The sequence below is a fragment of the Arthrobacter sp. lap29 genome, from assembly GCF_032458965.1.
GTDB lineage: Bacteria > Actinomycetota > Actinomycetes > Actinomycetales > Micrococcaceae > Specibacter > Specibacter psychrochitiniphilus.
Window position 1 is genome coordinate 1 of record NZ_JAUCEK010000006.1, and the last position, 56100, is coordinate 56100.

Consider the following 56100-nt stretch of genomic DNA (forward strand, 5'->3'; position numbering starts at 1 on the left):
GGCACACTCGGATACATCGGTGCCGCAGTACTCCTCGTTGCCACTTGGTGGGGTGCACGCGCCGAACAGCGTTGGCGCGGAAGCCATCCGTCTCCCCAAAGTAACCTAAGGTCGATGGTGCGAGAAACAGCCGATGAATAGCCTCCTCCATGGGCGGACGTGACACCCCGAACATTTCCTGCGTGATACCAGACCTCCGTACTGCCTGTCACGTTCGCTTAGCATGCGGACGCACGAGGCACCCTCGGCATTTCAGGAAGCATGGCCGGAACCTGGCCGCGCACCGACGTTTCAGACGCACCTTTTGTCTTCCTCACAAGCGACGGCCTACATCAAGCGGCTCCTAAATGAAACAGCTTCAGCCACCGGAAGAACCGGGACCTGTCCAGATGAAGTGAAACTGCTTTTCGACCATATCCCCAGTGTCTGTCCAAGGTTCCTTCGCGGACACGCGAGCCGCTGTCCTGCTCTGATGGGCAATGAAGTCGTATATACGCGATGTTTAGCGATCAGAGACGAGGACGTTGTCTGAGATCTTGATCCAGCCCGATTCGATTTTTCCAGTGTCGGAGTCATCCCCCAGAAGAATCGTTGAATGCGGTCCTTTCGCCGACGACACATTAATAATCTCACCGCTGTTTCTAGTCTCGCCGCAACCTACATGCCAACCGTTCTCGTCAGGCGGAACAACTGCCACACAGGTCGTTCGGGCATCGTCACTTTGCACAGCGAAGTACCGCACACCATCTTTGGTGGCTAGAAGACGTGAGCTGTCCCTGTTCACTTCTTCCGACAGGGTGATAGAGGACGGCAAAGAATCCTCGGGCGTGGCATCCCGCTGCAGCGCCTTTAACCCCGCCTGACCGGAACAACCAGTCAGCAGTAGACCTGCAATACCGACAACGGCAATAAAAGGAAATGATCTGCGCTTCATTGTTTTCCCCCAATATCGATTTTCATTCGAGGCTACAGTATGTGCTCCACAGAGCAACAAGTAGCCAAAACATTCGAAGTGCGTCAGACGTATGCCGTTCCCCTCTAGAACTGCCATGGCAGGACTTTTCGGCTCCCGCGTGCGCCTGAATCCGTAGGCCGGTATCCGACCGGCTTGCTGGACGCGACGCCACTTAGCCGATTGGTTAATCAAAAAAACCTAATCAGCTTCAGCCTCATCGGGATTCTTTGGTCTATTGGCGCGTTCTTTCCAGTACTCATCACGCTGCCCACGAACAGTTCGTACCAACAACACAATCATGATCACCACTGCAAGGACTTGGAAACCGAGGGCCACTATCGACCATGGACTCACGTCGTCTAGGAACACCTTGAGCGCAAGACTGATTATCATCAGCACGAGTACTAGAGAGCCCAATGTAGCTACGGTTCGCTTCTTAGGAACGTCGGTCATGGCTCACTGTAGCCGTTTCCCCGACGATAAGTCTCTACCGGCAGCAACGAAGCGCGGGAACTTCACCGAGGTCAACCACCCCTTTCGTCGGCAAGTTGTAAGCATCCGCTCAGGGTTCGACTGTCGGGCACGGGGGTGACGTTCAGAGCTACGAAAAAGCCGCCATTTATCGCTGCGATCCACAAGTGTGGTCATCACGATCCACACTGCTATCTCGTCCCGCGACCGTTGATCGACGTCCGTGATTTCCTCACTACTGTCTGGTTCTTCCGTATCGGTTGGTTCAGGGAGGGCCCCGTTCCGGTCTAGGGAGACCTCACTCAACTTAAAATAAACGTATCCTCTGACCTTTGGGTTGAAACCTGGGGGTCATACTTTCCGGAGATTTCCTTCAACACCGCCTGAAGACGGGCATCGACATCGTTGGCGACCTCGCGAGTCGCGTCGCCCGGGCTGAGCTGGACCATGGTTTGCGGGTCGATTGCTTCAATGGTGGTTTCCGCTGCATCGGGGGTGCGACGCACCACGACGTTGCACGGGAGCAGCTGCGGTTCGGCGGCGATGCCGCGCTGGGCCAAATGCGGGTTGCCCCCGGATGATGTAGTCCCCCACGGCGTCCCCGGCTTCCAAGCTTCCCGGCCCAGTTTCCGGGTGAAGGTCTCTTTCACATCGATTTACGTCAGGACGCCGAATCCCTGTTCGGCAAGGGCGCTGCGCGTTCGGTCAACGGCGTCTTGCCATGACATCGGGACGATGATGGCGTGGGAGTAGTCCATGAGTTTCTTTTGGGGGTGTAGTGAGACCCCGTGCCGTGGGAAATACTCGGTCCGCGGTGGCAGGGACACTCAGTTCTTTGCTCATGCTAGGTGCTGGTGTGATGGGGTGGAAGCGTTGCGCGTGCATCCCCCTCATGGGCCGGTGCTCTGGGTGGTAGGTGCGTTTCATACATTCTGCCCGCGACGGCAAGGGCTGCGGCGGCGCTGAGTGCGGCGGTCATCCATACGGCCGCTTGCAACCCCAGCCGGTCGGCGATGATCCCGCCCATGATGGCGCCGACGGCGTATCCGAGATCACGCCAAACCCGGTAGACGCCCACTGCCCGTCCCCGCCAGCTGGGGTGTGCGACGTCGCCGACGGCGGCCAGCAGCGTGGGGTAGACCATGGCGGTGCCGGCGCCGAGCAAGACGGTTCCAACCGACCACGCGGCAACCCCGTGCCCGAGCGCAATCACGGACAGTGCCGCGGCCTGGGTGAGCATGCCGGCGGTGATCAGGTGTTTGCGTCCGATGCGGTCCGAGAGTGCGCCGGTGAACATTTGGCCGATTCCCCAAACCCCCGGGTACAGTGCGAAGAGCATGCCGATCTGGCCCGCGCTGAGGTCCGCGGTGGCGAACAGGAGCGGGAACAAGCCCCAGGAGAGTCCGAAGTTCAGGTTGTTCACCAGTCCGGCCATACTTGCCGAGGACAGTGCCGGTTCCTTGAAGCTGGTCAGTGCAAAGATCTGCCGGTTGGTCGGTGCACCGGCGGTGCCGCTCGGTGCCGCAGGTGTGCGCCCAGGATTCAACTTGGCATCCAGCAGCGCGTGTGGGCGGGTGTCCTTGACGAATGCACCGGAGAGCAGGATGGCCAGGGCCGTGTAGGCGATCCCCAGGAGAAACGGCGCGGGGCGCAGGCCGAATTCCGCGGCAAGGCCCCCGGCCACCAGCGAGGATATAGCCACGGCACCGTAACCGGCTGCCTCGTTCAGGCCCATGGCCAGGCCGCGCCGGGCAGGGCCCACCAGGTCGATCTTCATGATGACGGTGGTGGACCAGGTCAGTCCCTGGTTGATGCCCAGCAGCACGTTCGCGGCAATGACCCAGCCCCAATCCGGTGCTGCAATGAGCATCAGCGGCACCGGGATGGCAAAGAGCCAGCCTGCCAGCAACACCGGCTTGCGCCCGTAACGGTCGGAGAGGGTTCCGGCGAACCAGTTGGAGGTCGCCTTGGCGATCCCGAAGGCAGCCACGTAGGTAAAGACAAAGGTGTATCCGCTGAGGCCGAACTCGCTCTGGGCGAGCAGTGGCAAAACCGTTTGCTGTTGCCCGACCATGGCGCCAACCAGTGCGTTGACCGCGACGAGCAGGGCAAACTGGGCTGCATTGGCGCGCAGCCCCAGGGTGGGCAGGCGCCTTGCTGTTGACTGCTTCATGCTAAGACTCCTGGGTGGCCGGGTGGAAACGGGGGATGTTGCGTTTTGCGCTAGCGGGCCTCGGTGGCCGTGTGCTCGGCGGCCGCATGCTTGGCGGTGGAGGTGCCGGATGCACGTCGGAGCGGGCACCCCGGGATCAGGAAACCGCACAACACGGCCAGAACCCCGATGCCGGCGGCCGAAAAGCCGAGGATGAGGTTGGCCGGTGCCGGGAGTTCCTGGACGAGCACGAAGACGCCCATGGCGAGCACGAAGTAACCAAAGCCCTTTCGCAGTGCCGCTTCGGGGATGCGTCCGGCCAGGCGGGCGCCGATAAAGGAGCCCAGGATGGCTGCGACGGTGACGCCGCCGACCAGTGCCCAGTCCAGGGAGATCGTGGTGAGGTAGCCGCCGAGGCCAGCGAAAGACTTCATGGCGATGACCAGCAGCGAGGTGCCTACCGCGACCGGCATCGGCAGTCCGCCGAGCAACGCGAGTGCCGGGACCACCAGGAAGCCGCCGCCGGCGCCCACAAGTCCCGTTACCAGGCCCACAACAAGTCCCTCAATGGTGACCTTGAAGACCGGGAGGTCATTCTCCTGGGCCTCGGGAGTGTGGTCCTTGCGTCCGCGGATCATGGCCAACGAGGTTGCCACCATCATCAGCGCGAAGGCGATCATGAGAACCGTGGCGGGGATCCGGCCCCCGAGCAGTCCACCGCCGAAGGCCCCGACCATGCCCGCGGCTCCGAAGATCAGCCCGGTGCGCCATTTGACACGCTTCTTGCGGGCGTGGGTGACCACGCTGACGGCCGAGGTTGCGCCGACCACGAAGAGCGAGGCGGCGATGGCTTCCTTGGGGTTCATGCCGGCGACATAGGTGAGGATTGGGACGGTGAGGATTGACCCACCGCCGCCGAGCATGCCGAGGGAAATTCCGATCAGCACCGAAAGCAGAAGGGTTAGTACGAGGGTGAGTGACATGGGGTGGTGGTCCTAGCGGATTCGGTGGATGGAAAAACCGTTGAGGAAGGTGCTAGCCGGTTGGCAGGCCCGCGCGCTGCCAGGCGCTCATGCCGCCGCCCATGGTGTCTGCGTTGTAACCGGCGGCCGTCAGCGCGTCGGCAACACGGGCGCTGCGGTTGCCGCTGCGGCAGACCACGATGACCGGGCGGGACTTATCGAGTTCTGCCAGGCGGCCGTCCAGCTCACCCATGGGGATGTGCAGGGCACCGGGGATAATGCCCTCGGTGACTTCGAAATCCTCGCGGACATCGAGGATATGGTCCTCGGCGCGGCGCTGGTTTGCATCGTTGATGGTGATTTCAGGCATGGTGGCTCCTTGGCTGGGTGACTCCAGTGGGGGTGGTTTCTCGGCCCCGGCACGGGGGCATGCCGGGGCCGAGAAACCGGGGGGTATTGCTGGTGCGTGTGTGGGGGGGGGTCAGGACTTCTTGGGCGGAAGCTGGGCCATGACCGATTCGCGGGTCGGCTCGTTGCCGGTCTTATTCCACGGCATCTTCGACAATGCCTTGCCCAAGGCGCAGGTGTTGGTGGCCGCGGAGAAGGCTAGGCCCGCACCGATCACCCCGGCAACGGTGCGGATCTGCGGAGAGAGGAACTTGCCGCCGGCCAACCCGGCCACGACCAGCGAACCGGCCGCCATGCGGACTTGGCGTTCCAGGGCCCAGCGCTTGGAGCCCTCCACGGTTTTGCCGCCAGCCTGCTGGTAGCCCGGGACGCCGCCGGTGAGTACCAGCGCATCGGAGAAGCCGACGCTGTTCAGGTTCCTGTGGGCCTCGGTGGCGCGCACGCCAGACTGGCAGACCAGCACGGTCTTGGTGCCCAGTTTCGCGGCTAGTTCCTCGGTGTGTTCGGCCAGTAGTGCCAGGGGCACGTTGTAGGAGCCCAAGATATGCAGGGATTCGAATTCCGCGGCCGAACGCACGTCGAGGATCACGACGCCCTCACCGGAGGAGATCAGTGAATTCAGTTCCACGGGGGAAATGGAACCGTTTGTTGCAGTCATGGTGCGTGGGCCTTTCAGGGTCCAATTGCATCGCGGGTCCCGGCACCGAACAAGCCGGCGCCGGAACCCGCGATACGGGGTGAAACAGGGAGGGTAAATGGGGGTGAATCAGGGGGTGTTAGGCGTTCTGGGTTTCCCAGGCGCTCCAGCCCGCATAGCTGCCCTCGAGTTCCACCACGCGGTGTCCGGCACGGCGCAGGGTCGAGGCGGCCACCGAGTTGCGCACCCCGGACTGGCAGTAGCTGACGATGATGCCGTCGGTGGGCAGTTCCGCGGTGTTCCAGAGCACACGTCCGGCGTTGAGCTGGACGGAGCCCGGGATGTGCCCGGCAAGGTGCTCGGTCTTGTTGCGCACATCGAGCACCATGGCTGAATCGAATTCGGCCAGGTCGGCAGGAGCCACGGTCTGCGGTGTGAAGGCCGGAAGCCCGTCGAACGTCCTCACGTAGCCGGCGACGTTGTCGATGCCCACGCGGATGAGGTGGTCCCACATTTCGGTGGCGGTTTCACTGTTCGGTGCCAGCAGCACCAGCGGGCGCTGGTCGGTAGCCGGGTCCACGGCCCAGCCGCCGAAGCTTGCTGCCTTGTTCCCGGCAGGGATGTTCAGCGCCCCGGCCACGGTCCCGCCGTGGACCTCACTGTGGTGGCGGGTGTCGACGATGCCGATTTCGTCGGCGGCCAGGGCCGCGGCGACCACTTCGGTTGGCAGTTCGGCCAGCGGTGCTCGTTCGCCCATGATCGCCGGGCCGACCCGGTTTTCGTGCTTCATGCGCCCGAAGTAGGCGTGGGCATCGGGCTGCCCGTCAAGTAGCACCTCCACGAAGCCGGCCTCGTCGTCGGTCTCCAGGTAGGGACCCCACCAGGCAAAGTTGCGTTCGTAGCCGACGGTGGAGGAGGGGATCGCGCCCAGCGCCTTGCCGCAGGCGCTGCCGGCACCGTGGCCCGGGTAGACCTGAACGTAGTCGGGCAGGGTCAGGAACTTTTCCTTCAGCGAGAGGAACAGGTCGTGCGCCCCGGCAAAGCGGGTGTCGATTCCGCCGGCCGCTTCATCCAGCAGGTCCGGGCGGCCCAGGTCCCCGGAGAAGACGAAGTCCCCGGAGAGCAGGAAACCGGCGTGTTCGGCGAAGGCGCCGTCGGTGATCAGGAAGGAAAGGTGCTCGGGGGTGTGGCCAGGGGTGTGCAGGGCGGTGATCGTGATGTTGCCCAGCTTGACGGTGGACTGGTCGAAGAGGCGTTCGCCTTCGAATCCGTATTGCCAGTCCTCTCCGCCTTCACCCGATACGTAGATGGCTGCCTCCGTGGCCGCAGCAAGCTCGCGGGTGCCGGAGAGGTAGTCGGCGTGGATGTGGGTCTCAGTGACGGCCACGATTTTCATGCCGTTCTTCGCGGCAAGGTCCTGGTAAATCTGGATGTCGCGGCGGGCGTCCACCACGATGGCCTCGCCCTTGGCTTGGCAGCCGATGAAGTAGCTGGCCTGGGCAAGGTCTTCGTCATAAATGCGTTCGAGAAGCATGGTCTCTCCTTGAGTGAGATAAAGAAGTTTTATACCCCAGCGGGTATTTGGTTCCCCATAACCATAATACCCCCAGGGGTATATTTGCAACATGCCTTCCGGAGGACTTTGGAAGGGCGATGGAAATGGCGGGCAGCATCCCCCGAGGATTGCTGACCGCCATGAGGCAATCGCTACCCGCTGTTTAGCGACCAAGGAGGCGTGCCAGCCAGCCCTTGGATTCCGCAGGCTTCTTTGGCGCATTTGGGTCGCAGGCGCAGCGTTCATTGCGTGGCACGTGGGCCATGACCTGCTTGACATGTTGGCCAAATCCGGCCCAGGTGGTTTTCTGGCATTTGCGACATTTGGCTGCTCGGCACATGGGGGGGGCATTCCTTTATTCTGGAGTTGTCCACGGAGACTCACTTACCCCCGCAATAGACTGAAAAGCATACCCGTGGGGGTATGCGAGATCCGCTGTCGATGTTATCTCAAGAAACCCCCGGGGGTATACACTTGAAGAAACAAACACACTGGAGGAACCCGTTATGGAACTTGAAGTGGACACCATGAAGCCCGTCATCAACCGGCTCAAGCGCGCCCAGGGCCAGCTGAACGGGGTGATTCGCATGCTTGAGGAAGGCAGTGACTGCCGCACGGTCGTCACCCAGCTGTCCGCAGCATCCAAGGCCATCGATCGCGCCGGCTTTGCAATTATCGCCACCGGGTTGGAGCAGTGCCTGAAAAGCGAGGACCCCACGGCAGACCGTGCCGACCTGGAAAAGCTGTTCCTCTCCCTGGCTTAGCCTCGACCATCCGGCGGCCACTTTCACTGGATACTGACCAGGGAAAGTGGCCTTTGGGAGGAACCCATGCGCGAACCAAGCGGTGCCGCGATGGCGCAACAGTCAACTCGTTGTTCCCCTGCCGTAAAGCAGGCCGGGGTAGCCAAAACCGCTATTCGCCGCCCAGGTACCGCGCAATGGGCAGGACCATTCACTGAGGTTGGTTCATCTAGTGGCCCAAAGAGTGAAGCAGAGGCCGGGCCGCGCGGCCATTGACCGTTGTGAAAAACAGGTCACTTAACGTGGTGCTTCACACCAATCGGGCGCTACCAAGTGGCAGTGTCACAGTGAAGGTTGAGTGATGACTACGCGATCGCAATGGGTAAACGAGGGTTTGAACGTGCTCAAGTTGCAGGGGAGGTCTGGCGTGCGGATCGATCGCATCGCGGAGCGCCTCGGTCTTACCAAAGGCTCGTTCCATCACCACTTCATCGGCATCGGCGACTACCGCAGTGCGCTACTGACGCGGTACGAAGAGGACTCGATGACATCGATCCGCGCCGCGATTTTCGCCGCATCCGAACTCCCGTCGCATCAGGCACTCGCGCGGGTTGCCACGGACGTGTCGCTCGACCCACGGCTAGATGCTGTGATGCGCGCCTGGGCGTTTGAAGACGAATCTGCGCGCGCCGTACAGGGCCGGGTAGACACGGCGCGCCTCGAAGCGCTTGTCGCTCTCTGGCGTGGCATCTTGCCCGACCCGTCCCACGCGCACATCGCAGCGCTGGTTCCCTACCTCGTGATGGTAGGCAGCTCGGCAGCTTTCCCCACTCCAAGCGCGGCAGAGATGCATTCGGTCTTCGCACTGCTGGCCCGAACCAAGTCAAACGGTGGACTCTCGAAAAATGTCAGCCACAACCTGAGATTTCCCTTGAACTCGACCTAGCATTGGTGATCATGTATTTACGCACCGCTACCGCAGCAGACTTTTCATTTCTCACCGACGTCCTCCTCCAGGCATTCAACTGATCAGGAGATCAGACATTAACCCGAGAACAGATCCTTCAAAAACCTGAGATCAGCCACTACGTAGTGGATTGGCAATCCGAAGTAGACTTCGGATTCGTCGCCGAAACCGACGACGGCGAACCAATAGGAGCCGCCTGGGCCCGCCTCCTGAGCGAAGACGATCCTGGTTATGGATTTGTATCATCCACCACTCCTGAGCTGACTATGGGGGTGCTTCCGGGTAACCGCGGAAGCGGAGTCGGAACCGCATTGATGACAGCCATCATCGAACAAGCTAAAAAAACTCGGCTTCACGGCACTGAGCTTAAGCGTAGAGGACCAAAATCCAGCAGTTCACCTCTACGAGCGAGCCGGATTCAGCAGAGTCGACCGGGCTGGAAATTCCGACACCTTGCTCCTACATCTGGCCTAAGCTTCAGGCGGTTTGCACGGCATCCAACACTAATCAATGAGAGAGGACCCCTCATGTGCACAACGACCGCCCCGGTGTTCTGATCAACAGGAGTAGGTCGGTGCGCATCGATAGGCACCGAAATCGCTCGGCAGCTCGCCGCTGATGGATGGAACATTGCCATCACCAGCTATAAGCCAGATCAAGGATTCGTAGCTGCATTCACAGCTGAGCTTGAGTCCCTCGGTCTCATAATCCATTCCATCGAGGCCGACATGGCAGAGGTGGTCGTCACCGAAGCGATATTGCGGGAAGCTACCTATGTAATCGGGCTAATCAGTGCTCTTGTATCAAGCCACTCAATGTGTATCAACAGCAGCATCCTAGAAACCACTCAGGAGAGCTCTGACAACCACCTCGCTGTCAACACCCGGGCAAACTGGTTACGTATAAGGGCCTTCGCCGAGCGCTACACCGAGCCGCACGGAGTCGGCCGAATCGTGGCGCTGACAAGTGATCACACAGCTCATAAGTTAGATGTCAACTAAACCTTGATCAAAGCCATTAGCCGTGCACTCACTTCTGAGACAAAGCTGTGGTGCTTACTTTGCCGCGAACGCGGACGGCCAGGGCAGCAGAGTGGGCAATTCCACTGAATCGGCGGCAGCTTCGGCGCGCAGGGAGCCCATACTGGGTGTACGCCCGGAGAGCCATGCAGCAATATCGGTCAGCATGCCGGAAACAGACACGGTACTCTCTCCAGAACCCACCGTCATGGGCGGCAGCGCCAGCGGCAACAACTTCAGCTGCAGCGCCTCCGGCACCCGGGGGCGCAGGAACCCGATCAGGTAGAGGCAAAACTCCTTGGACCAAGTTTCGGGGCCGCGGCCCAGCTGCAAATCAGCCAGATGGATCACGAGCTCGCGCCAGTATGCCAGGGCCACGCCCCGAATATCGCTATTGCGGTAGCTGACAGGAAGTTCCCACTGGCTCTCCTCGAGCCCGCCCAGAACAGTCAGTGCCCTCGTGAAGGCGGTGGCAATATAGTCCCGGTGTTCGGCCGCCGTGTGGCCGGCGTTCATCTCGATTGCCTGGGTGCGTCCGCCCGGGCCGCCGTCATAAAAATCAACAAGCTCACCACGCAGCGCATACTCAGCCTGCCTCGCTACAGCAGTGGAAACATGGGCAATATGGGCCAGTACGTGCCCGCGGGTCCAGCCGGGCAAATCAGTGGGGTCCAGGACGTCGCTGTCCGTCAGAGCCCCCAGTTTCGCGCTCACGTTCTCGGCGGCAGCCGTGAGTCGCTCCAGTAGCTGCGCATTTGAAATATCAGTCATGCACCCAAGCCTAGCGGGCGAGGGGCCCGAACAAAGAAATGCCCGCATCCTTCACAGATGCGGGCATTTCTAGCTTTCAGCCATTTCTACGTTCGTGCCAAGGAAGTGCGAGGCCGGTCAGGCGAGGAAGGTGCGAACCTCGCCCAGCTGACGCTCAAGGGCCGCCAGCTGCGTCAGTACTGCCGACGGTGCCGTACCGCCCTGGGCGTTGCGGCTGTTCAGCGAGCCTTCCGTGCTCAGAACCGTGCGAACTTCTGGTGTCAGGTACGTCGAAATGCCGGCGTATTCCTCATCCGTAAGGTCCCACAGCTCCACGCCCCGGCCCTCGGCAACCTTGACGGCGGCACCGGATAGCTCGTGAGCATCACGGAACGGAACACCCTGACGGACCAGCCATTCGGCAATGTCGGTGGCCAAGGCGAAGCCCTGCGGAGCCAGAGACTCCATGCGTTCGGTGTTGAACACCAAAGTAGCGATCATGCCGGAGACGGCGGGCAGCAGCAGTTCAAGGGTATCGGCCGCGTCAAAGACGGGCTCCTTGTCCTCCTGCAAGTCCCTGTTGTACGCCAGTGGCAAGCCCTTGAGTGTTGCCAGCAGCCCGGTCAGGTCGCCAATGAGGCGCCCGGCCTTGCCGCGGGCCAGCTCCGCCACGTCGGGGTTTTTCTTCTGCGGCATGATCGAGGATCCCGTGGAGTAGGAATCATGCAGTGTGATGAAGGAGAATTCCTTGGTTGCCCACAGGATGACTTCCTCGGAAATCCGGGAAAGGTCTACACCGATCATGGCGCACACCCAGGCGAACTCGGCAAAGACATCCCGTGAGGCGGTGCCATCAATCGAGTTCCACGTGGCGGAATCAAAGCCAAGGTCAGCCGCGACGGCGTTCGGGTCAAGACCCAGCGAGGAACCGGCCAATGCGCCGGAACCGTAAGGTGAAACCGCGGCACGCTTATCCCAGTCAACCAGGCGCTGCACATCACGCAACAAGGCCCAGGCGTGAGCCAGCAGGTGATGGCTGAGCAGTACAGGCTGAGCATGTTGGAGGTGCGTGCGTCCAGGCATGGCCACACCATGGTGTGCCTTGGCCTGTTCCACGAGCGCATCCACCACGGAGAGAACTCCGGCGGCAATGATCCGTGCATGTTCGCGGAGGTACATGCGCCCCAGCGTGGCAACTTGGTCATTGCGAGACCGGCCAGCACGGAGCTTGCCGCCCAGTGCCGTACCGGCGCGCTCAATCAGGCCGCGCTCCAGGGAGCCGTGTACATCCTCATCCGATTCGGAAGGAGTGTAAGCACCGCACTTTACATCCACCTCAAGCTGGTTGAGCGCAGCAAGCATGCCCTCCAGCTCAGCAGCATCTAAAAGCCCAGCCGTGTTCAGAACGCGGGCGTGTGCCTTGGAACCGGCAATGTCATACAGTGCCAGCCGCCAGTCAAAGTGAGTTGACTTGCTCAATGCAGCAAGAGCATCTGCGGGGCCGCCCTGAAAGCGGCCACCCCACAGGGCACCTTCGTTGGTCCCATGAGCCATGGTTACAGGCCTGAAACGCGCTGATCGCGCTGGCTGGCAACCTTGGAGGACATGCCCCACAGCTCAATGAAGCCCTTGGCCTGTGACTGGTCGAACGTATCGCCGGTGTCGTAGGTGGCCAGGTCAAAGTCGTACAGCGAGGTCTCGGAGCGGCGGCCGTTGACAATAGCTTGCCCGCCGTGCATGGTCATGCGGATGTCGCCGTTGACATGCTGCTGGGTGTCCTCGATGAAGGCATCCAGTGAACGCTTCAGCGGGGAGAACCACTGGCCGTCATAGACCAGCTCGGCCCAGCGCTGACCAACGGTGGCCTTGAAGCGTGCCTGCTCGCGCTCGATCGTGATGTCCTCGAGGTGCTTGTGGGCCGTCATGAGTGCCATGGCGCCGGGTGCTTCGTAGATTTCGCGGCTCTTGATGCCGACCAGACGGTCTTCGACGACGTCGATGCGGCCAACACCCTGAGCGCCTGCACGGCGGTTCAGTTCCTGGATGGCCTGCAGCGGGGTGACCTTCACGCCATCAATGGCGACGGGCACACCCTGCGCGAAGGAGATGATGACCTCATCCGGTGCCGGCGGGAATTCCGGGGTGGCCGTGTAATCGTAGATGTCCTTCGTGGGGGCGTTCCAGATGTCTTCCAGGTATCCGGTTTCCACGGCGCGTCCCCACACGTTCTGGTCGATCGAGTACGGGTTCTTCTTCGTGGTCTCAATCGGCAGGTTGTGGGACTCTGCGTACAGAATGGCCTTATCACGGGTCAGCGCCAGATCGCGGACCGGTGCAATGCACTTCAGGTCCGGGCCCAGGGTCTGAATGCCGACCTCGAAGCGAACCTGGTCGTTGCCCTTGCCGGTACAGCCGTGGGCAACCGTGGTGGCGCCGAATTCGCGGGCGGCCTTGACCAGGTGCTTGACGATCACGGGGCGGGAGATGGCTGAAACCAGCGGGTAGTGGCCCTGGTAGAGGGCGTTGGCTTTCAGCGTTGGCATGGCGTATTCGTTGGCGAATTCATCACGCGCGTCAGCAACATAGGCTTCGACGGCGCCGCAGCCCAATGCGCGCTGGCGGATGTCTTCCAGGGATTCTCCGCCCTGTCCTACATCCACTGCCACCGCGATGACTTCTGCGCCGGTCGCCTCGCCGATCCAGCCGATCGCTACGGAGGTGTCCAGGCCACCGGAGTAAGCCAATACAATGCGTTCAGTCACGTTTTTATCTCCCTATTTCAACACTCTTCACAAGAGTGTGCTTCTCATTAATACACAGCATAGTGCATGATTATGCATTCTTACTAAAAGATATTCATAGTGCCCACAAGTGCGACGTCGGCCTCCTCGCCTCCCGGTGTGGGTTACGCCCCAGCGCCGGATTCTTCGGCGAATTGCAGGAACCTTTCGGCTACTTCTGCCCCTCCCAAGGGCTCGCGCGTGATGATCATGACGGTGTCGTCGCCGGCAATCGTGCCCAGAATGGAGGGCATCACGGAGTGGTCGATGGCTAAGGCCAGGAAGTTTGCGGCACCTGGCGGTGTGCGCAGTACCGCAATATTGCCTGAGGCTTCGGCCGTGACCAGCAGTTCCCCGCAGAGCCGGATGAGCCTGGTATCCAACAGTTCTTGTGACGAGGCGCTGTGCACGCTGCGGTCACCGCCTTCCTTGGGGAGGGCATAGATAAGGGCACCATCCTTGCCCCTGACCCGAACGGCCCGCAATTCCACCAGATCACGCGAGAGCGTGGCCTGGCCCACCACCAAACCATCATCCGCCAGTAGTGCGGCAAGTTCAGCCTGGGAGCGGACGGCACGGCTGGTGAGCAGCGCCTGCACCCGCGCCTGCCGGGCCGTTTTGGTGGCCGGCATCCCGGCCGGAATGGGGGGTTTACTCACGATTATGCGCCGGTCCCGGCGGCTGTAGCCCTCACCGCTGAGTGCTCAACGGCTGAGTTCTCAACGGCAGAGTTCTCCACGAGCCACACCATGAGCGCCTTCTGGGCATGCAGGCGGTTCTCGGCCTCGTCCCAAACAACGGATTGCGGGCCGTCAATGACGGAGGCGGAAATTTCGTAGCCGCGGTAGGCGGGCAGGCAGTGCAACACAATCGCATCCGGGGCCGCCTGGGCGAGAGCGGCGTCGTCGAGCGCGTAATCGGTGAAAAGCTCCATGCGGGCAGCCTTCTCCTCCTCTTGGCCCATGGAAACCCAGGTGTCGGTGACCAGCACGTCAGCGCCCGCAACAGCCTGCGCCACGTCCTTGGTGATCAGGACGGAGCCGCCGGTTAGTGCGGCACGCTCCCGGGCAGCCAGCACCACGGCGTCGGCCGGCAAATACCCGGCGGGCCCGGTGATGCGCACATGCATGCCAGCCGTGACCCCGGCCAGCAGGTAGGAGTTGGCCATATTGTTGGCCGAATCCCCCATGTATGTCATGGTCAGACCGGCCAGCTCACCCTTGTGTTCCTTGATGGTGAGCAGGTCCGCGAGCAACTGGCACGGGTGGTAATCATCGGAGAGGGCGTTGATAACGGGCACGCGCGAGTTGGCCGCCATTTCCTCCAGCCCGGACTGGGTGTAGGTGCGCCAGACAATGGTGGAGACCATGCGTTCAAGCACCTTGGCGGTGTCGGCCACGGATTCTTTGTGACCAATTTGGGCCTCCCCGGGATTGATGATCAGCGGGTTGCCACCTAGGGCGGCTACGCCTGCGGCAAAGGAGATACGGGTCCGCGTGGAGGTTTTGTCAAAAATGACGGCCACGGTTTGAGAGCCCGAACCGTCACCGGCAAAGGTGTTTTTGGAGTACGGTGCCTTCTTCAACTGTGCGGCCAGCTCCAGCACCTCGGCTTGTTCAGCGGGGCTCAGATCGGTGTCTACCAGAAAGTGGCGTGTCATCTAAAAGCTCTTTTCCATAAGTTTTGCGGCGGTGGCCGTGGTGATCAATGCCGGCAAGGCTGTCAGGAATGACTGTGCCTGCTCAACGGTCAGGTTCAAGGGCGGGGCCAGGCGGATGGTGTTGGGGCGGGGTGCGTTGATGATGAAGCCGGCATCCAGCGCGGCGGAGACTACCTCGGTGGCAATGTCATCGCTAAGGTCGAAGCCAATCAGGAGACCGAAGGCGCGCACCTCGGTGACGCCGCTGGTCTTGGCCAGGCCGGTGGCAAAAAGCTCGCTCACGGCGTTGACATTGGCCAGCACGTTCTGGGTTTCCAGCACATGCAAGGTGGCCAGCGCCGCGGCCGTGGCCACGGGGTTGCCTCCGAAGGTGGTGCCGTGCTGGCCGGCATTGAGCAGCTGTGAGGGGCCTTCGCCGAAGGTGATGATGGCGCCGATCGGGAAGCCGCCGCCCAAGCCCTTGGCCAGGGTCATGGCGTCCGGGGTGGTGCCGGCTGCGATGCTGGCGAACCAGTTGCCGGTGCGGCCAATGCCTGTTTGGACCTCGTCCATGATCAGCAGGGCCCCGTGCTCGCGGGTCAGTTCGCGGGCGGCCTGCAAATATTCGACGGAGAGGGGGCGTACGCCGGCCTCACCCTGGATGGGTTCGATGACAAGTGCAGCAACGGTGTCATCCAGTGCTGCGCGGAGTGCGTCAATGTCATTGAAGGGCAGGTGGCGCACACCGGCCGGCATGGGCTCGAACGGTTCCCGGTACGCGGTTTTGGCCGTCATGGCCAAGGCGCCCATGGTGCGGCCGTGGAAGCCGCCTTCCAGGGCCAAGATGGTGGGGCGCGCCTTACCGCCGTGGGAGCGGGCCAGCTTGAAAGCGGCCTCGTTGGCCTCGGTCCCGGAGTTGGCAAAAAACACCTTCGAACCGGCCGGGGCTGCGCTCAATTCCAGCAGCTTTTCAGCCAAGGCAATCTGGGTGGGGCTTGTGAAGAAATTTGAGACATGGCCCAAAGTGGCGAGTTGGCTGGCAATCACGGAGGTCACAAACGGGTGGGCGTGGCCTAGCGCGTTCACGGCAATGCCGCCGAGCAGGTCCAGGTACTCCTTACCATCGGCATCCCAGACCAGCGCGCCGGCGCCACGCACCAGGACACGCTGCGGGCTGCCAAAGACACCCATCAAAGAATCCTTGTAACGGGCCAGCCACTGCTCACCAGTGCCGGTTCCGGTGACGGCTGCGGCATTGGCGTTGGACAGGTCGGTTGCGTTGCCGGGCTCGGTGCCTGCGTTTTCTTCAGTCATCACTTCTCATCCTCATCGGGAAAAATTTGGGTCCCGTTGCCCTCAAAAGTCATCAATTCCAGCAGCACCGAGTGGGCGCTGCGTCCGTCAACAACAGCTGCACGGGCCACACCGCCATCCACCGCGGCAAGGCAGGCACCCATCTTCGGGATCATGCCTGCTTCCAGACTGGGCAGCATCTGGCGCAGGGCACCAGCACTGAGTTCACTGAGCAGCGAGGACTTATCCGGCCAGTTGGCGTAGAGACCTTCCACATCGGTCAGAATCACCAAGCGGGAGGCTTCCAACGCCACAGCCAGGGCTGCAGCAGCGGTATCGGCGTTGACGTTCAGTACTGTGGAGGCATCCCCCACCTCGGGAGCCACGGTGGAGATCACCGGAATCCGCCCGGCCTCCAGCAAGTCAAGAATGGCACCAGGATTCACCCCCACCACCTCGCCCACCAAACCAAGGTCCACGGGTAGCCCGTCAACAATGGTGCCGGTACGTTCGGCCTGGAGCAGTGCGCCATCCTCGCCGGAGAGCCCCACGGCGTACGGCCCATGTTCGTTGATCAGGCCCACCAGTTCACGGCCCACCTGGCCGGTCAAGACCATGCGGACCACGTCCATGGCCTCCGGCGTGGTGACGCGCAACCCGCCCTTGAATTCGCTCTTGATGTCCAGACGCTTGAGCATGGCGTTGATTTGCGGCCCGCCGCCATGGACCACCACGGGCTTGATGCCCACATGGTGCATGAAGACAATGTCCTCGGCGAAGGCCCGGCGCAGCTCATCGTTGATCATGGCGTTTCCGCCGTATTTGACCACCACTACCGTGCCCGCAAATTGCTGAATCCACGGCAACGCCTCAATCAGCGTGCCAGCCTTATCCTGTGCGGTTTCCACCGACGTCATCATGAAAGTCCTTCTTCTGCGTTTGTGTACATCACTGCGGGCCACCTCCTGGTGGCGGCAGCCCCTCGCGGGCAGTAAGATTTTGCTGCTCGTGACCTCGCCTGCAAAATCCATCCCCGCTCCGGGGCCACCGCCACCATCCGGCTCGTCATCTGGCACTTTCAACTCTCGCAACGCCGCCGAAGCCAACCACAGCCAGCCGGCCGCAACAAGGGCTCGGCGGCGCACCAGTTACGAGGAGTACGCGCTGTTTTCTTCGACGTAGGCGTGCGTGAGATCGTTAGTCCAGATCGTGGCGGTGGCATCGCCGGCGTTGAGGTCAATCTCTACGGCGACTTCACGCGGTGCCAGATCTACCAAGTCACGGGAGTCACCAATTCCTCCGTTGCGGCAGATCTGCACGCCGTTGATGCTCACGTTGAGTTGATCCGGGTCAAAGACGGCATCGGTGGTGCCCACGGAAGCCAGCACGCGCCCCCAGTTGGGGTCGTTGCCGAAGATGGCCGCCTTGAACAGGTTGGAACGGGCCACAGAGCGTGAGACTACTTCGGCGTCGCGTTCGCTCTCCGCGTTCACTGTGGTGATGGCAATGTCGTGGCTAGCGCCCTCGGCGTCAGCAATCAGGGCGCGGGCCAGGGTGGCGCACACTTCGGTAAGGCCTGCCGTGAATTCTGCCATGTCAGGGAATGCTTCGGACGCGCCGGAGGACATGAGCAGGACGGTGTCGTTGGTGGACATGCATCCATCGGAGTCGGCCCGGTTGAAGGTGACGCGGACGGCGTCGTGCAGTGCCGCGTCCAGGCCTTCAGCTTCCACAACCGCGTCGGTGGTGATGACCACCAGCATGGTGGCCAGACCGGGAGCCAGCATGCCGGCACCCTTGGCCATGCCACCAATGCTGTAGCTCACACCTTCAGCATTGGCCGCGGAGGTCCAGGACGCCTGCTTGTTGACGGTGTCGGTGGTCATGATCGCGGTTGCTGCATCAGCTCCGCCGTGCTCCGTCAAGGCAGCGGCGGCAGCCTCAACACCGGGGAGTATTTTTTCCATGGGCAGCTGCTCGCCAATCAGGCCCGTGGAGGCCACGGCAATATCCGTGGCGGAGAGTCCCAGCACGGCCGCAACTTTCTCGGCTGTGGCGTGCGTGTTGTGGAAGCCCTCGGGACCGGTGCAGGCATTGGCTCCGCCAGAGTTCAGCACAACCGCGTCAACGCGGCCATCGCTGAGGACCTGGCGGGACCAGTGGATGGGCGCAGCAGCCACACGGTTGCTGGTGAACACGGCGGCGGCCGCGTGTTCGGGGCCATCGTTAATAACGAGGGCCAGATCCGGTTTGCCGGATACCTTCAGCCCGGCAGTGACGCCTGAAGCACGGAAGCCTAGCGGGGTTGTCACACTCATGGTGCTACTCCTTGGAAGGTCAAGCCTGTTGTCTCGGGCAGGCCGAGGGCAATATTCATGGATTGGACAGCTCCGCCAGCGGTGCCCTTGGTGAGGTTATCGATGGCGGCGCACACAACCACACGGTTCACGTGGGAATCGTAGGCGATTTGAATGGCTGCGTAGTTGGAGCCCTGCACGGACTTGGTGACGGGCCACTGGCCTGCCGGCAAAACATGGACAAAGGGCTCGTCCGCGTAGGCCTTTTCCCAGATTTCCCGCAACACCGCTTCGGGGTTTTCCAGCGCAGCAAATTCGGCGGACACCTTCGCCGTGGCCGTGGTGAGGATGCCGCGGCTCATGGGCGCCAGGGTGGGTGTGAAGGAAACCTGCACATCCAGTCCTGAAGCGTTGGAGAGGCCCTGCTCAATTTCCGGGGTGTGGCGGTGCAGTCCACCCACGCCGTAGGGACTCATGGACCCCATGACCTCGGAGCCAATCAGATTGACCTTGGCGGCTTTGCCCGCCCCGGAGGTGCCTGAGGCTGCAACAATCACCACATCATCAGGCATCAGAGCGCCAGCGGCGAAGCCGGGCATGAGGGCCAGCAGCGAACTGGTGGGGTAGCACCCAGGGACGGCGATGCGCTTGGCGCCCTTGAGCCGTTCCCGGTGTCCGGGCAGTTCAGGTAAGCCGTAGGGCCACGTGCCGGCGTGTTCGGAACCGTAGAACTTTTCCCACGCGGCGGAATCCTCCAGGCGGTGATCGGCGCCGGCGTCAATCACCAAAGTGTCCGGTGAGAGCTGGGCTGCAATAGCCGCGGATGCGCCGTGCGGCAGTGCCAGGAAAACGACGTCGTGCCCGGAAAGGTTCTCCACGGTGGTGTCCACCAGGACGCGGTTGGCCAAGGCATGCAGATTCGGTGCCAGAGCACCGAGGCGCTCTCCAGCGTTGCTGTGGGCCGTGATGGCGCCGATGGTTACGTTCGGGTGGCTGGCCAGAAGGCGCAACACCTCCCCCCCGGCATATCCGCTGGCACCGGAGACTGCTACTGAGATTGTCATACGTCGACTATACAGCAGAAATATTCAGTGTTACCGATATTTATGCATGGCTTTCATTTTTTGCACCTCGGTCCGTCCTATGATGATCTGAAGGGCATGCCCGAAAATTTTGTACCGGAACCAATGATGTGGAGTTCACCATGACAGATCAGTGCCAGGCAATTCTCGCCAAAGCCCCGGGTGGTCCCGAGGTTTTGCAACTCGCGGCAGTGCCCATGCCCGTTCCCGGCCCGGGTGAGCTTTTGGTCAAGATTGCCGCCGTGGGCGTGAACTTCATTGAGAGTTACCAGCGCGAAGGCATCTATCCCGTCCCATTCCCTTTCACCCCGGGAGCCGAGGCCGCTGGCACGGTAGTTGCCGTTGGGCCCGGCGTCAGATCCTATGAAGTGGGCGATCGCGTTGCCACGGCTGAAGGGAGCGGCTGTTACGCCGAGTATGCGATCTTCCCGGCCGAGGTGAGCTTGCCAGTACCCTCCAGCGTGCCCCTGGACGTTGCCGCGGCACTCCCCCTGCAAGGCATGACGGCACATTACCTGATGAATTCCACCTACCATGTGGAGCCTGGCGAGACCGTCCTGCTGCATGCCGGCGCCGGCGGAGTGGGCTTGTTGCTGACCCAGCTTTTGAAGGACCGTGGCGCTCGCGTCATCACCACGGTGTCCACGGAGGAGAAGGAAGAGCTTTCCCGCGTGGCCGGCGCCGACGAGGTGCTGGGCTACGACGATTTCGCCGCTAAGGTGCGTGAGCTTACCGATGGTGTGGGCGTGGACGTGGTGTACGACGGCGTTGGGAAAGACACCTTCGACGGTTCCCTTGCGTCGCTGCGCACCCGGGGGACGCTGGTGTTGTTTGGCGGCGCGTCCGGGCAGGTGCCGGCCTTTGATTTGCAGCGACTAAATGCCGGCGGCTCCCTGACGGTGGTCCGGCCCAAGCTGGGCGATTACCTGCTCAACGCACAGGAGCGGCTGTGGCGTTCCACAGAGGTTTTCAATGCAGCCGCTTCAGGGAAACTGGTGGCCCGGATCGGCGCCCGCTTCCCGCTGGCCGAGGCTGGCGCCTCGCACACGGCGTTGCAGGGCCGGCTCACCACCGGCAAGGTCATCTTGGAGCCCTAAACTCTGCCCGATGGCAGTCCTTGGACCACACCTCGCGAATCTGGGAGGAACGTCAGACCATGCCGGCCTGACGTTCCTCCCGGCGGGATTCCCACCGTCGCAGCAACAGGGCAATCAGCACGGCAACCACAAAACCGACCACCGTGTACATCACCCGCTCAAGGGTGAGTTCCACGCCCCGCTCGGCATCACCGAGGGAAGCGAAAATGAGCAGCATGGGCGTCAGTGCCAGGGTCTGCATTAGATAAGCACCGCCCATGGTGTACCAAACCATGACGAACAGGCAGAGCACAGCAACAATGACCCCGGCCCAGAGCGGCAGGAAGATGACCACCAGCAGCGCAAAAACAGCTCCCAGCAGGGTTCCCAGAATTCGCCCGTTCAGGGTGTCACGGCGCTGGTTTGGTAGCGGACGCAGGGCCATCAGTACGGTGACAGCGATCCAGTAGCCGTGGGGAATGTTATTGGACAATGTCCAGTACATGGCCGCTGCACAGAGCAGGCCAACCACAATCCCGTGCTCCCAAGCGACAGCCCTGGCCACCGGTTGAACGGGAGCCTGGAACTTGAGTAACTTGGTGATGAGTGCACCAACGGCGCCTCCGATCACGATCCAAACGGCCGCCTGCCACCACACGAGATTGATGGGGCCAGGACCAAAGAGGATCACCAGGATGGGCGCCAGCGAGAGCAACCCGGCTGATCGTTGATTGGTGAGCGCCGAGAGAATGGCCGCAACAAAAAGCAGCACAGCAATGGCCCAGGGGGTGTCCACCGCGTAGGAGGCAAGCGCACCAAGGACGGCTCCGATCAGGACCAGAACTACTGTCTGCCGGGGTTTACTAATGGGTGAAACAGCCATGCCGAGTCCCATGGCAATGCCAAATCCCATGCCCGCTGACGGGCCTGCAAGGATGCTGACAAGGGCCGAGGGGACCAAGAGTGCCACGAGAAGTTTCAAGGTGGTTGGCAAAGTACCCGGTTGCGGGCGGCTAAAGAGTGCCATGGCGTGGTTCCTGCCCTTTCAAAGCGTTGGGAGCGAGGCTCGCCCCGAATATTCCGTCACCGGAACTACCCAACGGAGCTACGCAACGGAGCCTAGAAGTAAGACTATCCATCGCGGTCCACAAATCCATGCTCCGGCAAAACGTTTCTTGTCAGTCACGTCACAGTGGCGCCACCTTGAAACGGCTGCTACACGGCTGCAGGGACACCCAATTGCCCCGTCAGCTTGGCCCAGCTTCAGGCTCGCTGTTCGGTGGCACTGGCGTGGGCTCCGCCGTCGTGCTTCCGATCCCGCAGGGCAAGCAACAAGCTGGCGGCGCTGTCAGGGTCCGGTACAGTGACGGCGAACTGCTTACCCGCCGTGGTGGTGACAATGAGACTAGGGCCGGCACCCATGACGACCGCCGAGCGGCCGGGCATGACACGGTAACCCCAGCCACCCCATTCGGAGGGGCGAATCTCGGTGACCTCGACGGAGGCAATGTTCTCGAGGGGGATGCGCTTGAGCGGGATCCGGCCCAGGGTGGAGACGATGCGCAGCCCGCGCCAGTCCACGGTCACCTGCAAGTGGGCGATCATGGCGACGATGACTGTGCTGAGCAACATGGTGGCGCCACCAATCCACACGGCGGAGAACTCATCGTTCAGCAAGTCCGGAATGTAGATCAGGCCGGTGAGACCAAGCAGTGCAACGGGCATCCAGAGCAGCATTTTCGAGGTGATGGTGCGCGACCACGCCCCGGTTTCCTGCTCCCCCAGCGGCATCCGGTGCTCGAATTTTCCGGTGGTGAACTTCGGCTTGGGCGCTATGAAATAGGGGACTGCCCCGAACAAGAAAGAGCCCATGACTGCGGCCAACCACCAGCCCAGGACCGCATCTTCGGCGCTGCCGGCGCGCAGAGTTAAGCCGGCGGAGACGAGCCAAGTGGACGCACCCATGCCCGAGAGCATCCCCGCAAATCCCAATATTCCGCGCAAAACTGCCGGGCGTAGGGTGCTGATGAAGGCTGCGACAAGTCCAATGATGGCGGGAATGCCCGTCAGCGACAGTCCTGCGGTCAAGGCTGTCCCGGTGCTCATGAAATCATCAGGTCTGCCGGTTCCGGACCAGTGTGAGGCAAGGTCACCCGGTAGTTTATCCTGCCATGCGAACCACGTCATGCCGACGACGGCCAGCGGCAGCACCCCCGCAATGGCTGCACCGATCCGCCGCGTGGCGCTGGTCCTTTGCTGTACCTTTGTCATGCTTTTGCAACTCCCCCAATCAATCGCACAATGTCCTGCTGGGACATTCCCAGCTTGCGCGCTTCTCCTACTAGTTGTTGTGCCAATTCCGTGAGGCGGACAAGTCCGGGGCCGGCGTCGTGGCGCACGTAGGCTCCCCTGCCTTGGCGCATTTCAATGACGCCTTCATCCCTGAGCGCTTTGTAGGCCCGCAGCACCGTGTGCATATTGATCTGCAATGCGGCACCAAGATCCCGCGCAGGCGGCAGCCGCTCCCCTGGCGCTAAAGATCCATCAACCACACCAGAGCGCACCTGAATGGCAATCTGATCTGCGAGGGACAGTGCTGAAGAAGCATCGACACGGAACAACATGTTAGTAATTCTACTAGAACAATGCGAACAGCAAAAAAGCGGAGTTAGCCAGTGCCAAATTGGCCAACATATGGGATTGTTCTCCTATGAGAGAGCTTAAATGTGGTGCCCTGCAATTGCAGGGATCATTCGGCGCGAATGGTTACGTGATTCCGCTGGAAAACAGCTACGCCGTGGTGGATCCGGGTATGTGGTTCGGGGCCAAGGCCGTCATCACGGAGTTGGCAACCGCTGGCATCCTAGGGTCCGTGGAACACATTCTCTTGACCCACTACGATCTTGACCATGCCGGCGCAGCTCAGGCACTAGCAACAGAGACCGGAGCGACGCTGTGGATCGGTCAGGCCGACGCCGACATCCTCACCGGGCGCCGGCCTGCGGGGACTTTCGTGCGGCGCATCACGTCTTCACTTTTCCGGCCCAAAATCCCTGAGGACACCGCGTACATCGATAAGGACCCCGGATTCCCCGCCACAATTGCGGCAGTTCCTACACCAGGGCACACACCGGGGCATTTCGCTTTTGTCTGGGAACGGACGCTTTTGTGCGGGGACAGTGCCAGAGTCAACGCTGACGGCACGCTGCGGGACTTCATGCACGCGCTCAATACTGACAGTCAACAGGCGCGGGTAACACGCCAACAGTTGACAACAGTAGATGTTGACTGGGTTTGTCCCGGACACGGCAAGGTCACCCAAAGACGTCGCTAGAAGAGCACCCAAACATCAAGAGGCCCCGGCGGGTTCAACCAAGCCTTGCTGGTTAGACCCGCCAAGGCCCTTCAGGTGTGCGCCCACACTGGGCCCACACTGGGCCCACGATGGGCCCACGCTGAGCCCACGCTGGGCCCACGAGGCCGAGGGGCCCGTAGTCGGCTCGCTTGCGAGCCGACTACGGGAGGCCGTGGGGACTAGCGCTGCGTGGCGCCGAACCGTTCTGCGGCCAGTTCTACGGCCGAGGCGCGGGCAGCCGAGGCCTCATCGGCGGTCAGGGTGCGGTCCGTGGCACGGAAACGCAGACCGAAGGCCAGCGATTTGTGGCCCTCCGGAATGCCCTTGCCTTGGTATTCATCGAACAGGGCCACATCCTCCAGTAGCTCGCCGGCGCCTTCACGCAGAGTTTCGAGCACAGTCTGTGCCGGAATCTGCGCAGGAACCACAAGAGCAACGTCCTGGGTGGCGAGCGGGAACGTGGAGATCGGCTTGGCCACAATGACATCCGCAGCTTCGGCAAATACCTTGTCGGCATTGATTTCCATGGCCACCGAGCGGGCGGGCATGTTCAGTTCAGCCAGCAGCTTCGGGTGCAGTTCGCCAGCGTGGCCAACAACTTCGCCACTGCGCAGCTTCAGCACGGCAGCACGTCCCGGATGGAATGCCTGGTGCGAGCCCTGCTCGACCACCAAATCAACACCGACAACGTCAGCCACGAGGTGGGCCGCGTCAATCGCATCAGCCCAGTCCCAGGCACGCGGGGTGTGGGCCGGGGCTGCCGGGGTGTCCTTGCCCGTGAATACGGCCGCAATGGTGAGCGGCTGGTACGGGATGCCGTCGTACAGCGCGTCAAGGACCTCGTCGGAGGGCTTGGCACCCAGCGGCGGGATCGAGGCGGTACCCATCTCGGCACCCGGCAGGAACACCAAACCGGACTCGAACAGAGCCAGGTCATGGAAGCCGCGTGAGTGGTTACGCTTGGCAATCTCAATCAGACCCGGCAGCACGGAGGTGCGCAGGAAGCCGAACTCCTCGCTCAGCGGGTTCGCCAGCTTGATGGCCGCAAGGGGCGCCCCGGCCTCGGCAACACCGAAGGTGTCATTGGAAACCTTGGACACGAACGGGTAGGCCAAAATCTCTGTCAGGCCGGAGTCGGCCAGGGCCTGGACCACGCGGCGGCGCTGCTGCTGGGCGCGTGAGTAGCCGCGGCCCGGAGGTGCCGTGGGAAGGGTGGACGGGATGAGGTCATAACCCACTAGGCGGGCCACCTCTTCCGTCAGGTCCTCCTTGGTGACCAAGTCATAACGCCAGCTCGGGGCTGTCACGGAGTACCCGCCGTCGACCTTCTCAACGCGCGCACCCAGATCCGTCAGTGATCCCATGACTTGGGCCTGGGTGAACTCCATGCCGATGCGGCCCGATGTGAAGCCGGACGGCAGGAACACGGGAGGCGCCGGCACAACGGAACCGGCGTCGGTGGCCGTGGTTTCCTCCGTGCCGCCGGCCAGTTCGACCAGCAGGTTCACGGCGCGCTGGGCTGCGACGTCGGCAATCTGGGTGTCCACGCCGCGCTCGAAGCGCTTGGACGCTTCGGAGGGCAGCTTGTGGCGGCGGCGCGAGCGGGCAATCGTGATTTCTTCGAAGTGTGCAGCCTCAACAAGCACGTTCACGGTGGCGGAGGTGACCTCGGTGGAGGCCCCGCCCATGACCCCGGCAATGCCGATGGGGCCAGAGGAATCAGTGATCAGGAGGTCCTCGGTATCGAGCTTGCGGACCTTCCCGTCGAGGGTTTTCAGGGTTTCTCCAGCGGCGGCACGGCGCACCACAATGTCACCGGCGAGTTTGTCGGCGTCGTAGAAGTGCAACGGCTGGCCCAGCTCGAGCATGACGTAGTTGGAGATGTCCACGGCCAAGGAGATGGAGCGGATCCCGGCCAGGCGCAGGCGTGAGGACATCCAGGTCGGAACCGGCGCTGAAGCATTGATGCCGCTCACGGTGCGGGCCACAAAGCGGTCGCAGCCGTCCTTGCCGTAGATGGGGGCCTGATCGGCAAGGACAACCCCGTGTCCGTCACCGGTGGCGGGGCTCACGGAAACCAGCGATGCCGGGTCCGTGAACACACTGTCCGTGGCGTGCGCGTATTCACGGGCCACGCCGCGGATGCTGAACGCGTAGCCACGGTCCGGGGTGACGTTGATTTCGGCGGCTTCGTCATCCAGACCCAGCAGCGCCAATGCGTCAGTGCCCAGTTCCGGGTCAAGGCCCAAGGTGGAGAGCACCAGGATCCCGTCATGGTCATCACCAATGCCGAGCTCACGCACGGAGGCGATCATCCCGGCCGAGACGTGACCGTAGGTCTTGCGCGGGGAGATGCGGAAGTCTCCGGGCAGCACGGCGCCGGGCAGGGTCACCACAACCTTGTCCCCCACCTCGAAGTTGTGTGCACCGCACACAATGCCTTGCACACCGGAGGGGTCGATGCCCTCAATGTCCAGGGTCTGGGCGGTACCTTCGGGTACCACACGGACGGAGCACCAGTTGATGGTTTTGCCGTTGGACTGCGCCTCGGGCTCCTTGGATAGAACCTGGCCCACCACAATGGGGCCGCTGATTTCATCCAGGGGACGGTGCACGTCCTCTTCTTCAAAGCCAACCTTGACAAGGTCAGTCATGACGTCTTCGGCAGTTGCTGTTGCCGGCACCTGCGCATACTCGCGCAGCCAAGTCAGTGGAATTCGCACTTGTCTTAGATCTCCATCCCAAAGTGTTCGCTGAATCGTACGTCGCCCTCGATCATGTCGTGCATATCGGACACTTCGTTGCGGAACATCAACGCCCGTTCGATGCCCATGCCGAAGGCAAATCCTGAATATTCGTCCGGGTCAATGCCGGCCGCGCGGAGCACGTTCGGGTTGACCATGCCGCAGCCGCCCCATTCGATCCAGCGCGGGCCACCCTTGGCGCCCGGGTGCCAGATGTCCAGCTCCGCGGAGGGCTCGGTGAAGGGGAAGAAGTTGGGGCGGATGCGCACCTTTGCCTCGTCGCCGAACATCTGCCGGGTGAAGTGCTCCAGCGTGCCCACCAGATCTGCCATGGACAGGTCCTTATCGATGGCCAAGCCCTCGAACTGGTGGAACACGGGGGTGTGCGTGGCGTCGAGTTCATCGGTGCGGAACACCTTGCCGGGGCACAGCACGTATACGGGCAGTTCACGTTCAAGCATGGAACGGACCTGCACCGGTGAGGTGTGGGTGCGCAGCAGCAGGTGGGCTTCGGGAGGTTCCACGAAGAAGGTGTCCTGCATTTCGCGGGCCGGGTGGTCCGGGGCGAAGTTCAGGGCGTCAAAGTTGAACCATTCCGACTCCAGCTCCGGGCCTTCGGCAATTTCCCAGCCCATGCCCACGAAGATGTCGCAGACGCGGTCCTGGAGGGTAGAGAGCGGGTGGCGGGCACCAGCGCGGCGGCGGCGCGGGGCAGCCGTGACATCAACGGTTTCCTCGAGGAGGATCCGGGCGGCGTCCTCGGCCTCGAGCACCTCGGTGCGGGCTGCGAGCGCCTTGGCAACACGTCCACGCGATCCGCCCATGAGCTTGCCGGCGGCGGCCTTGAATTCCTTGGCGAGCCCGCCAATTTCACGGTTGGCCAGGCTCAGCGGTGATTTCTCACCGGTGTGCGCCAGCCGTGCGGTCTTCAACTCATCTAGCGTCGCGGCGGCAGCAATGGCGCCGAGCGCGTTCTCGACGGCTGTTCCAATGGCGGCTTCGTCCAGCGGGTCCGGGACCGCAATGGTCTCTGTGGTTGGTTCGGGCATCTCAGCCGTCTCGTGGGGCATCTTCGACATCTACAGTTTTTACCTAAGCTTGTGTGCGAGTAACCGGCGGGGTGGCTCATCCCGCCCGTACCAGTCTAGTTGACGGGGCAGCCCTGTTTTGAATCCAACTCGTTAGAACTTTCTCGCCCTTTCTCCCTCCCCGCTTGCTACGCTGGCGCCATGGGCATCCCTCTGCGCAGAAGTACGACGCCGGCCTTCCGCCGTGCGCGGCTGGCCTGCCTTGCGCCGGGCTGCCTCGCGCTGGGGTTCTTTGCTCTGGTGTTGGGCGGGTGCTCCGCCGTAGGGGCCTCCCCCCTCGAGTACACCCCGGAACCTGCTGCGATTCAGCCAGCCGTGGACTGCTCCACGGCGGGGTGGTGGGAGCCGGAAGCAGCGTCGCCGTCATCGCTGCACAAGGGCAGCATCCCGGAGGGCTTCACCACGGTTGGCGTGGCCCGCTGTACGTCCGACCCCGGCAGCCGCGTGGTGGAGGAGGATCACCTCAGCGGCGACTTTGCGCCTCTGCTTGCGGCACTGGCGCAGCCTAGCGAGCGCGGCGGGCCGGTCAGCTGCCTGGACTACGCAGAGCTTCCGCCTGCGATCTGGTTGGTCAACGCCGAGGTCCAGGCCGTCAACATCCAGTGGCCCCTTGACTCGTGCGAACACACCAAGCCAGACACGGCCAAGGCGTTGCAGGCGCTCACAGTTTCCGAATCACGCAGCGTACCCTCCCCGGAAGCCGCCCCGTGAACACGGTGGGCCCGCTGACTCCTGTCACCACGGTAACCCGCGCTGAACGACTGCGGGCGCTTGCCAATGCCGTGAACCTGTCCACGGCAGCCGGTTTGCTGCTGGCGACGCTGAGCCGGACCCCGGTAGAGCCCGGCCCGCACGGGCTGATCCTTGGCACCAACTACACCCCGAGGCTGCCGCTGGCCGGGGCGTTCACAGTGGGCAACGTCATCTTCTACCGCGCAGACCGTGCCTTCATTGATTCCCGCCCCGATCTGCTCGACCACGAAGCCGGCCATGCCACCCAGTACGCCTGGTGTTTAGGCCTGCCGTTTTTACCGCTCTATTTTTCCTGCGCAGCCTGGTCGTGGTGGCGCACGGGAGACCCCGGCAGCAGGAACTTCTTTGAGCGCAATGCCGGGTTGGCACTGGGCGGCTACCGCGAACTGCCCACGATTGCCCGGATGCCAATAATTTTCAACCGCCTCAAGAGAACCTCCCGCCCCCACCGCCGGAGTACACCACCGAAAGAGAACCGACCATGACAGATTCCTTCCACTGCATTACCGTCACGGGCCATGGTTCGGCCCATGCTGCACCGGACCAGTTCAACATCAACATCGGTATTGAAGCTTCCGCCCCCACCGTGCGTGCAGCATACTCCCATGCTGGCGAGGCCATGACGGCTGTCAACACCAAACTGCAAGCCCTCACAGTGGCCCGCGAGGCCATCAGCTCCTCCTCCCTCAACGTTGCGGCCAATACCCGTTGGGAGGATGGCACCGGAACCATCGTGACCGGCTACACAGTCTCAAGCACGCTCACAGTGGCACTGCGTTATGACCAGAGTCCCGGCGAGGTTATTGCTGCGGTGGTTGATACCGGTAACAACAATGTCCGCCTCAACGGGCTCACCCCAGTCCTGTCCGATCCGGCAGCCGCTCAGGACACCGCTCGAGCAGCCGCATGGGCGGATGCAGTCCGGGCGGCTGAGAACTATGCGGGCCTGGCTGGACGCTCGCTAGGTGCCGTCACGGAAGTCATTGAGGGTTCGGTGCGCGATAGCGCCCCCCGGCCCATGATGGCCCGGGCGCTTATGTCCGCCGATGCCTCGATGCCCATTGAACCGGGGCAAAGCAGCCTCTCTCTCTCAGTGCAGGTCACCTGGGAACTGAACTAAGTCTGTTCCCCGCTGATTGAGCCTGCCGAAACCAAGATCTCGGCAAGCTCAATCAGCGGCACACAACCGTCAATCAGCGGCTTCGCATGTTAGGAAACACTGATTTCGCGTTTGAGGATCTTGCCCGTGGGCCCTTTAGGCAGGGTATCCATGATGATGACCCTGCGCGGGAACTTGTAGGCGGCCACCCTGGCCTTGACGAACTCCACAATCTCGGCTGCGAGGGCCTCTGGATCCTCGGCGCCAACAGCTCCGGGCTTCAGCGACACCGCGGCACAGACTTCCTCGCCGTGGACGTCGTCGGGCATTCCCACTACGGCAGCCTCGGCCACTGCGGGGTGTTCGTAGAGGACCTCTTCAATTTCACGCGGGTAGATGTTGTAGCCACCACGGAGGATCATGTCCTTCTTGCGATCAACAATGAAGTACACGCCATCCTCATCCATCCGGCCTAAGTCACCCGTGCGGAACCAGCCGTCAGGGATAGCCTGGGCCGTCGCCTCGGGGTTATTCCAATACCCCTTCATGACATAGGGCCCGGCCACAGCAATTTCACCCACGGCACCGGGCTCAACATCGTTGCCAGCATCGTCAAGTACCCGCAATTGCGCACCGGCAACCGGCTGACCAATAGAGCCTGGCTTGCGGATCCCGTCGAGCTGGTTGAAGGTGACCACGGGAGAAGTCTCCGAGAGTCCGTAGCCTTCTAGCATGGTGGCCCCAAAGACCGTCTCGAATTCATGAAGCACCTCCAGCGGCAAGGGTGAGCCCCCTGATGCGGCAAGGCGCAGGGTGGAGAGGTCATAATTTTCCCGGCCAGGGGCACGCAGCAGCGCGATGTACATGGTGGGGACGCCTTCAAAAATGGTCACCTTGTCGCGCTGAATGATCTCCAACGCCTTGAGAGGATCGAACCTGGGCAAGATGGTCACGGTGGCACCTGCCATCACGGCCGAGTTCAGGGCGCACGTCTGCCCGAAGATGTGGAAGAAGGGCAGGCCGCCAAAGATGACATCACCGGGCTGGCTGTTGAAGAGGCTGACGGAGACCTCAGCGTTACTGCGCAGATTCTCGTGTGTCAGCTCCGCACCCTTGGGCCGGCCCGTGGTGCCGGAGGTATAGAGGATTACAGCGGTGTCGTCCTTCTGTGCAAGGGCCACCTCAGGGATCGGCTCAGCCCCGGCCAGTAACGCCATAAAATCGGCGTCGACAGCAATGACCTCCGTACCGGATTCCTGCGCCCCCGGCACCACTTCCGCCATCACACCATCCCACGCGAAGGCCAAGGTGGCCCCGGAGTCCTTCAGGTGGTAGGCCACCTCGCGGGACTTCAGCAGCGGATTTAGTGGCACCACAATGGCCCCGTACCGCAGGATTCCGAAGTAGATGGGAGGCATCTGGGGAATGTTGGGCGCTATTAAGGCCACCCTGTCACCCGGTTTGACCCCACGTGCAGCCAACAGCCCGGCAACCTTGGAGCTGAGAACTTCCAAAGCAGCGAAGGTGAGCTCAATATCGTCCATCTTGATGGCAACTCCGGCTGGGTTTCGCTGAGCAGATGCCCCAACAATGGTGGCTAGGTTCGTCATGAAGGCTCCTTGGTTCTGGGCTACCGAGCAGCGAAAGAACCGGCCATGACCGCTGCTCCGCGCCAAGTGGGCGGGGCTTCCTTGCCCCATGGCTCCACCCTATCCTCACAATAAGTGATTTACGCCACATAACTACCTGCGGGTAACCAAATTCAAGCTTTTCACCCATTGAATCAAATTAGAATATATGTTCTAATTTCTATATGCGGTGGATGGCTCAACAACTCAATGAACCCTTATTTGCGTCCCTTCAGCCCATTCCGGGAACAGCTGAGCAGGTGAAGCCGCCCGGATTTCAAGCACCTCTGCTGCCGATGGCCGGGCTAATCCAAAGCGTTGCCACCCCGGAATTTGCTGGCATCACCTTCCATGAGGTGCTTTCTAAAACGGCCCTGAACAAGGTTCCTCCCAGTTCCACCATGCCCTTTGAATGGACTGTCAATCCATACCGGGGATGCTCCCACGCCTGTGTTTATTGTTTTGCCCGCAAAAGCCACACGTATCTGGACTTCGATGCCGGCACGGACTTTGACTCCCAAGTGGTGGTGAAGGTCAATGTTGCGGATGTGCTTCGCAAGGAACTATTCAAGCCTTCCTGGCAGCACCACCATGTGGCCCTTGGCACCAACACCGATCCCTACCAGCGGGCGGAAGGACGGTACAAGCTCATGCCCGGCATCATTGGTGCCCTCGCCGACTCCGGCACCCCGTTTTCCATTCTTACCAAAGGCACGCTGTTAGCGCGCGATCTGCCCTTGTTGCGCGCAGCAGGACGCGACGTCAACGTGGGTATGGGCATCTCGCTGGCTTTGCTGGATGAGGAACTGGCTCAGACACTTGAACCAGGCACACCCTCCCCCAAGGCTCGGCTGTCCCTGATTAGCAAGCTGCGAGATGCTGGCCTGCCCTGCGGGGTCATGGCCATGCCGATCTTGCCCTGGCTGACCGACTCCGAGGATGCCTTGGATGCACTTATTGCCAGCCTGGCCCACGCAGGGGCAACCGGAGTCAGCGCCGGAGCTCTCTATTTGCGCCCGGGAACGCGGGAATGGTTCATGGGGTGGCTGGCCCGCGAACACCCTTCCTTGGTGGGCCGGTACCAGCGGCTCTACGGTTCCGGCGCCTATGCGCCCAAGGAGTACCGGCAGTGGCTGGCATCGAGGGTCAATGAGGCCAAGGCACGCCACGGCTTTGGCACCCAAGGCTTTGTTCACGATCCCCGCCAGGAAGAAGCCAGCTATCCGCACGGTAGCCTGCCTGCTCTAACCGGCAAGGATCACAAGACCACCGTGCCACTCACCAGGGGCGGTTTCCGTGGCAACTCCAACGCCAGGGAGGGCGGCGGCAGCAAAAAAGCGGGAATCCCCGAAGGGACCCCCGCCTCTGCCGATCCTGCACCCACATTGTTCTAGGGTCGCAATTCCCGTGCCGCTTTGAACATCCTCAGTTCACGGGCAGTTTGTTACCGCCCTACTTGATGATCTGGACGTTGAACGGGAACTTGTAAACTTCCCCGTTGCGGAACTTCTTGGGCGCCTCCACCGCAGCGATGATGTGGATGATGAACAGTCCCAGACCAATAATCCCAAAGACAAACCCGAGGTAGGGAATGAAGGTCAGGACTCCGGCGATGCCACGCAGGATCGAAAAGTTCAGGTTCGCCTTGTGGTATTCATCGGAAAGGCCGTTCTTGCCCTTTTCCGTCAGGAAGAAGATCAGAGCAGGAATCCAGCTAAAGAACACGGAGAGCCAGTAGTTAAGCACCACGGTTCCGGCAGGATCAACCGCACCCTGCTGGTACGGCTGCTGAGCCGGCTGACTGTAGTTCTGCTGCGGGGCCTGCTGGTACGGCTGCTGCGCAGCTGGCTGGTTGTAGCCGGGCTGGTTGTAGCCGGGCTGGGGTGCTTGCTGGTACGGCTGTTCCTGGGCGGGTTGGCCGTAGCCGGGCTGGGGGTAGGACGTAGGTGTTTCCGGTGCGTTGTAGCCCGGAGGTGTCGGCTCGACGGGCGGTGTGGGGGAATTATTCTCAGTCACGTTTTCACTCCTGAATGGTTGATATTTGCTTAACAACCTAACCCATGGCCCACGTGAAAGCCCGCATATGACGGGCAGATCCCCAGAAACACGAGCGGACGGAGTCGATTGAACGAATGTTCTTACCTCACCTTGTCCGCCCGTGTTTCTGGGCGTGGGTTTATCCGCTCTTGCGGCGGAATTCGCGCTTGTGAGCCGCTGCTCCGTGGGAAGCATTGATCTTCGGTCCACCAGTAGCAGACACGCTGCCGTGTTGCTGGTTCTTCTTATTCTCTAGGGCCTGACGAAACTTCTCTTTTGTTTCATCGCTGGCACCTGCGGCGGCTTGTTCGTCGTGGTGATCACTCGTCATGGCACAACCTCCTTGGGGTCTTCAGCACCCAGTCTGGCACAGCCAAATACTATTTCAACACCCACGAGAACAATTGTTCTCAGGACGTGTACTCGATCAAGGCATGCACAATGGGCAGATCGGCAGGAATCCATGGCAACTCCAAGATCTCCTGCCCTCCCAGATCCACCCACACCAGTGCGTCATGGTCTTCCAGCGGTTCGGGGGTGCCCTCCATTGACTCAGCGAGCCAGACACGCATGGCTGCGCCCGAGTTCAAGGGCCAGCCATCCGGCGTCGAGCCCTCTATTTCAGCACCTAGCGTCACAGTAACGCCCAGTTCCTCACGTAGCTCCCGATGAAGAGCTTCTTCTGGGCCCTCACCTTTCTCAATTTTTCCTCCGGGGAACTCCCACATACCTGCAAACTCTGGCGGCGCGGTCCTGCGTGCGGCTAGGAGTAGTTGGGGATTTGATAGCGAGTCCACGAGGGCGGCACCTACGATTTGTTTCATTGAAGTCACCAGCTCAGTCTAGGGCGAACTAGACTGACCAAAGCATCATCTTGGCCCTGCCGCTGCGCACTATGGCGCCGGCACCTGCTTCCCGCTTCCCGCGGCGGAACCGGGATCCCACCTTGTGAAAGTTTGTCTCTATGTCTTTGTCCTTGCTTAAAACCTGGCGTGACACCACACCCACTTCCCCCAACGTTATTGCCTGGGCAATTCTGGCCTTGGCCATAGGCGGATTCGGCATCGGCACCACCGAATTTGCCATGATGGGCCTGCTGCCCAACGTGGCAGCAGGTGTGGGCGTCAGTGTGCCAGCAGCCGGACACGTCATCTCTGCCTACGCCCTTGGAGTAGTTGTGGGCGCACCCATGCTGGTCGCCATCGGCGCGAAGATGCCGCGAAAAACACTGGCTCTGGGCCTGATGGCACTTTTCACCGTGGGCAATCTGCTCTCCGTCATGGCGCAGGATTACACCACTTTGCTCATCACCCGATTCATTGCGGGCCTTCCCCATGGGGCCTTCTTCGGTGTAGCCGCTGTCTTGGCAGCATCACTGGTTGCTCCCGGCAAGCGCGGGCGTGCCATCTCCATGGTCATGATGGGCTTATCCGTAGCGAACGTTCTCGGTGTGCCCTTGGCTACCTTTGTGGGCCAACAATTTGGTTGGCGCTGGCTGTTCATCCTGGTTGGAATCATTGGCGTCATCACCATGGTGTGCATTGCTTTGTTGGTTCCGGCGCAAAAGGCTCATCCCGATGCAAGCCTGCGCAAGGAACTCAGCGCACTGCGCCGCGGACAGGTATGGCTAACCCTGCTGGTGGGAGTTGTGGGCTTTGGCGGATTCTTCGCCGTTTATACGTACGTGGCCAACACCATGACGGACGTGGCCGGCTTTGACTCCGGTTTCCTTCCCGTCATTGTTGGCCTGTACGGGCTGGGAATGGTTGCTGGCAGCTACATAGGCGGACGCATGGCCGACTGGTCCGTCATGGGCAGCATCTACGTCATGATGGGTTTCATCGCCGTTATTCTGGTGATCTACGCGGCCACGGTCCATATCCAGTGGATGGCACTTTTGATGATCTTCGTCATTGGCGCCTCAGGGTCCATGCTTGTCCCATCTCTGCAGACCCGGCTTCTGGACGTCTCCCCCGGCGCCCCCACCTTGGCTTCCTCACTGAACCATTCAGCATTGAATATGGCCAATGCATTGGGAGCCTTCGCTGGTGGGCTCGTCATCACCTGGGGCTGGGGATTCACCGCACCTGCCCTCGTTGGTGCCGTGCTGGCGGTGCTGGGCCTGGTCATAGCGCTCTTCAGCGGCCTGCTCGATAAGAGATCCCCCAAAAACGTGGCTCACTAGCCACACCCGCAATTGGCCCCAGCTATAAAAGGCCCGGGCTCACCCCAGGCGCCGTTGGGCCCTGGCGCTAGCGTAGAGACATACCGTTGCTGCGGTGCCCAGATTCAGCGATTCTGCGGCGCCGTAGACAGGTACTGCCACCCGATGATCGGCCAGAGCCTTCTCTTCCCCCGCCAGGCCTTGGGCTTCGTTGCCGAAGAGCCACATAGTGGGCTCCGCCAGGTCATACAGGGAATCGGGAATCTCTTGGTCAAAGGACCGGGCGGCACTCTCATCCTGCAAGAGGTCCAAATTGAGCTGCCCGTAGCCATCCGCTGCCAGAATGCCTACACCGGCCGCCTTGGCCGCTGCCACAACCTGGGCCACGTCGGCACCAAGCACCACAGGCAGGTGGAACAGCGAACCGGCAGTGGAGCGCACAGCCTTGGGGTTGTAAATATCCACACTGGACGAGGAGAAAATGACGGCGTCCGCACCAGCGGCATCCGCGGCACGCAGGACAGTGCCAGCATTACCAGGGTCCTGCACGCGGCACAGCATGGCGATGAGTTTGGGCTTGGCGGCGAGGACTTCTTCAAGAGGCACGTCAACGAAATTGCAGACGGCCACAACACCCTGAGGTGTTACGGTGTCCGTCATGGCCGCCAGGACCATGTCGCTGGCAATCCGCACCTGAAGGCGAGACCCTGGCGCGGAGGCGGACTCCATGATCTCTGGGAATTTTTTCAAGCATTCCACAGTGGCGTAGAGGGCCTCCACCACGGGTGTACCGCCAGCGGCCAGGCACTCGCGGTGTGCCCGTAGGGCTTCACGTACGGCTTGTGGACCCTCAGCGAAGAACTGGCGCCGCTTTAAACGGCCCGAGCGCCCAACCAGTTTGGCAACGTCCCTCACTCGATCTGCTCGAGGGTTGGTCATTGCATCTGCTGGTGGGCGCCCGGGTTCATTCATGGTTAGGACTTTAGCAGTCACTTGCCATGAACAAGGAACTCAAGGGTTCCTGTTGAAAGCTAGAACTACTTTGCTACCGGTGCTGAGGTGTCGGCAGGCAGTGCAGCCTTGGCCAAGCCAACCAGCGCGGCGAAAGCACCGGCGTCGTTGACGGCCAGGTCGGCCAGCATGCGGCGGTCAACCTCGATCTGCGCAGCCTTCAGGCCCTGGATCAAACGGTTGTAGGTCAAGCCGTTGGCGCGTGATGCAGCGTTGATACGCTGGATCCAGAGGCGACGGAAGTCACCCTTGCGCTTGCGGCGGTCACCGTAGCTGTACACAAACGAGTGCAGCAGCTGCTCTTTGGCCTTACGGTAAAGGCGTGAACGCTGTCCGCGGTAACCCTTTGCGCGCTCAAGAATAACCCGACGCTTTTTGTGGGCGTTTACAGCCCTCTTCACACGTGCCACGTGCGTACTCCTTCAAATTTTAAAGATCCCAAGCCAATCATGCCAGGGAAGGCTTTGATGAATAGTGAGTCATCCCGGAAGGGAATCACACCGATTGACTTGCGAAATTAGATGCCGAGCATCTTCTTGATGTTGCGAACATCTGCCTTGGCAACCGTGAGGTCACCCTTCAGACGACGCTTCAAGCTGGAAGGCTTGTGCTCCAGGTAGTGGCGGCGGTTAGCCTGCTGGCGCTGAAGCTTACCGGAACCGGTGAGCTTGAAACGCTTCTTAGCACCACTATGTGTCTTCATTTTAGGCATGAGGACCTGTCTCCTTACGTATCCACCGGCGCTGCCTGTGGTTCTCTTGCAGCGACCGGTTGGGTCACTGTGTGGGTGTATTCACCGCTGAAAAGGTGCGAACCTTATTCAGCTGAGCTGGGGGTTTCGGCTGCCGGGGTGCTCTTTGCAGAGGCAGGCTTGGCAGCCGATTTTGCACCAGCCTTGGCGGCAGGCTTGGCTGCGGGCTTCGCAACAACAGGCTTGGCCATGGGCTTGGGCATGGGGATGGGCTTTGCGGCCACGGGCTTGGGAGCTGCAACCGGCTTGGCGGCTGCGGCAGGCTTTGTTGCTACGGGCGCCTTGGGTGCAACAGACTTAGTCGCGGCAGCCTTGGGAGATGCAGCCTTAGGAGCAGCAGCCTTGGGAGCTACCTTCGCTTCCGGGGACTTGGCAGGTACGACGGCGGCGGGGGCCGACTTTTCTGCCGGAACCTCCTTGGCCGGGGCTGCTTCGGGAGCCGGAGCCTGCGCCGCTACGGGAGCCTCAACGACTACCTCTTCAACGGTCTCGACGGCGACTGGAGCCGGTGCGTCTTCGCCCAGGTGCAGGCCGTCGGGCAGCAAGTCAGCCAATGATTGGGTCATGGGCGCCTTGTTATCGCGGTCCACATCAACGCGGGCCGTGCCATTGGCAACTGCCTCGTTGTGGGCCTTGGCATCTGCACGCTGCTGATTGCGACGAGCCTCAGCCTTAGCTTCAGCCTTATTCTTCAGCGGGCCAATAACCATGACCATGTTGCGTCCGTCAATGCGGGGGCTTGATTCAACCACGCCAACCTCGGCAACGTCTTCGGCAAACTTCTGCAGGAGGCGGATGCCCATGTCGGGACGCTGCTGCTCACGGCCACGGAACTGAATCATGGCCTTGACCTTGTCGCCGGCACCGAGGAAGCGGAGGGCGTGTCCACGCTTGGTCTCGTAGTCGTGCTTGTCGATTTTGAGACGGAAACGGATTTCCTTCAAAACGGTGTTGGTCTGGTTCTTGCGGGCTTCACGAGCCTTGACTGCGGCTTCGTACTTGTACTTGCCGAAGTCCATCAGTTTGCACACCGGCGGCTTGGCCGTCGGTGCTACCTCAACCAGATCCAAGTCAGACTCAGCTGCTAAACGAAGGGCATCCTCAATGCGGACAACTCCAACTTGTTCGCCTGCTGGCCCAACCAACCGCACCTCAGGGACGCGGATTCGATCATTGATTCGTGGCTCGCTAATGTGACGCTCCTGTTGCATAAAAAGGTGAGTACCATCAGCAACGAAGAAGGCCTCCAATTTGCTGATGCAATGGAGGCCTCGAAAAATTGGCACACACTTTCCGCGAACGGACTGTGCTGGCTCCCCGTAAGGGAAAGCGCCAACCTGAACCAGACAACGCCTTGGAAGGGTCGAAAGGTGGGAGAGGACTCCACTTGCAAACTCTGTGCCATTACCTTGGCGTATCCTGTGACTTTCGTCTTTTGGACACACTCTAAATAACAGCATCGAGTCGGTCTATGACAAGCTTAGCAGTATGAGTACCCAAGATAATAATTCAGAGTCACGCAACACTTTTCAGGCGGCCGCGGAGGAGTCCCTGACGGACAGCCAGGCAGCTTCGGTGGTGCGTGACATCGCCGAAGTTCCGGCCATTGAGGTCATAACAACCGCGGCCGTTCACCTCATGAGCGCGGCAGCAGTCAAGTGCGGCCTGGCAGCGGGACCGGACGCGGAAGAGCTGAAGGATCTGGATGAAGCCCGCAAGCTCATTACGGCCCTCGCCGGCTTCGTCACGGCCGCGGCCCCCGAGATTGGCAGCCAGCATGCTGGCCCGTTGCGCGATGGCCTGCGCTCCTTGCAGCTCGCCTTCCGTGAAGCTTCCGAGTTCCCTGATGCACCAGGCAAGGGGCCCGGCGAGAAATTCACCGGAGCAGTCAACTAGTTCCTAGCTCAGGGTTCTAGATAAACCCGGCCGGGCACTTGAAAAAGAGAGTGCAGTTGGTGGACCGAAACCATTCTGGTCCACCAACTGCACTCTCTTTTGTCTCTAAACTCCCTTTAGACCGGATCTGGTTGGCCCATGAACTCATCCGGGTCCAACTCGGCCCCGAGCTTTGATGTTGCACTCTTTGCAAGTGCAGCATTGCGGCGGCGGTTCCACACCGACATGGCGATCAGGCCAATGATTGCCAACGTGCCACAGATGGCTCCAATGATGGCGAAGCCAGCCCAGGGGCCAATGCGATCAATCATGGCTCCTGCAAAGGGTGAGCCCATGGCGCTGCCAATAGTCATCGAGGATCCATACCAGCCCATGGCTTCACCGCGCCGGCGTTCCGATACCAGGTCAGCAATATGTTCAGCGCTTGAGGTCAGGACTGGCGCGCAGAGCAGGCCCGGAAGAATAGAGAGCAGGCCCAGTGTCCACGCATCGGTGGCAAATCCCATCGGGATGATCAGCAGTGCCATGGCCATCAGCAGCCACAAGGGGTTAATGGAGCGTTTGAGGGCTCCGTAGAGAATGCCACCAACAATCGAGGCACCGCACCAGAAGAGGAAAACAATACCCAAATCTCCTACAACATCGTTTTCCCGCATGATGGCCACCATGCCCACATTGGTGCCGGCCAGGACCAGCCCGGCTCCCAATGATGTCCCCAAAATGGCAAGCACAGCAATGTTGACCCAGCGCAGGTTGTGCCGTGTACCGCCCCACATCCTGAGTAGGATGTTCTTATCTGCAAGGTCGGGGGCTGGGCGGTCCTCAACGGCATCGATGGGCGCCACCTCGGCGCTGCCAACGGCTACGAAGGATCCCTTTTGCCCGGTTCTGGTGGGTGGGTTGAAGATCATCAAGAACACCCCGGCCATGGACGCCGTGAGCCCAATGATGACCAGACCAACCACAGTGTGAATGGTGGTGGCCAACAAAACGCCCGCAGCCGGACCAATCATGAACGTGATTTCGGCCCCCATGGAGTCCAAGGCATACGCGGTACGCCGTTGCGCCTGAGGCACCATCACGCTCAGCGCTTGACGGACCACGGAGAAGATGGGTACGGCGAAGATTCCACCGATGAATGCTGCCACCACAAGGAATTGAAAACTCAAGAGCGGCGCCACGCTCCAGACGGCAACCTCGGCTATCACTGAGGGAACTAGAGCTCTGCGCAGTCCATGAATGTCAACGAGCCGCCCACGCCACGGGGCGCCGAAGGCCATGCCGATCGTGATGGCGGCGGCAACCAGCCCAGCGGAGGCGTAACTGAGCTTCATGGTTTCAACAACGTGCAGTGTCAGGAGAACGCCGGCAGCCGCATGCGGGATGCGTGCAAACATGGCTATGATCAGCAGTCTGCGCACGGGTCCAACCGCCAGGATTTCACGGTACGCGGCAAAGTTCACGGGGCACTCTCTTTCATGATGATCACAAATGAGCACCTGTGCTACGTTGCGATGGGGTCCTGCGGGGTGAGGGGATGCTGAAGCCGAATCTGGATCGAATCAACAGCGCAGGCAAAGTGCTCGTTCGCCGCCCAGGACTCTTGAAGGGCTGCGAGGACCCCATTGACAGCGGACTGATCCAGCCCGGGCAAGAGGGTCAGTGTGACACACAATTCCGGGCCCGTTCCGCCACCGGCCACCAACCGTCCAGACGGTTCGGTTTTTGTGTCCCAAAGGGATTGTATGCCCTGCCCTGACGTTGCGGAAATTCTTACCACGGATGGATGTCCCAGAGCGAGCGCCGAGTCCGCCAGAATACGGCTGACGGCATCATCACAATAGCTTGGCACCCACTCCTGCTGCTGGGCCAAGGCCCACATGGCCGGCCTGCGCACCACGAACGGTCGCTGCGAACCGGGATCCAAAACCAACAGTTGTGCTTCTTCAGCCACGGCCGAAAGAGCCGCCCTGGCCGCATACACAGCAACAGGGCGGGCCTGTGGATACCACTGGGACAGTGCAAGTGCATGAGTAAAGGCGGGCAGCGCCCGGCGCCCATCCGGCCCTTGCAAGGTCACCAAAGCCATATCGGATTCCTTATCGGAGACCAGCCCGTTCTCTCCCACGGTTTGCTCCGCAAGTTGAGCCACGATCGGGATGAAGACGCGGGCGGTGGCAAGTGCAGCCACAACATCCGCCTCCGTGCACTCACCCGTGAGAAGTTTCTCCAAGGCCGCGGTGTAGCCGGAGTCTGCAGCGCCGTCGTCCGTCTCAAAGTTATGGTACTGCTCGTGCGACGGAAGGTTCCGCCCCGCCCAAGGCTGCCCGGCCGAATCGGTAGACCCACCGGCACCGGCCAAGGCCGCGGCAATGTGGCCGGGCAGTTCCTTCTTGGGCATCTGTGTCATCGTTTAGCGGCGGCCTGCAACGTCAAGGGCCTGCGGCAGCGTGAACTGGCCAGAGTACAGGGCCTTGCCAATGATGGCGCCCTCCACTCCTACCCCCACCAGCTCGCGCAGTACGCGCAGATCTTCCAAGCTGGAGATGCCACCGGAGGCGACAACGGGCTTGGACGTGCGGGAACACATTTCACGAAGCAATTCCACGTTAGGGCCGCGCAGCGTACCATCCTTGGTGACGTCGGTGACCACGTAACGGGCACAGCCAGCGTCCTCCAAACGTGCAAGAACCTCCCAGATATCCCCGCCTTCCTTGGTCCAGCCACGGCCAGCCAAGGTGGTGCCCCGGACATCAAGTCCGACGGCGATCTTCTCACCAAAGCGCTCAATCACCTTGGCGGTCCATTCGGGGTTTTCCAGCGCAGCAGTGCCCAAATTGACCCGGCCAACACCCAATTCGAGGGCACCTTCCAAGGACGCATCGTCGCGGATTCCGCCCGAGAGCTCAACCTTGACAGACAGGCTTGCCACCATCTCACGCAGCAATTCCACGTTCGAGCCACGGCCGAAGGCGGCGTCCAAGTCAACCAAGTGGACCCACTCCGCGCCGTCGTTTTGCCACTTCAGGGCAGCTTCCAGGGGCGAACCGTATCCGGTTTCCGAACCAGCTTCGCCTTGTACCAGGCGGACGGCCTGTCCGTCAGCAACATCCACGGCAGGCAACAATTCCAAAATGGGGGTGGTCATGGGTTCCTCAACGTTGTTAGTTCAAGAGATTTTCAGGGAATCAATGGAGCAGGTGCCAGCAGTGGCGCTGGTGCCAAATGGGTAGAACTAGGCCCCAGTGGGTAGAGCTGTGTCCTATTGGGTAAAGAGGTATGCCGCTATCAGGGACATGACGGCAAGTGCGGCAAAACAGACGGGAATCCAGCGGGCGGTTTTCTGCTGGTAGAACGTATAGGCTCCACCAATCAGCACGCCTGCCAGGGCCATCAGTAACAGCGAATACATCAGCGTGCCGCCTTGGTCAATGACTGGACCCAGTTGCGCAGCAAGCGCGCTCCAGCGTCACCGGATTTTTCCGGGTGGAATTGTGTGGCGCACAGCGGGCCATTTTCAATGGCGGCAATGAATGGTGCGCCGTGCTCTGACCAGGTCACCATGGGCGGACGCATTTTGGGCTGGAGAACCTCAAAATCCCACTTTTGCACACCGTAGGAGTGGACAAAGTAGAAGCGTTCCGAATCCACACCTTCAAAGAGCATGGAGCCCGGAGCTGCGGTGACGGTGTTCCAGCCCATGTGTGGAACCACAGGGGCAGGGAGCAGTTCCACAGTTCCAGGCCACTCCCCCATTCCTTCCCGGTGCACACCATGTTCTACACCGGCATCAAAAAGCACTTGCATGCCCACGCAGATACCCAGCACCGCCCGGCCCCCAGCAACCCGGCGCCCGATCATGCGCAGCGCGTCCACGGCTTTGAGCTCATCCATCACGGAGGCGAAGGCACCAACGCCGGGGACCACCAGGCCATCGGCATGCAGCACGTCGTCGGCCTTTGCACTGAGTGTGACAACGGCGCCGGCGCGTTCCAACGCCCGGACTGCGGAGCGGACGTTGCCGGAACCGTAGTCCAGAACTGTGACCGTGGGCTTACTATTTACTGCTGTCTCGTTAGCTCCAGAGCTCACAAAAGACCCTTCGTGGATGGGATTCCAGTGACGCGGGGATCGGCTTCGACGGCTGAGCGCAGAGCCCGGGCGAAGGCCTTGAACTGGGCCTCAACAATGTGGTGCGGATCTCGGCCGGCGATGACCGTCATATGCAGGCAGATTTGCGCGTGTAAGGTGATGGCTTCAAACACGTGCCGTGTCAGCGACCCGGTGAAGTGACCACCAATCAGGTGGTATTCCTGACCGGCAGGTTCGCCACTGTGCACCAGGTACGGACGGCCTGAAACATCTACCACGGCGTTGGCCAATGCCTCATCCAACGGAATGGTTGCCTCACCGAAACGGCGGATGCCGGCCTTGTTGCCCAGGGCTACCTTGAGAACCTCGCCCAAGGAGATGGCAACATCTTCCACGGTGTGGTGGGCATCGATGTGGGTGTCACCCGTGGCCTTGATGTTCATGTCAATCAAGGAGTGCTTAGACAGCGCCGTGAGCATGTGGTCATAGAAGGGCACAGAGGTGTCAATGTTTGACACGCCTGTCCCGTCGAGGTTAATTTCCACCATGACGCTGGACTCGCTCGTGGCACGCTCCAGTCGGGCCGTACGTCCCTGGCCGGGTTTCGGGCTGTTCTCAGTCATTGCGGCAGTCCTTTGTGTACTATGCGCCCCGACCAGCAGATACCGGGCAGGGTGGGGCGCTCAAACGAAACGGGGTGTATTGATACCAGCTTAGAAGGGAAGGCACTGTTATGCCCAACCAGTTCCCCACTGGCGAACTTATTGGCTAGGTCAGTTTGACCCAATTACCCGGGTCCGGTGGAACTCATGAACCGCGGCGCAAATGATGAACTTAGTCCAAGGCCGGACACTACAGGGAACACTAGCGAGCTAGGAAGGTACGCAACCCGGTGAGGAATGCAGTAGTTTCCGCTTCCGTGCCGGCGGTGACGCGCAGGTGCCCGGGGATTCCAACATCGCGGATGAGCACACCGTCATTCAACAACGCCTGCCACGCTTCATGGGGATTCTCTAGACCACCGAAGAAAACAAAGTTCGAATCTGAGGGGGCCGGGGTGAGTCCCAATTCCTTTAATTCCTGCACAATCCGGTCACGTTGGACCTTGATCTGCTCCACGTTAGCCAGCAAAGAGGTGGAGTTCCGCAGAGCAGCCACAGCAGTTGCCTGGGTGATGGCCGAGAGGTGGTAGGGCAAGCGGACCAGGCGAAGCGCGTCGGTTACCTCAGGGGCGCCGGCCAAGTAGCCAAGTCTGGCACCGGCCAAGGCGAAGGCCTTGCTCATAGTGCGTGAGACGACTAGTCGAGGACGGCCCTTGAGAAGATTCAGTGCGCTAGGGGTTCCCGTCTGGGCGAATTCGGCGTACGCCTCGTCAACAATGATGATGGCCTGAGATTCCTCCCCTGCCTGGTAGACCGCCTCGACCACATCTTGCCCAAGAGCCGTTCCCGTAGGGTTGTTGGGCGAACACAGGAAGACGATGTTGGGGCCGTTGCGGCGCACCTGCTCCGCCGCAGATTCCGCGGTGAGGGTGAAGTCATCCTCACGGACACCTGCCACGTAGCCAGTCCCTGTGCCACTGGCGAGCAGCGGGTACATGGAATAGGTGGGAGGGAAACCCATGGCCGTTCGGCCGGGGCCACCGAAGGCCTGCAACAGTTGTTGAAGAACTTCATTGGAACCGTTGGCCGCCCAGAGATTCTCCTCCGTCAGACCATGACCCAGATATGCCGCCAATTCCTGACGAAGCACCGTGAATTCCCTATCCGGGTAGCGGTTGAGGCCGTCAAGCTCCTGCGCAACGGCTGCCAAGATGGCCTCTTTTGCATCCGTGGGAACGCCATGGGTGTTTTCATTGACGTTCAGCAGAACGGGAACATTTAGCTGAGGAGCCCCGTAAGGGCGCAGGCCTCGCAGATCGTCACGAAGCGGCAATTGACGGAGGCGTTCAAACTGGTCCATTCCCCCAGCATATTTGGTGGCCGTGAGAAAGTTCGAAACGGCGACACAATGCGGACACCTGCCAAGACCTTACCCGGCTGTGGAGGAGCGCTCTTGGCCTGCGGACCTATTGGTACGGAGGGCTATTTGGGAATGGGGACGTACAGTCGCTGCCCGGCGTGAAGTATCCCGCTTCCCAAGTCGTTGAGGGCAACGATCTCCCTGACCACATGGCGTGCATCACGGCCCGGATCTGCGGCGGCCGCAATACTCCAGAGGCTGTCACCTTGTAAGACGGTTACCGCAACGGCATAATCTGCAAGGTTCACCGGCTGCGACTCCGTTGCAGCATTCGCCGGTCCCGCCAGAGAGCCCGCCATGATGGCCAGCGCCAAAAACAGTAGTAGGGCGGCGCTGACAATGGCTGGAATCCCTAAGAACACCAGACGCCCGCGCCTGGTCAGCGCTAGCCTTCCTGCAGCATCGGAGGCACCCCTGGAATGGGAAGCGGTGATGGCACCGGTGCGCCCCGCTCCAACTGTCTGGTCAATGCGGGCCGCACGGGCGCTAACCCCTGCTGTGGAAACGCCAAAGGATGCGTGGGAGATAAGCGCTGCATTCATGACTTGTGGTCCTTTCACCGTGAATCCGGATCCCGTGGCCAAGCACACCCATCGGATCGAAATTCCACACTCAACATCTTCGATAGAACGTATGTTCTAATTTCCTTCTAGTACAGTTTTAGCATCTATAGACGACACTTGCCAAGAGTAAATAGAACAAATGTTTGAAATTCGCCTCTTGGTGGCTTAAACTCGGAAGAACAAGGATTGGCCGCATGATGCAGTCCACCAGCAGGCACTGACATTGTTCAGGGCAGCCACGAAAGGACCGACGGAACCATGACGCTTCCAGACCCGCCGCACCGCATTCCTCAAGCCCCCAGCCGGGCCGGCATGAAGGGCCTCACCGTGCGGCAGAAGAAGATTCTTGAGTGCATACAGCGGTGTATTGCAGACAAAGGGTACCCGCCGTCGATGCGTGAGATTGGTGATTCCGTTGGCCTGGCTAGCTTGTCCAGCGTTACGCACCAACTGACTCAGCTCGAACGCCACGGCTATTTGCGCCGCGATCCCAAGCGCCCCCGCGCCATGGAAGTTCTGATTCCGCTGGTGCTGGACAGCGGCACGGTTGAGATTGAAGGGGTAAGCTCCCCGTCGGCGTTGCGCAGTTCGAATGGATTGAACTTTGCTGAGCTGAGCTCCTCCTCCGACACCGCGTTCGTACCCCTTGTGGGACGTATTGCGGCAGGCGGGCCCATCCTGGCCGATCAGGCGGTGGATGACATCATGCCTCTGCCGCGGCAGATTGTGGGCAGCGGCGAACTCTTCATGCTCAAGGTCCAGGGTGATTCCATGATCGACGCCGCAATTTGTGACGGCGATTGGGTTGTGGTTCGGCAGCAGCCCACGGCCAACAACGGAGACATCGTGGCAGCCTTGCTGGAGGACGAAGCCACTGTGAAAACGTTTAGGCAACGCGACGGCCATACTTGGCTTCTTCCGCAAAACACCCGCTATGAACCCATTCTTGGCGATCATGCCACCATCATGGGCAAGGTTGTCTCGGTACTTCGCAGCCTGTAACAGCAGCTGCCTACACAAAAGCGCCCCGCTAGACGGGGCGCTTTTGTGTTGGCGGCACTACTTTCCGGAAAGCCGTTTCAGCGCACCAAGCGCCACGGTACGGTCTTTCGTAGACCAGAATGGCGGCAGGGCGGCTCGCAGGAAGCCTCCGTAACCGGCATTGGCCAGCCGCGAGTCAAGAACAGCAACCACACCCCGGTCATCACTAGAGCGGATCAGGCGCCCCACCCCCTGCGCCAACCTCACTGCGGCATGGGTGGCTGAAATGGCAATGAATCCATCCCCACCACTTTGCGCCACTGCACGCGCCCGGGCGGTCACCAACGGATCATCAGGGCGGGGGAAGGGAATCCTGTCAATCACAACGAGCCGGCACGAGGTGCCCTGAACATCAACCCCTTGCCAAAGGGACATGGTGCCAAAGAGGCAGGTGTCGGGTTCATCCGCGAATTCCTTGATGAGCCCCGACATGGAGGAATCCCCCTGACACAGGATCTTCACCTTCAACTTCTTGCGGAGCTTCTCAGCTGCATCTTCCGCCGCACGCCGTGAGGAGAACAATGCCAAGGTTCCCCCACCGGCGGCAGAAATCAGTGCTTCCAATTCATCCAGCTGCTCCTCCGACATGCCAAAGCCCGGCTTTTTCAGATGAGCGGCAACATAGAGCATGCCCTGCTTGGGGTAGTCAAAGGGAGATCCAACATCGGCCCCCGTCCACGCGGGTGCGCTAGGACCCAACAATCCCAGTCCGCCAGCGGTGGCTTGAAAAGACTCTCCAATGGCAAGGGTAGCTGAGGTGAGCACTACCGTCCGGTCAGCGAAGAGTCCTTCCCGCAATTTCATGGCCACGCTCAACGGCGCAATATTGAGCACCGCAGGCTCACTTTCATCGGCCTTTTGGTAGCCCTTCCCGGGGGTGAAAGACCCTGGCCGGGATGCCCACACCACTTCCCTTGCATTGGTGGCATCCAGCAAACGCTCACACAGATCAAAGATCAGATTGAGCCGTGAACGAGCAATGGAACGGCCACTGTCAACCGCCGCATTGCCCTCAGGTTTGGAGTCGGAGAGGGCTGCCCGGACGCTGTCGCGTAACTGTTCCACCGCCTGGGACTGCTGTTCATTGAGGCCGTTGGGAAAGAGCCCTTCAGGGGTCCCCGCCAAAGCTAGGTCCAGAGCGGCCGCGCTGGCATGCAAGGCATCCACGGAAACCGCCGTGTGCTTTCGCGTGCTTGATGCCGCTGCGGAAACCATCTGGACAGATAGTTGCCCCGTAACAGCCCCCGTCACCCGATCTTGGAGCTCATGGGCCTCGTCCACCACCACAACGTCATAGTCAGGAAGCACTGCTATACCTTCGAAGGCGCTAATGGCCAGCATGGCGTGGTTGGTGACAACAATGTCTGCCTGGGCGCCGCGGGCACGGGCCAGCTCAGAGAAACATTCGGTGGCAAGGGGGCACTTTTGCGCGCCGAGGCATTCCATGGAGGTAACAGAGACTTGCCGCCATGCTTTGTCCGTCACGCCAGGGACAAGCTCATCCCGATCCCCTGTGTCAGTCTCCTGCGCCCAGTCACGCAGCCTGACCACTTCCTTACCCAGCTGTGAGGTGGGCCCGGAAGTAGCACCGGGCAGGTGCGCCACACTGGTGTCCTCCCCCAGGCTGAACAGGGCGCCTTCCCCCGTATCTTCTGTGGGGAAGCCTCCAGCCAGCTTTTGCTTGCACACATAATTGCTGCGGCCTTTAACGAGAGCCACGTCAATGGGGCGCGGCAATACTGGCGCCAAAGCAGCGAGCAGCCGGGGCACGTCACGGCCCACAATCTGTGCTTGAAGGGCCAGAGTGGCTGTTGCAATGACGGCTGGCTTCTCGCTGGTGAGCGCATTGACTATCAGCGGAATCAGGTAGGCCAGGGACTTTCCGGTGCCTGTGCCCGCCTGAACCAAAAGGTGGTCCCCGCTCTCCAAGGCAGCAACTACCCGGCGGACCATTTCATGCTGCCCATCACGGCGCTGTCCGCCCATGGCAGCAACGGCACGATCCAGTAATTCCAGAGCCTGCTGCGAAAGTTCACTTTCAGGCATGCTGGACAAACGGCTCAACCTCAGCTGCCAAGTCTTCCCTGACACGGGCGTGGGCCAAAGTGCCATGCTCTCCGTGTTCCAAGCTGATGATCTCTGCATCGCTGCGATGGAGCTTATTGAGTACATCACCACGGTCATAGGGGATCAACAAGGTCACTAAGACGCTGGGGTGCGGAATACCTTCTTCGATGGCTTGGAGCAGTTCATCCATGCCCTGGCCAGTACGGGCTGAGACCACCACGGTACGGGATTCACGCTGGATGAGCCGCTCGACCACAAAGGGATCGGCGATGTCCACCTTGTTCAAGACAATGATTTCAGGTATTTGCAGCGCGCCTACCTCGGCAAAGACCGAACGTACGGCAGAAATTTGTCCTTCCGGGTCAGGGTGCGAGGCATCCACAATATGCAGGATCAGATCGGCGTCAGCCACTTCTTCCAACGTAGAGCGGAAAGCTTCCACCAGCTGGGTGGGCAAGGCGCGCACAAAACCTACCGTGTCCACCAAGGTGTAGCCCAAACCTTCTGAGGTCTCGGTTTTCCTGACCGTGGGATCAAGGGTTGCAAACAAGGCGTTCTCCACCAGCACACCGGCGTCCGTCAAACGGTTCAGCAGGGAGGATTTGCCCGCATTGGTGTACCCAGCAATGGCCACGGAGGGCACACTGTTGCGCTTGCGGTTGGCACGTTTGGTTTCCCGAGCCGGCGCCATCGCAGCAATTTCACGGCGCAACTTGGCCATGCGGTTGCGGATCTTGCGCCGATCCAGTTCCATCTTTGTTTCACCGGGACCACGTGAACCAATACCGCCTCCGGCAGTTCCCACCCGGCCGCCCGCCTGGCGAGACATGGAATCGCCCCAACCGCGCAGGCGCGGCAACAGGTACTCCATCTGTGCCAGCTCAACCTGGGCCCGACCTTCCCGCGATTGCGCGTGCTGGGCAAAAATATCCAGGATCAGTGCTGTGCGGTCAATGACTTTGACGTGGACAACTTCTTCCAAGGTACGGCGCTGTGAGGGAGCAAGGTCACCATCGATGATGACGGTGTCTGCTCCCGTTGCGTGCACGATCTCCTTGAGTTCCTGAGCCTTACCCTGGCCCAGATATGTTGCTGGATCCGGTTTGGCCCTGCGTTGGACCAAGCCGTCCAGGACTTCCGAGCCGGCAGTTTCGGCCAACGCGGCCAGTTCCTTCAGGGAATTCTCGGCGTCCGCCATTGTCCCTGAAGACCAGAGCCCAGCGAGCACAACCCGCTCAAGCCGCAGCTGCCGGTATTCAACCTCGCTAACATCTTCGAGTTCGGTGGAGAGGCTGGCCTTCCGGCGCAGGGCATTACGGTCTGCCAGCGCACTTTGATCACCGTCAGAGCTACTGTGCTGAAAATTCAGGGTGGAGACGGCTTGGGCACGGCCGCTCAGGGGCCGGGTTGACGGCGCAGCAGAGAAAGGATCCTGCCCCTCAAGTTCATCCTCGGCACGCACAGCACGGCTTGCGGCCGCGTCTTTGGCCAAAATGCGGTCAATCACCACTTCGATCTCAGCGGCTGACAGGGCGTTCTCTCCTGTGCCGTGGCTCTCCGACGTTGCCGCGTTGTGCCCTTCGTTGGGCAGCTCGTTGCCGTCGGAACCGTTGTTTGCAGATGCGTTGGACATATTCTCCTTATAGGCGCTTTTCTACAATCGTAGTCCGCCACACCGACACTGACACCTTCTGCTGCCCTCCTATGTGGATAAACCCACACTGTATCCGCGGAGGCCTTAGGCGTGCCTAGATACACAATGGACGGATTCGGCACTAATCTGGCATAACTATGGGTACTCAGGGTGCAGATCACTATTTCAGTTCAGAACCGTCAACGCCAATGAAACGCCGTCCGCTCAGCGTCACTTTGGCCGGCGAGGTGCGCCAACTGCACACCGCTGGGGGCATCTTTAGCCCCGACGGTGTAGATAAAGGCACCACGATCCTTCTCAACGAGGCCCCGCCGCCTGCAGCCGAGGGCAATTTGTTGGACATCGGCTGCGGTTGGGGGCCCATTGCGCTGACTTTGGCCCTTCGCTCACCGGCAACCACTGTGTACGCAGTAGATGTCAATGTTCGTTCCATTGAGCTCACCCAAGACAACGCCAAGGCCTTGGGTTTGGAGAACGTCAAAGCTTCAACCCCAGACGCCGTGGATCCAGAGGTGCGCTTCAACACCATCTGGTCAAACCCGCCTATCAGGGTCGGCAAATCAGAACTTCATTCGATCCTGCTCATGTGGCTGCCACGCTTGGCCCACAACGGAAAAGCGTATTTGGTGGTACAAAAAAACTTGGGCTCAGACTCGCTCCAGCGCTGGCTTGCTGGCGAACTTAAGGAGCAATTCCCGGAGGCGGGATTTGTTGTTTCCCGCGATTCCACCAACAAGGCGTTTAGGATTCTGCGCGTTACACGCACCAACCCCTAGGCCAGAACACCTTCGGCCACCATCACGGCGGGTCCACTGAGGTGGACATGTTCGCGCCCGTCCGGCCCGGGCTGGAAACGCACACCCAGTACACCACCGGGTAAGGCAACGGCCCACAAGTCCGGGGCCCCAGAGCCAGCCCAGAAACGGGTGGCTGCAGCTGCGGCACAGGCTCCGGTCCCACAGGAGAGCGTCTCCCCCACGCCACGTTCGTGGACACGCATACTAATGTGGCCGACGTCGTCTTTCACGAGCGGCTCGGCAGGCACAGCAAATTCCACATTTGTCCCGTGCAGGGGCAGCGGAGTCACAACGGGTGTAAGGGTGAGGTTCACGGTTGCCAACTCGGCCAGATCCGCTAGAGCCACCACGGTGTGCGGGTTTCCAAGCGTGATGGATAGCGCGGGCCGTGCCACTTCAAGCCCCGATGCCTCCACCAGCGAATCACTGCCTTGTCCCGACTCCTCCGGGAAGATAAAACCCCACGGCCCCATGTCCACCTGGTAACCGTCACCTAATCGGGCAACGTATTTGATGCCACCGCGCGTTCCGATGGCCAGTTTCTCCCCTGCCTCCAATGCCACGAGACCTTGAGTCACGAGGAAGTGGACAAAGACTCGCACACCATTGCCACACATTTCAGAGAGCGAACCGTCAGCGTTGTAGTAATCCATGAACCATTCCGCTGCCGGATTTTCCTCCAGGATGGCTGTTCCGTCGGCGATGTTCCGGGAGCGGACGGCTCGAATCAGTCCGTCACCGCCGATCCCCCGGCGCCGATCGCACAACGCGGCAATTTGCTCGGACGCCAATTCGCGCATGCCACCAGGATCAGCAATAAGCACAAAGTCATTACCGGTGCCGTGGCCTTTTGCAAAGCGCATGCCTGTCAGGGAGGTGATGGTAGCCGTCATGAGTCAAGACTAAAGCACCTTGGGCACGGCGCAGGAACATCGGTCAACAGCCGACTCCGTGTGGGTTCACGAAGCAGTCGTCAGCGTAGAGATGGGTTTCGGCACGCCAAACCGTCAGGGGCAGTGCCGGTGAGGGGATACTTCCTTGGCCGGGGATGGGCAGGTCTGGGCCGCCGTTGACACTATAGCTGCCGTTGAAGTGAGTGGTCAGGTTGATGGCCAGGCGGCCCGTTTCGGTGTAGACATGGCTGGTTTGCGTTTGCTCGCCAATGCGATCCGTGTGCAGCGGTGCACCGTGGATTGGAGTAGGACCCCAGATGGTACCGTCCCCGTAGCTCCAGGTATAGGCGGCCGGAGTGGCAGTGATGACCACCTTTTGGCCAAGCAGGGTCAGGTTGAACGTTTGAGTTTTAGCTTCGGCCCAGACATTGGTCTCCTTACCCCGAAGTGTGTGAGGCCCCGGCTGGCTGCCAAACTCTGCAGCGGCGACGGGAGTACGCTGAAACTCGTGCGCTATCAGCCCAGCAATTTCCGCCAACAAGTCACGCGGTTTTTCTCCAAAGACACACACCGGCCCCGAGTGGAATACCCAAACGGCTGGCGTGATTCTTGTATCAGAAAAATACCAGTAAATGGCTGTCCCAGCTTTACCATCCTTGCTCCCTGCACCCGCAGCGCACTCCGGCATGACTACCGCACATTCTGGGAAGATGACAATGTCTCCGTCAGCACAGGCGAGTCGCGCCTCGAAGACGACACCACTCTTCGGTTGGGAAGAAGGAACTTCTCTTTGATCACCACCCGACCCAGGAATTTCCACCGTCCCGCCTGTATCAACACCAGTATTATTCCATTCGGGAAGAAAGGGATCTGCGCTATCAGCAAGAGCTTGGTGGTTGCCTACCAATAGAAAGGCCACTGTTACTGCAAGCGCAAGCATGCTTCGCGCTAGCAGCTTAAACCCGTTCATGAGACCTATCAACCTTTCAGCCGTTGGATGTCAAGAGCCTTCCATCGGCCAGCATCGTAAACCGCACCTAGCGAGTCGCCCACCGAAGGCTTCTGCCCTCGATCATCAGCAAGAGTCCCGTCACCGCGGTAGAACTTCAAATGCTGCTGTCTTACCAAGGCAGTAACCTGATAGGTGCCGTCTTCGAGGGGAACAAAGGATGTTGTGGCGGACAAGACCATCATCTGCCCACCCATGATCCACCGACCCTCAGAGTGCCACGGCACTACTGCCACTTTCATCGCTTCACAAGAGGGGCAAGCCGCTCCAGTAATGGCCATCATGGGGTCAGGATCTCCGGTTTCAAAGGCATAACCCAGGGTTTGATACCAGTATTCAGTGAAGGCAATCAGTCCTTCTTTACTGAATTCCTTGGCCTTCTCAGGCAAGACAGGCACCGGAACATTCTCGGCTGGCCCTGTCTCCGTAGCCGGCTTATAAGCAGCAGCAGTGGTGGCAAGAGCTTGCGTCGTCATCTCCGCTGTATTACTGGCAACCGGAACCGCACTTGTTGGAGCCTCTACAACTTCCTGCGGCAAGGAGGAACAACCAGAGATACCCAAGATAGCCACTACTAACAGCAGTAGAGCAGCCTTTGGCCTGTGGAACTGTTCAGCTCTGGTGTGGCGCATTGCCTGCCCCCAAGTCTGCTGCGAAGCAGCGGCTTCCCCGTTGAAGTCGTTGCGGCTGGCTTACTTCCAAAATACCGTGCATGGGCCTTACACGCCACCACGTTATCCACAGCCCACATTCCCAGCCCCGTCACCCGCAACCCGCAACCCGCAACCCGCAACCCGCAACGAAGTGCCACGAGCCACCCGGACCCTGGCGCAAGTCTTAGACTTCCGGAAAATCCGCCTTCAGCAGTGCCGCTGCGGCCTCGCCAAGATCCGGCTGGGACCAGTCAAGCCAGTTCACTCGGGGGTCAGCGCGGAACCATGTGAGTTGGCGCCGGGCAAACTTCCGGGTGGCCACAATGGTTTCTTCGCTGGCTTGGGCCACTGTGGAGCTGCCGTCCAAGACTCGCAGGAACTGTTGGTAGCCAAGCGCCTTGTGCGCGGTCCGGCCTTCCCGCAGGCCTTCGGGGATGAGTGCTCTCACCTCATCGATTAGGCCGGCGTCCACCATGCCGTGGACTCGTCGGGCGAGTCGAGCATGGAGCTCGGCACGGTCACCGTTCAAACCAATCTGCAGGGTGGGGCTGACATACTCACGTTCCGGCATGAAGGAACTGAAGGCACGTCCTGTCAACGCATGTACCTCAAGGGCCCGGACTACGCGCTTGGCATCATTGATGCGAGCTGCGGAGACGGGGTCCACCTCTTGTAGCCGAGCCACGAGCACCGCTAAGCCGTCTCTCTCCAACTCGTGTTCAAGCATTGCCCTGATGTCAGGGTCTGTCCCGGGAAACTCCAAGACGTCAAGGGCTGCCCTGTTGTATAACCCTGATCCGCCTACGAGGATGGGTAGCTTGCCGCGGGAGCGGATCTCCGCAATGGCTTCCCTGGCCATGCTCTGAAACGCGGCCACGGTGGTGTCTTCACGAACGGAAAGGAAATCCATCAGGTGGTGCGCAATGCCGCGCCGTTGCGCCAGCGGCAGTTTGGCCGTGCCAATATCCATGCCCCGGTAGAACTGCATGGAGTCGGCATTGATAGCCTCCCCGTCAAAGCGCTCAGCCAGCGTCAGTGCCAGCTCAGACTTACCCGAACCGGTAGGGCCAACAATGGCCACCAGCGGGAGCTCAGTTCCCTGGGCAGCCATCCGGGCTTGAGGCGAAAGGCTCACGCTGTCCGGACCGGCAGCGACGGCATGCCCAGGCTCACCTTGGGCCGCACGCCCTTCACCGATGAGGCAGCCGAGCCGCCAGCCGTGGGCACGCCACAGGACTCTGCCTGAGCCAAATCCCAAGCGTCACCGGCGCGCGAACGGCGTAGGTGGTAATCCGTTGCAGTGGCGGGATCAGCTACCAAGTGGAAGGCTGCGGCCCCGGTAATGGTGACCGTCACGAGGTCACCGGGCCGTGGAGCGGTGGCACCTTCCGGCACACTGAAGTGAACCAGCCGTTGGTCTTGGGCGCGTCCTGAGAGGCGATTAGTCTCGGCGGCTTTACGCCCCGATGCTGCCGTGACCATGACCTCAACCTTGCGCCCCACCTGCTTGGCATTTTCCTCGGCAGCAATCCTGTCCTGCAGGGCGGTCAGACGCAAGAATCGCTCCTGAACCACTTCCTTGGACAGCTGATCAGGTAGGTCCGCGGCCGGGGTGCCGGGACGCTTGGAGTATTGGTAGGTGAAGGCGGTGGCAAAGCGTGACTTCTCAACGACGTCGAGCGTTGCTTGGAAGTCCTCCTCGGTCTCACCGGGGAAGCCGACGATGATATCCGTGGAGAATGATGCGTTCGGGATTTGCTGGCGCACCTTATCCAGGATGCCCAAGAACCTGGCCGAACGGTAGGAGCGGCGCATGTCCTTGAGGACTTTGTCCGATCCGGACTGCAACGGCATATGCAACTGCGGCATGACGTTGGGGGTGGCGGCCATGGCGTCGATGACGTCGTCGGTGAACGCGGCCGGGTGCGGACTGGTGAAGCGCAGGCGTTCCAAGCCCTTGATCTCGCCGCAAGCACGCAGCAGTTTGCCGAAGGCCA

General features: G+C 60.9%; 58 protein-coding genes and 1 pseudogene (1 of these 59 only partly in view). 14 read left to right on the forward strand and 45 right to left on the reverse strand.

The annotated features are described in order from the left end of the window. Positions 1–502: 502 nt before the first annotated feature. The 8 genes from RY113_RS11315 to RY113_RS11350 form a co-directional block, all read right to left on the reverse strand. Complete coding sequence (locus RY113_RS11315; protein ID WP_315914648.1) at positions 503–1051, reverse strand: hypothetical protein; 549 nt, start codon at positions 1049–1051, stop codon at positions 503–505. Between the two features lie 102 nt (positions 1052–1153). After that, the gene (locus tag RY113_RS11320) at positions 1154–1348 is read right to left on the reverse strand and encodes a hypothetical protein (protein ID WP_315914649.1); all 195 of its coding nucleotides are present in this window, start codon (positions 1346–1348) and stop codon (positions 1154–1156) included. 380 nt (positions 1349–1728) lie between these two features. After that, complete coding sequence (locus RY113_RS11325) at positions 1729–2076, reverse strand: DUF302 domain-containing protein (RefSeq protein WP_315914651.1); 348 nt, start codon at positions 2074–2076, stop codon at positions 1729–1731. A 194-nt stretch (positions 2077–2270) separates the two neighbouring features. Next, on the reverse strand, positions 2271–3599 hold the full coding sequence (locus RY113_RS11330; protein WP_315914653.1) for an MFS transporter: 1329 nt from the start codon (positions 3597–3599) through the stop codon (positions 2271–2273). Positions 3600–3649: 50 nt separating this feature from the next. Continuing rightward, positions 3650–4561: a sulfite exporter TauE/SafE family protein gene (locus RY113_RS11335; RefSeq protein ID WP_315914654.1), complete on the reverse strand. Its 912-nt coding sequence runs from the start codon at positions 4559–4561 to the stop codon at positions 3650–3652. A gap of 52 nt (positions 4562–4613) precedes the next feature. Then, positions 4614–4910, reverse strand: coding sequence for a rhodanese-like domain-containing protein (locus RY113_RS11340; protein WP_110106871.1), 297 nt, complete (start codon positions 4908–4910; stop codon positions 4614–4616). Between the two features lie 111 nt (positions 4911–5021). Further along, positions 5022–5606: a rhodanese-like domain-containing protein gene (locus tag RY113_RS11345; protein WP_315914656.1), complete on the reverse strand. Its 585-nt coding sequence runs from the start codon at positions 5604–5606 to the stop codon at positions 5022–5024. A gap of 118 nt (positions 5607–5724) precedes the next feature. Further along, the gene (locus RY113_RS11350) at positions 5725–7119 is read right to left on the reverse strand and encodes an MBL fold metallo-hydrolase (RefSeq protein WP_315914825.1); all 1395 of its coding nucleotides are present in this window, start codon (positions 7117–7119) and stop codon (positions 5725–5727) included. 527 nt (positions 7120–7646) lie between these two features. Here RY113_RS11350 and RY113_RS11355 point away from each other — a divergent pair. The 4 genes and pseudogenes from RY113_RS11355 to RY113_RS18515 all read left to right on the forward strand — a co-directional run. Continuing rightward, positions 7647–7904, forward strand: a complete 258-nt coding sequence (locus RY113_RS11355; RefSeq protein ID WP_110104302.1) for a metal-sensitive transcriptional regulator — start codon at positions 7647–7649, stop codon at positions 7902–7904. A 340-nt stretch (positions 7905–8244) separates the two neighbouring features. After that, positions 8245–8829: a TetR/AcrR family transcriptional regulator gene (locus tag RY113_RS11360; RefSeq protein WP_315914658.1), complete on the forward strand. Its 585-nt coding sequence runs from the start codon at positions 8245–8247 to the stop codon at positions 8827–8829. 146 nt (positions 8830–8975) lie between these two features. Then, positions 8976–9407 (forward strand): GNAT family N-acetyltransferase, encoded by a 432-nt coding sequence (locus tag RY113_RS18510; protein ID WP_396334236.1) that lies wholly within the window; start codon positions 8976–8978, stop codon positions 9405–9407. An 18-nt stretch (positions 9408–9425) separates the two neighbouring features. Further along, positions 9426–9851 (forward strand): annotated as a pseudogene (locus tag RY113_RS18515) (SDR family oxidoreductase); the annotation flags it as partial. 54 nt (positions 9852–9905) lie between these two features. Here RY113_RS18515 and RY113_RS11365 read toward each other — a convergent pair. From RY113_RS11365 to argC, 9 genes are all read right to left on the reverse strand, one after another. Then, positions 9906–10640 (reverse strand): maleylpyruvate isomerase family mycothiol-dependent enzyme, encoded by a 735-nt coding sequence (locus RY113_RS11365; RefSeq protein WP_315914659.1) that lies wholly within the window; start codon positions 10638–10640, stop codon positions 9906–9908. 117 nt (positions 10641–10757) lie between these two features. After that, on the reverse strand, positions 10758–12173 hold the full coding sequence (gene argH / locus RY113_RS11370) for an argininosuccinate lyase (RefSeq protein WP_315914660.1): 1416 nt from the start codon (positions 12171–12173) through the stop codon (positions 10758–10760). Between the two features lie 2 nt (positions 12174–12175). Continuing rightward, positions 12176–13381 (reverse strand): argininosuccinate synthase, encoded by a 1206-nt coding sequence (locus RY113_RS11375; protein WP_315914661.1) that lies wholly within the window; start codon positions 13379–13381, stop codon positions 12176–12178. 143 nt (positions 13382–13524) lie between these two features. Further along, the gene (locus tag RY113_RS11380; protein WP_315914826.1) at positions 13525–14031 is read right to left on the reverse strand and encodes an arginine repressor; all 507 of its coding nucleotides are present in this window, start codon (positions 14029–14031) and stop codon (positions 13525–13527) included. Between the two features lie 29 nt (positions 14032–14060). Continuing rightward, positions 14061–15059, reverse strand: a complete 999-nt coding sequence (argF, locus tag RY113_RS11385; RefSeq protein ID WP_315914663.1) for an ornithine carbamoyltransferase — start codon at positions 15057–15059, stop codon at positions 14061–14063. Then, positions 15060–16352, reverse strand: coding sequence for an acetylornithine transaminase (locus RY113_RS11390; protein ID WP_315914664.1), 1293 nt, complete (start codon positions 16350–16352; stop codon positions 15060–15062). Continuing rightward, a complete protein-coding gene (argB, locus tag RY113_RS11395) occupies positions 16352–17248 on the reverse strand; it encodes an acetylglutamate kinase (protein ID WP_110104311.1) in 897 nt (298 codons plus the stop codon). Before argB ends, RY113_RS11390 begins: the two co-directional genes overlap by 1 nt. Positions 17249–17479: 231 nt before the next feature. Further along, positions 17480–18649 (reverse strand): bifunctional glutamate N-acetyltransferase/amino-acid acetyltransferase ArgJ, encoded by a 1170-nt coding sequence (gene argJ, locus RY113_RS11400; RefSeq protein ID WP_315914665.1) that lies wholly within the window; start codon positions 18647–18649, stop codon positions 17480–17482. Continuing rightward, positions 18646–19692 (reverse strand): N-acetyl-gamma-glutamyl-phosphate reductase, encoded by a 1047-nt coding sequence (argC, locus tag RY113_RS11405; protein ID WP_315914666.1) that lies wholly within the window; start codon positions 19690–19692, stop codon positions 18646–18648. Before argC ends, argJ begins: the two co-directional genes overlap by 4 nt. 140 nt (positions 19693–19832) lie before the next feature. Here argC and RY113_RS11410 point away from each other — a divergent pair, with 140 nt between their 5' ends. Beyond that, entirely contained in the window at positions 19833–20807 is a 975-nt protein-coding gene (locus RY113_RS11410) for a quinone oxidoreductase (protein ID WP_110104883.1), read from the forward strand. Positions 20808–20859: 52 nt separating this feature from the next. Here RY113_RS11410 and RY113_RS11415 read toward each other — a convergent pair whose 3' ends face one another. From RY113_RS11415 to RY113_RS11425, 3 genes are all read right to left on the reverse strand, one after another. Then, complete coding sequence (locus tag RY113_RS11415) at positions 20860–21813, reverse strand: FUSC family protein (RefSeq protein ID WP_315914668.1); 954 nt, start codon at positions 21811–21813, stop codon at positions 20860–20862. A 236-nt stretch (positions 21814–22049) separates the two neighbouring features. Further along, positions 22050–23057 (reverse strand): hypothetical protein, encoded by a 1008-nt coding sequence (locus tag RY113_RS11420; RefSeq protein ID WP_315914669.1) that lies wholly within the window; start codon positions 23055–23057, stop codon positions 22050–22052. Beyond that, on the reverse strand, positions 23054–23410 hold the full coding sequence (locus tag RY113_RS11425) for a GntR family transcriptional regulator (RefSeq protein ID WP_110104316.1): 357 nt from the start codon (positions 23408–23410) through the stop codon (positions 23054–23056). The genes RY113_RS11420 and RY113_RS11425 overlap by 4 nt, the downstream gene beginning before the upstream one ends. An 86-nt stretch (positions 23411–23496) precedes the next feature. Here RY113_RS11425 and RY113_RS11430 point away from each other — a divergent pair, with 86 nt between their 5' ends. Then, positions 23497–24120 carry an MBL fold metallo-hydrolase gene (locus RY113_RS11430; protein WP_315914672.1) on the forward strand — a complete coding sequence of 208 codons (624 nt, stop codon included), beginning with the start codon at positions 23497–23499 and terminating at the stop codon, positions 24118–24120. 200 nt (positions 24121–24320) lie between these two features. Here the strand turns inward: RY113_RS11430 and pheT are convergent, their stop codons facing one another. After that, positions 24321–26864, reverse strand: a complete 2544-nt coding sequence (gene pheT / locus RY113_RS11435) for a phenylalanine--tRNA ligase subunit beta (RefSeq protein WP_110104318.1) — start codon at positions 26862–26864, stop codon at positions 24321–24323. Positions 26865–26869: 5 nt separating this feature from the next. Continuing rightward, positions 26870–27964: a phenylalanine--tRNA ligase subunit alpha gene (pheS, locus tag RY113_RS11440; RefSeq protein WP_179442389.1), complete on the reverse strand. Its 1095-nt coding sequence runs from the start codon at positions 27962–27964 to the stop codon at positions 26870–26872. 150 nt (positions 27965–28114) lie between these two features. Here pheS and RY113_RS11445 point away from each other — a divergent pair, with 150 nt between their 5' ends. From RY113_RS11445 to RY113_RS11455, 3 genes are read left to right on the forward strand one after another with little or no spacing between them, the layout of a single operon-like run. Then, a complete protein-coding gene (locus tag RY113_RS11445; protein ID WP_315914675.1) occupies positions 28115–28684 on the forward strand; it encodes a hypothetical protein in 570 nt (189 codons plus the stop codon). Then, positions 28681–29211: a hypothetical protein gene (locus tag RY113_RS11450; protein ID WP_315914676.1), complete on the forward strand. Its 531-nt coding sequence runs from the start codon at positions 28681–28683 to the stop codon at positions 29209–29211. The genes RY113_RS11445 and RY113_RS11450 overlap by 4 nt, the downstream gene beginning before the upstream one ends. Beyond that, positions 29208–29846 (forward strand): SIMPL domain-containing protein, encoded by a 639-nt coding sequence (locus tag RY113_RS11455; RefSeq protein WP_110104320.1) that lies wholly within the window; start codon positions 29208–29210, stop codon positions 29844–29846. Before RY113_RS11450 ends, RY113_RS11455 begins: the two co-directional genes overlap by 4 nt. Positions 29847–29935: 89 nt before the next feature. Here RY113_RS11455 and RY113_RS11460 read toward each other — a convergent pair whose 3' ends face one another. Continuing rightward, positions 29936–31435, reverse strand: coding sequence for a long-chain fatty acid--CoA ligase (locus RY113_RS11460; RefSeq protein WP_315914678.1), 1500 nt, complete (start codon positions 31433–31435; stop codon positions 29936–29938). A gap of 203 nt (positions 31436–31638) precedes the next feature. Between RY113_RS11460 and RY113_RS11465 the strand changes: the two genes are divergently transcribed. After that, positions 31639–32847, forward strand: a complete 1209-nt coding sequence (locus RY113_RS11465; protein ID WP_396334237.1) for an Rv2578c family radical SAM protein — start codon at positions 31639–31641, stop codon at positions 32845–32847. Positions 32848–32905: 58 nt separating this feature from the next. Here the strand turns inward: RY113_RS11465 and RY113_RS11470 are convergent, their stop codons facing one another. The 3 genes from RY113_RS11470 to RY113_RS11480 all read right to left on the reverse strand — a co-directional run bounded on the left by RY113_RS11470 (position 32906) and on the right by RY113_RS11480 (position 34314). Further along, positions 32906–33469: a DUF4870 domain-containing protein gene (locus tag RY113_RS11470; RefSeq protein ID WP_315914680.1), complete on the reverse strand. Its 564-nt coding sequence runs from the start codon at positions 33467–33469 to the stop codon at positions 32906–32908. 160 nt (positions 33470–33629) lie between these two features. Then, entirely contained in the window at positions 33630–33821 is a 192-nt protein-coding gene (locus tag RY113_RS11475) for a DUF5302 domain-containing protein (RefSeq protein ID WP_110104323.1), read from the reverse strand. 79 nt (positions 33822–33900) lie between these two features. After that, positions 33901–34314 (reverse strand): (deoxy)nucleoside triphosphate pyrophosphohydrolase, encoded by a 414-nt coding sequence (locus tag RY113_RS11480; RefSeq protein ID WP_396334242.1) that lies wholly within the window; start codon positions 34312–34314, stop codon positions 33901–33903. A gap of 140 nt (positions 34315–34454) precedes the next feature. Here RY113_RS11480 and RY113_RS11485 point away from each other — a divergent pair, with 140 nt between their 5' ends. Beyond that, positions 34455–35675, forward strand: coding sequence for an MFS transporter (locus RY113_RS11485; protein WP_110104325.1), 1221 nt, complete (start codon positions 34455–34457; stop codon positions 35673–35675). 39 nt (positions 35676–35714) lie between these two features. Here RY113_RS11485 and RY113_RS11490 read toward each other — a convergent pair whose 3' ends face one another. From RY113_RS11490 to infC, 4 genes are all read right to left on the reverse strand, one after another. Next, the gene (locus RY113_RS11490) at positions 35715–36626 is read right to left on the reverse strand and encodes an RNA methyltransferase (RefSeq protein WP_110104326.1); all 912 of its coding nucleotides are present in this window, start codon (positions 36624–36626) and stop codon (positions 35715–35717) included. Between the two features lie 65 nt (positions 36627–36691). Then, positions 36692–37075, reverse strand: coding sequence for a 50S ribosomal protein L20 (gene rplT, locus RY113_RS11495; RefSeq protein WP_110104327.1), 384 nt, complete (start codon positions 37073–37075; stop codon positions 36692–36694). Positions 37076–37182: 107 nt separating this feature from the next. Continuing rightward, complete coding sequence (gene rpmI, locus RY113_RS11500; RefSeq protein ID WP_044571805.1) at positions 37183–37377, reverse strand: 50S ribosomal protein L35; 195 nt, start codon at positions 37375–37377, stop codon at positions 37183–37185. A gap of 104 nt (positions 37378–37481) precedes the next feature. Then, complete coding sequence (infC, locus tag RY113_RS11505) at positions 37482–38627, reverse strand: translation initiation factor IF-3 (RefSeq protein WP_315914682.1); 1146 nt, start codon at positions 38625–38627, stop codon at positions 37482–37484. Between the two features lie 277 nt (positions 38628–38904). Here infC and RY113_RS11510 point away from each other — a divergent pair, with 277 nt between their 5' ends. Then, complete coding sequence (locus tag RY113_RS11510; RefSeq protein WP_110104329.1) at positions 38905–39312, forward strand: DUF1844 domain-containing protein; 408 nt, start codon at positions 38905–38907, stop codon at positions 39310–39312. A 116-nt stretch (positions 39313–39428) separates the two neighbouring features. On the opposite strand, the gene RY113_RS11515 is transcribed toward RY113_RS11510, so the two are convergent. The 8 genes from RY113_RS11515 to RY113_RS11550 form a co-directional block, all read right to left on the reverse strand. Next, positions 39429–40775, reverse strand: coding sequence for an MFS transporter (locus RY113_RS11515; RefSeq protein WP_315914683.1), 1347 nt, complete (start codon positions 40773–40775; stop codon positions 39429–39431). Positions 40776–40816: 41 nt separating this feature from the next. Further along, the gene (locus RY113_RS11520) at positions 40817–41713 is read right to left on the reverse strand and encodes an SseB family protein (protein ID WP_315914685.1); all 897 of its coding nucleotides are present in this window, start codon (positions 41711–41713) and stop codon (positions 40817–40819) included. Positions 41714–41725: 12 nt separating this feature from the next. Beyond that, positions 41726–42460, reverse strand: coding sequence for a bifunctional 1-(5-phosphoribosyl)-5-((5-phosphoribosylamino)methylideneamino)imidazole-4-carboxamide isomerase/phosphoribosylanthranilate isomerase PriA (priA, locus tag RY113_RS11525; RefSeq protein ID WP_110104332.1), 735 nt, complete (start codon positions 42458–42460; stop codon positions 41726–41728). A gap of 114 nt (positions 42461–42574) precedes the next feature. After that, positions 42575–42724 carry a hypothetical protein gene (locus RY113_RS11530; RefSeq protein WP_315914687.1) on the reverse strand — a complete coding sequence of 50 codons (150 nt, stop codon included), beginning with the start codon at positions 42722–42724 and terminating at the stop codon, positions 42575–42577. Next, positions 42724–43404, reverse strand: a complete 681-nt coding sequence (gene hisH / locus RY113_RS11535) for an imidazole glycerol phosphate synthase subunit HisH (RefSeq protein ID WP_315914689.1) — start codon at positions 43402–43404, stop codon at positions 42724–42726. Before hisH ends, RY113_RS11530 begins: the two co-directional genes overlap by 1 nt. After that, on the reverse strand, positions 43401–44027 hold the full coding sequence (gene hisB, locus RY113_RS11540) for an imidazoleglycerol-phosphate dehydratase HisB (RefSeq protein ID WP_315914691.1): 627 nt from the start codon (positions 44025–44027) through the stop codon (positions 43401–43403). The genes hisH and hisB overlap by 4 nt, the downstream gene beginning before the upstream one ends. A gap of 241 nt (positions 44028–44268) precedes the next feature. Further along, entirely contained in the window at positions 44269–45366 is a 1098-nt protein-coding gene (locus tag RY113_RS11545) for a histidinol-phosphate transaminase (RefSeq protein WP_315914693.1), read from the reverse strand. 122 nt (positions 45367–45488) lie between these two features. After that, a complete protein-coding gene (locus RY113_RS11550) occupies positions 45489–45968 on the reverse strand; it encodes a LysM peptidoglycan-binding domain-containing protein (protein ID WP_315914694.1) in 480 nt (159 codons plus the stop codon). A gap of 279 nt (positions 45969–46247) precedes the next feature. Between RY113_RS11550 and lexA the strand changes: the two genes are divergently transcribed. Next, entirely contained in the window at positions 46248–46991 is a 744-nt protein-coding gene (gene lexA / locus RY113_RS11555; RefSeq protein ID WP_110104337.1) for a transcriptional repressor LexA, read from the forward strand. A 57-nt stretch (positions 46992–47048) separates the two neighbouring features. On the opposite strand, the gene RY113_RS11560 is transcribed toward lexA, so the two are convergent. Together RY113_RS11560 and hflX are read right to left on the reverse strand one after the other, a co-directional pair. Beyond that, on the reverse strand, positions 47049–49076 hold the full coding sequence (locus tag RY113_RS11560; protein ID WP_110104338.1) for an ATP-dependent DNA helicase: 2028 nt from the start codon (positions 49074–49076) through the stop codon (positions 47049–47051). Continuing rightward, positions 49069–50730, reverse strand: a complete 1662-nt coding sequence (gene hflX, locus RY113_RS11565; protein WP_110104339.1) for a GTPase HflX — start codon at positions 50728–50730, stop codon at positions 49069–49071. Before hflX ends, RY113_RS11560 begins: the two co-directional genes overlap by 8 nt. 158 nt (positions 50731–50888) lie before the next feature. On the opposite strand from hflX, the gene RY113_RS11570 reads away from it, so the two are divergent. Further along, complete coding sequence (locus RY113_RS11570) at positions 50889–51527, forward strand: class I SAM-dependent methyltransferase (RefSeq protein ID WP_110104340.1); 639 nt, start codon at positions 50889–50891, stop codon at positions 51525–51527. Here the strand turns inward: RY113_RS11570 and dapF are convergent. The 5 genes from dapF to miaB all read right to left on the reverse strand — a co-directional run. Beyond that, entirely contained in the window at positions 51524–52441 is a 918-nt protein-coding gene (dapF, locus tag RY113_RS11575) for a diaminopimelate epimerase (protein WP_315914695.1), read from the reverse strand. The genes RY113_RS11570 and dapF overlap by 4 nt on opposite strands. A gap of 43 nt (positions 52442–52484) precedes the next feature. Continuing rightward, a complete protein-coding gene (locus RY113_RS11580; RefSeq protein WP_315914696.1) occupies positions 52485–52979 on the reverse strand; it encodes a hypothetical protein in 495 nt (164 codons plus the stop codon). A 440-nt stretch (positions 52980–53419) separates the two neighbouring features. Then, complete coding sequence (locus RY113_RS11585) at positions 53420–53926, reverse strand: DUF6318 family protein (RefSeq protein ID WP_146212952.1); 507 nt, start codon at positions 53924–53926, stop codon at positions 53420–53422. A gap of 361 nt (positions 53927–54287) precedes the next feature. Beyond that, positions 54288–55214, reverse strand: a complete 927-nt coding sequence (miaA, locus tag RY113_RS11590; RefSeq protein WP_315914827.1) for a tRNA (adenosine(37)-N6)-dimethylallyltransferase MiaA — start codon at positions 55212–55214, stop codon at positions 54288–54290. 20 nt (positions 55215–55234) lie between these two features. Further along, positions 55235–56100: the 3' portion of a tRNA (N6-isopentenyl adenosine(37)-C2)-methylthiotransferase MiaB gene (gene miaB / locus RY113_RS11595; protein WP_315914697.1), read on the reverse strand. It continues 718 nt past the right edge of the window; only the last 866 of its 1584 coding nucleotides appear in the window; its start codon lies beyond the right edge, outside the window; its stop codon occupies positions 55235–55237.

What these genes read in the sequence shown, in the direction of transcription:
- RY113_RS11365 (WP_315914659.1), bottom strand. Translation starts at nt 10,640, where the DNA reads ATGACTGATATTTCAAATGCGCAGCTACTGGAGCGACTCACGGCTGCC.
- argC (WP_315914666.1), bottom strand. Translation starts at nt 19,692, where the DNA reads ATGACAATCTCAGTAGCAGTCTCCGGTGCCAGCGGATATGCCGGGGGG.
- RY113_RS11380 (WP_315914826.1), bottom strand. Translation starts at nt 14,031, where the DNA reads ATGCCGGCCACCAAAACGGCCCGGCAGGCGCGGGTGCAGGCGCTGCTC.
- RY113_RS11350 (WP_315914825.1), bottom strand. Translation starts at nt 7,119, where the DNA reads ATGCTTCTCGAACGCATTTATGACGAAGACCTTGCCCAGGCCAGCTAC.
- miaA (WP_315914827.1), bottom strand. Translation starts at nt 55,214, where the DNA reads ATGGCTGCCCAGGGAACTGAGCTCCCGCTGGTGGCCATTGTTGGCCCT.
- argJ (WP_315914665.1), bottom strand. Translation starts at nt 18,649, where the DNA reads ATGAGTGTGACAACCCCGCTAGGCTTCCGTGCTTCAGGCGTCACTGCC.
- RY113_RS11355 (WP_110104302.1), top strand. Translation starts at nt 7,647, where the DNA reads ATGGAACTTGAAGTGGACACCATGAAGCCCGTCATCAACCGGCTCAAG.
- hflX (WP_110104339.1), bottom strand. Translation starts at nt 50,730, where the DNA reads ATGTCCAACGCATCTGCAAACAACGGTTCCGACGGCAACGAGCTGCCC.
- RY113_RS11485 (WP_110104325.1), top strand. Translation starts at nt 34,455, where the DNA reads ATGTCTTTGTCCTTGCTTAAAACCTGGCGTGACACCACACCCACTTCC.
- dapF (WP_315914695.1), bottom strand. Translation starts at nt 52,441, where the DNA reads ATGACGGCTACCATCACCTCCCTGACAGGCATGCGCTTTGCAAAAGGC.
- RY113_RS11570 (WP_110104340.1), top strand. Translation starts at nt 50,889, where the DNA reads ATGGGTACTCAGGGTGCAGATCACTATTTCAGTTCAGAACCGTCAACG.
- RY113_RS11340 (WP_110106871.1), bottom strand. Translation starts at nt 4,910, where the DNA reads ATGCCTGAAATCACCATCAACGATGCAAACCAGCGCCGCGCCGAGGAC.
- pheS (WP_179442389.1), bottom strand. Translation starts at nt 27,964, where the DNA reads ATGTCGAAGATGCCCCACGAGACGGCTGAGATGCCCGAACCAACCACA.
- RY113_RS11460 (WP_315914678.1), bottom strand. Translation starts at nt 31,435, where the DNA reads ATGACGAACCTAGCCACCATTGTTGGGGCATCTGCTCAGCGAAACCCA.
- RY113_RS11530 (WP_315914687.1), bottom strand. Translation starts at nt 42,724, where the DNA reads ATGTATTCGCTGTTACTGATGGCCCTGGCAGGCGTGCTGATTGGTGGA.
- RY113_RS11560 (WP_110104338.1), bottom strand. Translation starts at nt 49,076, where the DNA reads ATGCCTGAAAGTGAACTTTCGCAGCAGGCTCTGGAATTACTGGATCGT.
- RY113_RS11475 (WP_110104323.1), bottom strand. Translation starts at nt 33,821, where the DNA reads ATGACGAGTGATCACCACGACGAACAAGCCGCCGCAGGTGCCAGCGAT.
- RY113_RS11585 (WP_146212952.1), bottom strand. Translation starts at nt 53,926, where the DNA reads ATGACGACGCAAGCTCTTGCCACCACTGCTGCTGCTTATAAGCCGGCT.
- RY113_RS11410 (WP_110104883.1), top strand. Translation starts at nt 19,833, where the DNA reads ATGACAGATCAGTGCCAGGCAATTCTCGCCAAAGCCCCGGGTGGTCCC.
- lexA (WP_110104337.1), top strand. Translation starts at nt 46,248, where the DNA reads ATGACGCTTCCAGACCCGCCGCACCGCATTCCTCAAGCCCCCAGCCGG.
- priA (WP_110104332.1), bottom strand. Translation starts at nt 42,460, where the DNA reads ATGACCACCCCCATTTTGGAATTGTTGCCTGCCGTGGATGTTGCTGAC.
- RY113_RS11330 (WP_315914653.1), bottom strand. Translation starts at nt 3,599, where the DNA reads ATGAAGCAGTCAACAGCAAGGCGCCTGCCCACCCTGGGGCTGCGCGCC.
- RY113_RS11480 (WP_396334242.1), bottom strand. Translation starts at nt 34,314, where the DNA reads ATGAAACAAATCGTAGGTGCCGCCCTCGTGGACTCGCTATCAAATCCC.
- hisB (WP_315914691.1), bottom strand. Translation starts at nt 44,027, where the DNA reads ATGACTGAGAACAGCCCGAAACCCGGCCAGGGACGTACGGCCCGACTG.
- RY113_RS11315 (WP_315914648.1), bottom strand. Translation starts at nt 1,051, where the DNA reads ATGGCAGTTCTAGAGGGGAACGGCATACGTCTGACGCACTTCGAATGT.
- RY113_RS11490 (WP_110104326.1), bottom strand. Translation starts at nt 36,626, where the DNA reads ATGAATGAACCCGGGCGCCCACCAGCAGATGCAATGACCAACCCTCGA.
- RY113_RS11320 (WP_315914649.1), bottom strand. Translation starts at nt 1,348, where the DNA reads ATGATAATCAGTCTTGCGCTCAAGGTGTTCCTAGACGACGTGAGTCCA.
- RY113_RS11360 (WP_315914658.1), top strand. Translation starts at nt 8,245, where the DNA reads ATGACTACGCGATCGCAATGGGTAAACGAGGGTTTGAACGTGCTCAAG.
- RY113_RS11520 (WP_315914685.1), bottom strand. Translation starts at nt 41,713, where the DNA reads ATGCCCAAGAAGGAACTGCCCGGCCACATTGCCGCGGCCTTGGCCGGT.
- RY113_RS11545 (WP_315914693.1), bottom strand. Translation starts at nt 45,366, where the DNA reads ATGGACCAGTTTGAACGCCTCCGTCAATTGCCGCTTCGTGACGATCTG.
- RY113_RS11550 (WP_315914694.1), bottom strand. Translation starts at nt 45,968, where the DNA reads ATGAATGCAGCGCTTATCTCCCACGCATCCTTTGGCGTTTCCACAGCA.
- RY113_RS11345 (WP_315914656.1), bottom strand. Translation starts at nt 5,606, where the DNA reads ATGACTGCAACAAACGGTTCCATTTCCCCCGTGGAACTGAATTCACTG.
- argF (WP_315914663.1), bottom strand. Translation starts at nt 15,059, where the DNA reads ATGACACGCCACTTTCTGGTAGACACCGATCTGAGCCCCGCTGAACAA.
- argB (WP_110104311.1), bottom strand. Translation starts at nt 17,248, where the DNA reads ATGACGTCGGTGGAAACCGCACAGGATAAGGCTGGCACGCTGATTGAG.
- RY113_RS11415 (WP_315914668.1), bottom strand. Translation starts at nt 21,813, where the DNA reads ATGGCACTCTTTAGCCGCCCGCAACCGGGTACTTTGCCAACCACCTTG.
- RY113_RS11465 (WP_396334237.1), top strand. Translation starts at nt 31,639, where the DNA reads ATGCGGTGGATGGCTCAACAACTCAATGAACCCTTATTTGCGTCCCTT.
- RY113_RS11445 (WP_315914675.1), top strand. Translation starts at nt 28,115, where the DNA reads ATGGGCATCCCTCTGCGCAGAAGTACGACGCCGGCCTTCCGCCGTGCG.
- RY113_RS11335 (WP_315914654.1), bottom strand. Translation starts at nt 4,561, where the DNA reads ATGTCACTCACCCTCGTACTAACCCTTCTGCTTTCGGTGCTGATCGGA.
- RY113_RS11425 (WP_110104316.1), bottom strand. Translation starts at nt 23,410, where the DNA reads ATGTTGTTCCGTGTCGATGCTTCTTCAGCACTGTCCCTCGCAGATCAG.
- RY113_RS11390 (WP_315914664.1), bottom strand. Translation starts at nt 16,352, where the DNA reads ATGACTGAAGAAAACGCAGGCACCGAGCCCGGCAACGCAACCGACCTG.
- RY113_RS11430 (WP_315914672.1), top strand. Translation starts at nt 23,497, where the DNA reads ATGAGAGAGCTTAAATGTGGTGCCCTGCAATTGCAGGGATCATTCGGC.
- RY113_RS11455 (WP_110104320.1), top strand. Translation starts at nt 29,208, where the DNA reads ATGACAGATTCCTTCCACTGCATTACCGTCACGGGCCATGGTTCGGCC.
- RY113_RS11420 (WP_315914669.1), bottom strand. Translation starts at nt 23,057, where the DNA reads ATGACAAAGGTACAGCAAAGGACCAGCGCCACGCGGCGGATCGGTGCA.
- RY113_RS11510 (WP_110104329.1), top strand. Translation starts at nt 38,905, where the DNA reads ATGAGTACCCAAGATAATAATTCAGAGTCACGCAACACTTTTCAGGCG.
- infC (WP_315914682.1), bottom strand. Translation starts at nt 38,627, where the DNA reads ATGCAACAGGAGCGTCACATTAGCGAGCCACGAATCAATGATCGAATC.
- argH (WP_315914660.1), bottom strand. Translation starts at nt 12,173, where the DNA reads ATGGCTCATGGGACCAACGAAGGTGCCCTGTGGGGTGGCCGCTTTCAG.
- rpmI (WP_044571805.1), bottom strand. Translation starts at nt 37,377, where the DNA reads ATGCCTAAAATGAAGACACATAGTGGTGCTAAGAAGCGTTTCAAGCTC.